This window comes from Dysgonomonas sp. UBA7710 (genome assembly GCF_002482385.1).
In the GTDB taxonomy this organism is placed as follows: Bacteria; Bacteroidota; Bacteroidia; order Bacteroidales; family Dysgonomonadaceae; genus Dysgonomonas.
The window spans coordinates 57,672-115,342 of the sequence record NZ_DLFW01000029.1; the positions used below are offsets into that span (position 1 = coordinate 57,672).

At 40.3% G+C, this 57,671-nt stretch carries 32 protein-coding genes and 1 tRNA gene (2 of these 33 cut by a window edge); 15 read left to right on the forward strand and 18 right to left on the reverse strand.

Annotation, left to right across the window (positions count from 1 at the left end; all coding sequences use genetic code 11):
• The 3 genes from B3317_RS09525 to dxs all read right to left on the reverse strand — a co-directional run.
• Nucleotides 1-1,011: the 5' portion of a TrkH family potassium uptake protein gene (locus B3317_RS09525; protein WP_291110942.1), read on the reverse strand. Its footprint begins 447 nt before the window's first position; the window shows 1,011 of its 1,458 coding nt (coding positions 1-1,011); it begins with the start codon at nucleotides 1,009-1,011; its stop codon lies off the left edge, out of view.
• A 10-nt stretch (nucleotides 1,012-1,021) separates the two neighbouring features.
• Nucleotides 1,022-2,359 (reverse strand): Trk system potassium transporter TrkA, encoded by a 1,338-nt coding sequence (gene trkA, locus B3317_RS09530; protein ID WP_291110943.1) that lies wholly within the window; start codon nucleotides 2,357-2,359, stop codon nucleotides 1,022-1,024.
• A gap of 96 nt (nucleotides 2,360-2,455) precedes the next feature.
• A complete protein-coding gene (gene dxs, locus B3317_RS09535; protein ID WP_291110944.1) occupies nucleotides 2,456-4,402 on the reverse strand; it encodes a 1-deoxy-D-xylulose-5-phosphate synthase in 1,947 nt (648 codons plus the stop codon).
• Nucleotides 4,403-4,799: 397 nt separating this feature from the next.
• Between dxs and B3317_RS09540 the strand changes: the two genes are divergently transcribed.
• From B3317_RS09540 to B3317_RS09580, 9 genes are all read left to right on the forward strand, one after another.
• Nucleotides 4,800-7,193: a TonB-dependent receptor gene (locus tag B3317_RS09540; protein ID WP_291110945.1), complete on the forward strand. Its 2,394-nt coding sequence runs from the start codon at nucleotides 4,800-4,802 to the stop codon at nucleotides 7,191-7,193.
• Nucleotides 7,194-7,421: 228 nt separating this feature from the next.
• Complete coding sequence (locus tag B3317_RS09545) at nucleotides 7,422-8,546, forward strand: PepSY-associated TM helix domain-containing protein (protein WP_291110946.1); 1,125 nt, start codon at nucleotides 7,422-7,424, stop codon at nucleotides 8,544-8,546.
• 81 nt (nucleotides 8,547-8,627) lie between these two features.
• Complete coding sequence (locus tag B3317_RS09550; protein ID WP_291110947.1) at nucleotides 8,628-11,486, forward strand: glycoside hydrolase family 2 protein; 2,859 nt, start codon at nucleotides 8,628-8,630, stop codon at nucleotides 11,484-11,486.
• 298 nt (nucleotides 11,487-11,784) lie between these two features.
• Complete coding sequence (locus B3317_RS09555) at nucleotides 11,785-13,479, forward strand: alpha-amylase family glycosyl hydrolase (protein ID WP_291110948.1); 1,695 nt, start codon at nucleotides 11,785-11,787, stop codon at nucleotides 13,477-13,479.
• A gap of 126 nt (nucleotides 13,480-13,605) precedes the next feature.
• Nucleotides 13,606-14,544, forward strand: coding sequence for a ribose-phosphate pyrophosphokinase (locus tag B3317_RS09560; protein ID WP_291110949.1), 939 nt, complete (start codon nucleotides 13,606-13,608; stop codon nucleotides 14,542-14,544).
• A 153-nt stretch (nucleotides 14,545-14,697) separates the two neighbouring features.
• Nucleotides 14,698-15,360 carry a phosphatidylserine decarboxylase family protein gene (locus B3317_RS09565; RefSeq protein ID WP_291110950.1) on the forward strand — a complete coding sequence of 221 codons (663 nt, stop codon included), beginning with the start codon at nucleotides 14,698-14,700 and terminating at the stop codon, nucleotides 15,358-15,360.
• A 4-nt stretch (nucleotides 15,361-15,364) separates the two neighbouring features.
• Nucleotides 15,365-16,072, forward strand: coding sequence for a CDP-alcohol phosphatidyltransferase family protein (locus B3317_RS09570; protein WP_291110951.1), 708 nt, complete (start codon nucleotides 15,365-15,367; stop codon nucleotides 16,070-16,072).
• Nucleotides 16,073-16,187: 115 nt separating this feature from the next.
• Nucleotides 16,188-16,261: transfer RNA gene (locus tag B3317_RS09575), tRNA-Ile, on the forward strand.
• 331 nt (nucleotides 16,262-16,592) lie between these two features.
• Complete coding sequence (locus B3317_RS09580) at nucleotides 16,593-16,898, forward strand: hypothetical protein (RefSeq protein WP_291110952.1); 306 nt, start codon at nucleotides 16,593-16,595, stop codon at nucleotides 16,896-16,898.
• Between the two features lie 109 nt (nucleotides 16,899-17,007).
• Here the strand turns inward: B3317_RS09580 and B3317_RS09585 are convergent, their stop codons facing one another.
• The 5 genes from B3317_RS09585 to B3317_RS09605 form a co-directional block, all read right to left on the reverse strand.
• Entirely contained in the window at nucleotides 17,008-18,621 is a 1,614-nt protein-coding gene (locus tag B3317_RS09585) for a glycoside hydrolase (RefSeq protein ID WP_291110953.1), read from the reverse strand.
• Between the two features lie 95 nt (nucleotides 18,622-18,716).
• Complete coding sequence (locus B3317_RS09590; protein WP_291110954.1) at nucleotides 18,717-20,294, reverse strand: RagB/SusD family nutrient uptake outer membrane protein; 1,578 nt, start codon at nucleotides 20,292-20,294, stop codon at nucleotides 18,717-18,719.
• Between the two features lie 13 nt (nucleotides 20,295-20,307).
• Nucleotides 20,308-23,346, reverse strand: coding sequence for a SusC/RagA family TonB-linked outer membrane protein (locus B3317_RS09595; RefSeq protein WP_291110955.1), 3,039 nt, complete (start codon nucleotides 23,344-23,346; stop codon nucleotides 20,308-20,310).
• Nucleotides 23,347-23,381: 35 nt separating this feature from the next.
• Nucleotides 23,382-23,555 (reverse strand): hypothetical protein, encoded by a 174-nt coding sequence (locus B3317_RS09600; RefSeq protein ID WP_291110956.1) that lies wholly within the window; start codon nucleotides 23,553-23,555, stop codon nucleotides 23,382-23,384.
• Between the two features lie 3 nt (nucleotides 23,556-23,558).
• Nucleotides 23,559-24,848 (reverse strand): hypothetical protein, encoded by a 1,290-nt coding sequence (locus B3317_RS09605; RefSeq protein ID WP_291110957.1) that lies wholly within the window; start codon nucleotides 24,846-24,848, stop codon nucleotides 23,559-23,561.
• Nucleotides 24,849-25,187: 339 nt separating this feature from the next.
• Here B3317_RS09605 and B3317_RS09610 point away from each other — a divergent pair, with 339 nt between their 5' ends.
• Nucleotides 25,188-29,246: a hybrid sensor histidine kinase/response regulator transcription factor gene (locus B3317_RS09610; RefSeq protein WP_291110958.1), complete on the forward strand. Its 4,059-nt coding sequence runs from the start codon at nucleotides 25,188-25,190 to the stop codon at nucleotides 29,244-29,246.
• A gap of 1,021 nt (nucleotides 29,247-30,267) precedes the next feature.
• A complete protein-coding gene (locus B3317_RS09615; RefSeq protein ID WP_291110959.1) occupies nucleotides 30,268-32,763 on the forward strand; it encodes a sugar-binding domain-containing protein in 2,496 nt (831 codons plus the stop codon).
• Nucleotides 32,764-32,860: 97 nt separating this feature from the next.
• On the opposite strand, the gene B3317_RS09620 is transcribed toward B3317_RS09615, so the two are convergent.
• On the reverse strand, nucleotides 32,861-33,883 hold the full coding sequence (locus B3317_RS09620) for an FKBP-type peptidyl-prolyl cis-trans isomerase (protein ID WP_291110960.1): 1,023 nt from the start codon (nucleotides 33,881-33,883) through the stop codon (nucleotides 32,861-32,863).
• Between the two features lie 259 nt (nucleotides 33,884-34,142).
• Here B3317_RS09620 and B3317_RS09625 point away from each other — a divergent pair, with 259 nt between their 5' ends.
• The gene (locus B3317_RS09625) at nucleotides 34,143-35,978 is read left to right on the forward strand and encodes a DEAD/DEAH box helicase (RefSeq protein WP_291110961.1); all 1,836 of its coding nucleotides are present in this window, start codon (nucleotides 34,143-34,145) and stop codon (nucleotides 35,976-35,978) included.
• Between the two features lie 100 nt (nucleotides 35,979-36,078).
• Here B3317_RS09625 and B3317_RS09630 read toward each other — a convergent pair whose 3' ends face one another.
• The 7 genes from B3317_RS09630 to B3317_RS09660 form a co-directional block, all read right to left on the reverse strand.
• On the reverse strand, nucleotides 36,079-37,305 hold the full coding sequence (locus tag B3317_RS09630; RefSeq protein WP_414647486.1) for a glycoside hydrolase family 88 protein: 1,227 nt from the start codon (nucleotides 37,303-37,305) through the stop codon (nucleotides 36,079-36,081).
• A 21-nt stretch (nucleotides 37,306-37,326) separates the two neighbouring features.
• Nucleotides 37,327-38,994, reverse strand: coding sequence for a glycoside hydrolase 43 family protein (locus B3317_RS09635; protein ID WP_291110963.1), 1,668 nt, complete (start codon nucleotides 38,992-38,994; stop codon nucleotides 37,327-37,329).
• Nucleotides 38,991-41,720, reverse strand: a complete 2,730-nt coding sequence (locus B3317_RS09640; RefSeq protein ID WP_291110964.1) for an alginate lyase family protein — start codon at nucleotides 41,718-41,720, stop codon at nucleotides 38,991-38,993. Before B3317_RS09640 ends, B3317_RS09635 begins: the two co-directional genes overlap by 4 nt.
• A gap of 12 nt (nucleotides 41,721-41,732) precedes the next feature.
• On the reverse strand, nucleotides 41,733-43,685 hold the full coding sequence (locus B3317_RS09645; protein WP_291110965.1) for a glycoside hydrolase family 97 protein: 1,953 nt from the start codon (nucleotides 43,683-43,685) through the stop codon (nucleotides 41,733-41,735).
• Nucleotides 43,686-43,771: 86 nt separating this feature from the next.
• On the reverse strand, nucleotides 43,772-45,172 hold the full coding sequence (locus B3317_RS09650; RefSeq protein WP_291110966.1) for a glycosyl hydrolase family 28 protein: 1,401 nt from the start codon (nucleotides 45,170-45,172) through the stop codon (nucleotides 43,772-43,774).
• Nucleotides 45,173-45,304: 132 nt separating this feature from the next.
• Nucleotides 45,305-47,323, reverse strand: a complete 2,019-nt coding sequence (locus B3317_RS09655) for a RagB/SusD family nutrient uptake outer membrane protein (RefSeq protein WP_291110967.1) — start codon at nucleotides 47,321-47,323, stop codon at nucleotides 45,305-45,307.
• A 21-nt stretch (nucleotides 47,324-47,344) separates the two neighbouring features.
• Nucleotides 47,345-50,569 carry a SusC/RagA family TonB-linked outer membrane protein gene (locus tag B3317_RS09660; RefSeq protein WP_291111017.1) on the reverse strand — a complete coding sequence of 1,075 codons (3,225 nt, stop codon included), beginning with the start codon at nucleotides 50,567-50,569 and terminating at the stop codon, nucleotides 47,345-47,347.
• 508 nt (nucleotides 50,570-51,077) lie between these two features.
• On the opposite strand from B3317_RS09660, the gene B3317_RS09665 reads away from it, so the two are divergent.
• Complete coding sequence (locus B3317_RS09665) at nucleotides 51,078-53,792, forward strand: ligand-binding sensor domain-containing protein (protein WP_291110968.1); 2,715 nt, start codon at nucleotides 51,078-51,080, stop codon at nucleotides 53,790-53,792.
• A gap of 2 nt (nucleotides 53,793-53,794) precedes the next feature.
• Here the strand turns inward: B3317_RS09665 and B3317_RS09670 are convergent, their stop codons facing one another.
• Both B3317_RS09670 and B3317_RS09675 read right to left on the reverse strand, forming a co-directional pair.
• The gene (locus tag B3317_RS09670; RefSeq protein ID WP_291110969.1) at nucleotides 53,795-55,138 is read right to left on the reverse strand and encodes a sensor histidine kinase; all 1,344 of its coding nucleotides are present in this window, start codon (nucleotides 55,136-55,138) and stop codon (nucleotides 53,795-53,797) included.
• Nucleotides 55,139-55,147: 9 nt separating this feature from the next.
• Nucleotides 55,148-55,831, reverse strand: a complete 684-nt coding sequence (locus B3317_RS09675; protein WP_291110970.1) for a response regulator transcription factor — start codon at nucleotides 55,829-55,831, stop codon at nucleotides 55,148-55,150.
• Between the two features lie 499 nt (nucleotides 55,832-56,330).
• Here B3317_RS09675 and B3317_RS09680 point away from each other — a divergent pair, with 499 nt between their 5' ends.
• A complete protein-coding gene (locus B3317_RS09680; protein ID WP_324353819.1) occupies nucleotides 56,331-57,215 on the forward strand; it encodes an alpha/beta hydrolase in 885 nt (294 codons plus the stop codon).
• A gap of 27 nt (nucleotides 57,216-57,242) precedes the next feature.
• Nucleotides 57,243-57,671 carry the start of an isocitrate dehydrogenase (NADP(+)) gene (locus B3317_RS09685; protein ID WP_291110972.1) on the forward strand. The gene runs 795 nt beyond the window's last position, so only the first 429 of its 1,224 coding nucleotides appear in the window; the start codon lies at nucleotides 57,243-57,245; the stop codon falls past the right edge of the window.

Here is a 57,671-nt window from a genome sequence, read left to right on the forward strand (position 1 = left end):
TACTACAAACTGATAGAATGCTCCCCAATTCATAAAATTCTCTGTTGAAAAACAAGTCGTTGTCAGTATTGATACAACTTGAAACAGAGATGTCCGGAATGTTCTTTCCACACCTTCTATCTTTCCCGAAGAATATAGCCCGACAGCAATTATGGATACGAAGATCAGGATGATAAGGACATACCATTTAAACTCCTCATTCCTAAGGAGTTTTTTAGGGTCGCCTTTCATAAAGAAATAGATAAGAGGGAAATTGATACCACCTATAAACATGAATATGGTAATAACATACTCTATATAAGCAGAATTCCAGTAAGCGATACTATCTTGTTTGGTAGAAAATCCGGCAGTAGAAATAGTGGTGAAAGCATGGCAGACAGAGTCAAATATATTCATCGGGCCCAGCCATAATAATAGGATAAGTATGCCGGTGAGAAATATATAAACTACCCAGAGCCGCTTGGCTATCTGTGAAATGCGCGGGCGAAAACGGTCATATCCGATCCCTGTAACCTCAGCATCGTACAGTACGGAGGCATTCCCTCCCATGGGCAAAATAGTGGCGACGAACACAACGATACCGAGTCCCCCCATCCATTGGGTTATACTTCTCCAAAAAAGCAGGCCTTTGGGCATACTCTCTATATCGGTCAGTATGGTCGCACCTGTAGCGGTAAAGCCGGAAATTGTTTCAAAATAGGCATTACTGATGCTCGGTATTGCCCCACTGAAGTAGAATGGCAGCATACCAAAAGCAGAAAGAACGATCCACGACATGGCTACCATCAGAAAACTTTCCCGTTTTCCTATCGGTTTAACATAGTCTTCGGTGCCTGATAAGCGAAGGAATACACCGGCAAAGAAAGTTATAGTTGAGCTTATCAAAATTGCGTCTCCGGCTATTTCATGCGAATAGTATGAAACAACAGTTGCCGCCATCATAAACAGAGACTCTATGATGAGCAGGAAACCTATAGTCTTTAATACAAAACGATAATTAAAATTGCTCATTACATATTGATTAATGGAATAGCTTTTCTGCTTCGCGTAACGAATCTTCGAGACAGAAAACCACCACATGGTCATAAGGCTCTATCATGGTCTCCCCGTCAATCATCATTGGTTCCCCATTGCGAATCAGTCCTCCCAAAGTCACATTCTTGGGCAATATAATTTTTTTCACTTCTTTTTTAGTTATCCGGGAATTGGGGCGGGCTATTATTTCCGCTACATCGGCGTTGGCTACAGTAAGAGATTTCACATTGGATACGTCTGCGCTGAGCAGGAAACGGTAAATATTGCTTACAGTAATAAGCTTTTTATTGATGATACTGCCGATATCCAGATTTTCGGCCATCGAAATATAATCCATATTTTCTATCTCTGCCACTGTTTTCCTCACGCCGAAGCGCTTGGCTGCCATACAGGCCAGAATGTTGGCTTCGGAGTTTCCGGTAACAGCAATAAAGGCATCTATATCTTTTATACCTTCTTGTAGCAGGAATTCGGCATTACGTCCGTCGTTATGGTAGACGGTTACATTCTTCGGCAGTTTTTCCAGTAACTGATAGGATTTTTCCTTATCTGATTCCAGTAGTTTTATATTAGTAGAGTCGGGTAAATATTGGCAGGTACGGATAGCGATACGGCTACCGCCCATTATCATCACGTTTTTTACGTCAAAAGTAGCTTTACCTGCTATTCTTGGCAATTCGGCAACATCATCTTTGGTAATAGTAAAGAAAACGATGTCTCCGGCTAGCACCTGATCGCTTCCTTTGGGGATGATTGTGATATTTTTTCGTTTGATGGCAACAATATGGAATATCTTATTTTCCTGCCCCAGTTCATACAGATGCTTATTTACAAGTTCGGAATTTTCCCGGACTTTAATTCCGGCCAGGATGATATTACCATCGCAGAGTTCTATCCATTGGCGCACCCACGGACGCTTCAGGGCTGAAACAATTTCTTTGGCCGCCAGCATTTCGGGATAAACCATCGAGTTTATCCCCAGCTTACCAAAGAACTCTTTATTTTTAGGTAAAAGGTACTCGTAATTATCTATCCGGGCGAATGTTTTCTTTGCCCCCATATTCGAGGCCAGCATGCACGCTGTGATATTGACAGACTCATCAGGCGTAACCGCTATGAACAGATCAGCTTCTTCAACATCCACTTCTGTGAGGTCTTTCAGTGATGTGCATGATCCGGCCATAGTCATCATTTCCAAATTTGTATTTGAGAAATTGAGTTTGTCTTTATCGGTATCCATCAGCACAATATCCTGATTCTCCACTGATAATAGTTTTGCCAGATGTGTGCCTACTGCGCCTGCTCCTGCGATTACAATTCTCATAGATATATTATCTATTTAAGTTCTCAGACCTATTTATTATTTTTTTATCTATAACACCAAGAATCAGTTATAAAAAAATGCATTAAATACTTTCTCTTACTTATATATATTCTCATGTTGCTGAGGTACGACATTATACCGGATTAATGTTTCCCGCATCCGTTTTGCCAGTCCCGGAGCATCTATTTCGCAAAGTTTATTCAACTCTTTTATTGAACCATGAGTCACAAACTCGTCAGGCAAACCTACACGGGTAACATTTATATTATGATAATTATTTTCTGAAAAATATTCAAGGACGGCACTGCCCAATCCTCCGTTTTCAACACCATTCTCAATGGTCATAACATTTTCGAAATTCTCGGCTACTTCTTTCAGTAATGCCTTGTCTATTGGTTTCAGGAATATCATGTCGTAATGGGCAATGGAATATCCCTCACTTTCTTCTATTACGGCTATCGCCTCCCGGGCGGCATTTCCGATAGGACCTATTGTGAGTACGGCCAGATCTTTACCGTTTTTCAGCTTTCGTCCTTTACCGATTTCCAGTTTCTCCATTTCACATTCCCAATCGCATAATACACCCTGGCCTCTCGGGTAGCGGATAACAAACGGCCCGTCATGGCCATAAGCTGCCGTAAACATCAGATGGCGGAGATAATGCTCATTGTATGGTGAGGCGATTACCAGATTCGGAATACAACGCATATATGCGAGGTCAAATGCCCCGTGATGAGTAGGCCCGTCTTCGCCTACCAGTCCGGCTCTGTCGAGACACATCACCATATGCAGGTTCTGTAAGGCTACATCATGTATCACCTGGTCGTAGGCCCGCTGCATAAAAGATGAATATATATTGCAGAAAGGCAGAAGCCCTTCTTTTGCCAGTCCGGCCGAATAAGTTACGGCATGTGCTTCGGCAATACCGACATCGAAAGCCCTGTCGGGAAATTCCTTCATCATATATGTCATGGATGAACCTGTTGGCATGGCAGGAGTAATACCTACTATTTTTTCATCCTGCTGTGCCAGTTCGACAAGAGTATGACCGAATACATCCTGAAATAGTTGAGGCTGGTCTTTCGATTTTACAACAATCCGTTCTCCGGTTTCTTTATCGAACTTACCCGGCGCATGCCATACTGTAGCGGATACTTCCGCAGGCTTGAAGCCCTTACCCTTCACGGTATGTATATGCAACATTTTAGGGCCTTTCAGATCTTTGATGTTCTGTAAGATACGTACCAAACCACGTAGGTCGTGTCCGTCCACGGGGCCAAAATAACGGATGTTAAATCCTTCGAACAGATTATGCTGTTTAGTCAGCAAGGATTTTAGACTATTATTGAACCGGAGAATGAAATTTTTACCTTTCTCTGTGATCAGGTTTCCTTTCTTAAACTTCTGATAAACATCATTCCTCACGCGGTTATAAGCCGGGGAAGTTGTCATTTTTACCAGATAATCCCGTATTCCACCCACATTATCGTCGATAGCCATATCATTATCGTTAAGGATAATAAGTATATCGTTAGGCTGGGAATTTGCATTGTTCAGTGCCTCAAAAGCCAGTCCTCCGGTCATGGACCCATCTCCGATGACTGCTACAACATGTCTGTCTTCTTTTTTCAGGGTGGAAGCCACAGCCATGCCTAATGCCGCCGAAATGGAATTGGACGCGTGTCCGGCAATAAAAGCGTCGTATTCGCTTTCTTTCGGATTGGGAAAACCGGCCAGGCCACCAAACTGGCGGTTGGTATGGAATTTGTCTTTTCTTCCTGTGAGTATTTTGTGGCTATACGCCTGATGTCCTACATCCCAGACAATTCGGTCGTATGGAGTGTTGTATACATAGTGAAGGGCAACGGTTAACTCTACTGTACCCAGACTGGAACCGAAGTGCCCCGGATTATTGCTTAACTGGTCGATAATAAAAGTCCTTAAATCTGAACAAAGAGTTTCCAGCTCTCCTATGCTCAGGTTTTTCATGTCGGAAGGATAATTTATCTTCTCTAGTATTGATATATCGTTTTGTTCACTCATAATCGTTTTCTTCAAATATAGAACCGCCCTTTTTATGGGTATAATAAACAGGCAAATATATAAAACAAATAGCATTTATATATTAAGTTGCATGTAATTTAACCTGTTGAAGCAGATACTTTTTGTATACTGAAAGAAAATGACAGCTTCAGTCAGAGTATTTTAAAGATAAATATCCCGTAAGCAGTTTATTAGTTAATTTAATTAACAGGATTCGATATTTAATCTTTATAAATAGATGGCCTTTCTAAAAATACCATACCCATCAATCCCTATTTATGGTTATAATTAAATAAAATTATCATTATTTTTTGGGATTGCCAGCCTAAGCAATAATCAGGACCTTTGCCCTCGATTATTTTTATCTATTCACACATATACAAAATATATAATAATTATGAGGAAAATTATTTTTCTAAATCTATTACTTATTCTCAATATATCATTTGTTGTTGCACAGACGATAAAGGGAAAAGTACTCGATGATAATGGGCAACCTTTAGCTTCGGCTACTGTTGTTATTAAAGAACTGCAAAAAGGAGTATCTACTGATAATGAAGGAAAATTCAGATTTGTGCGTCTGCCTAAAAGAGAACTTACTGTAGAAGTAAGCTTTGTAGGTTATAACAATAATGAAAAAAAGGTAAATCTTTCTGATGATAAGGAAATACATCTTCAATTTAATATGGTGCCAAATACCAACCTGAATGAAGTCGAAGTATTCGGTGAGCGTTACAAACAACCTGAAAAACTGGATGCGATTACCCGTATGCCACTTCGTCCGAGCGAACAGATACAAAGTATCTCGGTTATTTCCGATAAAGTGATAGCGGAACAGGGTGCTTTGACCATTACAGATGCAGTACGTAATGTGCCCGGAGTAACGCTTTTTGGTTCTTACGGAGGAGTACGTGAAAGTATGTCTACCCGTGGTTATCGTGGGGTTCCCGTTTTGAAAAACGGTGTGCGTGTAGATTCGGATTTCCGTACAGCATCACTTGCTTCTGATATGCAGGGTGTAGAAAGTATTCAGGTAATAAAAGGTTCGGCTGCTGTAACTCAAGGTATCGGTGATGATCTGGGATCTCCCGGTGGAGTTATTAATGTCGTAACTAAAACCCCGAAGTTTGTAAACGGAGGAGAAGCTGCATTGCGTGTTGGTAGTTGGGGGCAAGTACGTCCTACTTTTGATGTCCAATCAGTATTGGATAATAAAAAAACTGTGGCCTTCCGCCTGAATGGGGCTTATGAAAGAGCAGACAGCTATCGTACCAAGATATCTAAAAACAGAGTATATATCAACCCATCGTTAGAATGGCGTCCGGATGACAAAACTACTGTCACATTGGAAATGGATTATCTGAATGATAACACTACTCCTGACAGGGGGACTGTAAATCTCGCAGCCGATAATGAAGAGGCTCTTTATGATATGCCGCATGATAAGTTTTTGGGATTCGAGACTGATAATGTGGAAACAAAGACATTGACATATGCTGCCCGCATCACAAGGCAGCTTGCAGATAAAGTAAGCGTGAGAGCTGCATATTTTGCATCAACGAATAATACTGATAACATAGGCGTAGGTGCTTTAAGAACAGTAACCGGTAAAGATTATAATATCCGTAGCCGTACCCTCACCCGCTCGTTAAGGGATGATAAGAACAGGACTTTCCAGCTTGACCTGATTGGCCGGGATGTATATACCGGACCAATTAAGCATACTTTCCAGGTTGGATTCGATTACAAATCGAACAATCTTGAAACAACAGGGTATGATGCTATTAAAGTTGATGAAATTGACATTTTTCAAGAAATACCAAATACTCTGCCTTCATCAGTTACAGATCAGGCTATGGTAGCACAAGATCCGGCAAAATCAAATTCTTCTGCTTACGGAATCATGGCTCAGGAAGTAATGACAATCAACGAGTATCTAAGAGCTATACTGGGCTTACGTTACAGTTACGGAACAAGTAGCAGCGCTACCGGCACAGGACTAGTTACAGGTGATTCATGGAATCCTATATTCGGATTAATGGTGTCGCCTATTAAGAATATCAATCTGTTTGGTTCTTATACCACAACTACAAGTTTGCGTTCAGCATCTAATCTACAAGAAGACGGTAGCCCGATAGGGCCATCAACAACAAAGCAATGGGAATTCGGTGTTAAATCTGATTGGCTTGACAACAGACTCCGATTTAACTTTACATTCTTTGATATTAACAATGAGAATCTTTCTTACTCCATTCTGGACGAGAATGGTGTAACTACTAACCGTTATGGTTTGGCCGGTGATCTGAAAAGAACAGGTATTGAAACTGAGCTATCAGGAAGAATATTGCCAAATCTGCAGGTAATGTTAGGCTATGCGTATCTGAATGCCAGATATACAAACAGCCCTGTCTATGTAGAAGGTTCGGCTCCAATGAACGCACCGGAACATACTGCAAACGGATGGTTATATTATACAATAGATAAAGGAACTCTTAAAGGTTTATCTATAGGGGCCGGAGTTTACTATGTAGGAGAACGTCCTGTTAATGAATATCTGACAGAAAGAACTAATGCTAATATTCATGACACTAAACCTGGAGTGGAACCATTCGATATGCCTGCCTATACAACAGTAAATGCACAGTTGGCATATTCAGTTGGGCGTGTTACTACACGTGTATATTTCAATAATATATTTAATGAAATAGGTTATAACTCGTATTACCGTGGTGGTTATATAAATCAAACCGACCCACGCAATTTTGCGGCAGTAGTATCGTACCGTTTCTAAAGCGAATCACTATTTATGATTACGGGGCAATGAGAAAATCATTATTTATTGGGATTGCAGATTGTTACAATTAGTCCGAAATTTGCAAAGATGATAGTTGATTTAATCTGCCTCAATTCTCAAAAAGATATAGATTAAAGAATTACTTAACTTTGATGATAGTTGTTCCGATGAATTGTTTGATAGTCAATCCATCGGAACTTTCTTTTAGAATACAGAAATACATTTATGCGTAAATTTCTCAAACAGCTACACAAATGGCTCTCTATTCCTGTCGGGATTATCATTACAATCGTTTGTTTTACCGGAGCAATACTTGTCTTTCAGGATGAAATACTCCAACTTTCAAATCCTTCCCACTATCTTGTAAAAGAGGTTAAAGATACCCCGATACCATTGGATGAACTGATACCGATGGTAAATGCTCAACTGGATAGCAATACTGTAGTCAGTGTGCAGATACAGGACGATCCGGAACGTACCTATACGATGACTCTCAAAGAAGGCTTCCGCATATCGGCATTTGTAAACCAGTATACAGGAGAAGTGACCGGGATGTATAAATTCAGGGAAAGCCCGTTCTTTACTATTATGTCGATTCACCGTTGGTTATTGGATGGCGGACGCACATGGGGAAAATATACTGTCGGTATTTCTACGTTGATATTCGTATTTATCCTTATCAGCGGTTTTATAGTATGGATGCCCCGGCGACTGAATAAGAGCCGTTTCAAAATTCAGTTTCGTAAAGGAGGGAAACGTCTATGGTACGACCTGCATAACGTGCTGGGAGCATATGCCTGTCTTGTATTGCTAATCTGCGCACTTACAGGGATGATGTGGTCTTTCGAATGGTACAGAAACGGAGTATTTAAGTTATTCGGAGTAGAAGTGCCTAAGGAATCCGGACATGGGGGAGGAAACCGTGGAGGCGGAGGAGGAAGTAAGGACGGGAAAAAAGAAGAACTGAATATTGCAAACTGGCAAACAGTATTCAATACCCTGAAAACAACAAATCCGGATTATGAATATATCCGCGTGCAGGACAAATCTGCAACAGTACATCTGAAGTCGTCTGTTACATCGCGGGCCACAGATAAGTATGACTTTGATAAAAACACGGGAGAGATAACAAAAATCACCCTTTTTAAAGATCAGCAAGGAACAACTAAAGTATGGGCATGGATATATAGCCTGCATGTAGGGAATTACTGGGGTATCTGGTCGAAAATATTCACTTGTTTCTTTTCTCTTGTGGGCGCAAGTCTACCCATTACAGGCTATTACATCTTCTTTGTAAAGAGAAGGGAAAGAGCAAAAGTAAGGGCAAGAAAAGAAATACGCAAAAGTTAATTAACGTTTGAGTGTTATCTCACGGGTAAAAAACAGTATCTTTGTCTGACCTATTAATCAAAAACAATAAAGTCAGGACCCATGATTAACAAACAACAAAAATTGTATCTGAAAAGTACGGTGATACTACTTCTATTTATGGTATTATCTGCAAATTTCAAAGCACAACAGTTAACTAACTTATGGACGGGACTCCGCCAACCTCAGTTTCAATCGGAATTACCGAAAGGCAATGCTTCATTTCAGGAAGCAAAAAGAGTCGAAAAACAGAACTTACCTACTAAGCTGATCCCAACCCAAGAGGGGGAATGGATTATTACTCAGGGCTGGGAAATGACCGACGGAGCAACGGTAATTGAATCCGGAAAGTCAATATTCGATCCACAATTGAATACGGCAACATGGTATAATGCCACTGTACCCGGCACAGTACTTACTACATTGGTAAATCAGGGAGTTTATCCCGATCCGTTTTTTGGACTGAATAATATGAATATCCCCGATTCGTTGAGCCGCACCGATTGGTGGTACAGATGTAAATTTACTATTCCGCAAGATATTGCCGGCAAGCAGCTGCAACTCCTCTTCAATGGTATAAATTACCGGGCAGAAGTATATCTGAACGGAAAAAGGCTGGGTAGCATAAAAGGGGCTTTTATCCGTGGTGAATTTGATATTACGGCCATCGTAAACCGGGACTCGGAAAATATACTTGCTATATATATCCTACCTCCCAATAATCCGGGAATACCTCACGAGCAATCGATGATTGCCGGGCAAGGTTTGAATGGAGGAGTGCTTAGTACCGACGGACCAACATTTATATCTTCTATAGGCTGGGACTGGATTCCGGGCATTCGCGACCGTAATACAGGTATCTGGCAGGATGTAAGGCTTAGATCGAGTGGTGATGTATTGATCGGCGATCCGTTGGTGACAACAGATATTCTTCTACCTGATACTACTCAGGCCAAAATAACTATCCGTACCAATATCCGTAATATAAGTTCAAATGCTATAAGCGGAACACTCTCTGTAAAAATAGAGAATATCAGTGTCAATATGCCTTATTCATTGAAAGCTAATGAGGAAAAAATATTGGTTTTCAGACCCGAGGAGTACAAGGAATTAAATATAAAAAATCCCCGCCTATGGTGGCCGAATGGCTACGGCAAACCGGAATTATATGACATGGAACTAACCGCCCGGACAAATAGCAGTATCTCGGACACGAAGAAAGTACGCTTCGGTATCCGTGAGATGTCATATGAACTGATGGTGAGTGATAATAACCAAAATAAAAGAGTGCTTTATACGCCTAACTCAACAACAAATAAAGGAAACCCCATATTCGATTATGAAAAAAGGGCTTTCTTTACCAAAGATAATCAACTGCCTGCAATTGCCAAAGGCGCAGACGTATCAGGATTGGAAACATTATCTGCCGACGATCCTGTCGGACCTTTCCTTGCAATCAGGGTAAACGGAGTAAGGATATTCTGCCGTGGCGGCAACTGGGGTATGGACGATGGTATGAAAAGGGTGTCGAGAGACCGAATTGAACCGTATGTACGTTTGCATCGCGATGCTAATTTCAATATCATCCGTAACTGGACGGGTGAATCGACCGAAGAAGTATTTTATAGTCTTTGCGACGAATACGGCATGCTGGTTTGGAACGATTTCTGGATTACCACTGACGATACTGTGGAGCCAAGCGACTTCGACCTGTTTGTTAAGAATGCTACTGATGTAGTACGCCGTTACCGCAATCATCCGTCTATAGCTATCTGGTGTCCCCGGAACGAAGGCTTTGCCCCCGAGGGAATGAGCGAAATGCTTACTAAAATGGTAGCGAAAGAAGACCCTACCCGCCATTATCACGGTCAATCCCGTTTTCTGAATATGGGAACAAGTGGTCCGTGGGGATACTTTAAAGATCCGTCGCTATATTATACCCAAAATGCAAAAGGCTTCAATACCGAAATGGGAAGTTATGCTATCCCAACGGCGAATACCATCCGCAAATTCATTGCACCGGAAGACCAATGGCCGATAAATGATGTTTGGGCATACCACGACCTGCATCACACATCCCAGAATTTCGGGGATTTTATGAATGCAGTAGACCGCTATGGCAAACCGGATAGTATGGAGGATTTTGTCCGCAAATCACAATTCATTACATACGATGCATGGCGCAATATGCTCGAAGCATGGAATAGCAAGATGTGGAACAATACTACAGGCCTTATACTGTGGATGAGTCATCCGGCATGGCCGAGTATGATTTGGCAGACATACACTTACGATTATGAAACACCAGGTTCATATTTCGGAGCGAAGAAAGCCTGTGAACCGGTACATATACAAATGAATTTGCCGGATAACGATATAATGATTATTAATACGACATTGCACGATTACAGATCGGTGACGGCCAGTATCAGGTATATAAACCTGCGAGGGAAAGAGTTGTACAAGAAAGACATAAAACTGGATGCTAAAGCTAACTCAGCCACTAAGTGTTTTGTTCCTGAAAATGTGAATAGTTTGCCTAAGCTATATCTGGCGCGCCTGGAGTTGAAAGATATAAAAGGCAAAACGGTATCGACAAATGACTATTGGATAACTGACGGCGGCAGTGATTCATACAAGGATATGAATACACTATCTTCTGTAGATGTAGTTGTAAAAGCTATAAACACTAAAGGTAAGACATTGGTAGAGGTGTCAAATCCTTCAAAAACGTTAGTCGCTGCACTGAAACTAAATGCAGTGGATAAAAATACAAACGAAATACTTCTTCCTGCCTATTTTTCTGATGGTTATATCAATTTATTACCCGGAGAGAAGAGATTCGTAGAATTGGCATTACCTCAGCATTTGCCGGATAACTATAAAATTATAGCTGAAGGATATAATGCCAGAAGCAAGTAAAGTATAAAGGCTTTTATATAGAAAGATTTGCAACCGCATTTGTCTCGTACAGATGCGGTTGTTTATGACTTACCTTTATCAGCACAAGCAGCATTACCTTAATATCACAGACTCAGTGGTCGTAAAGTTCATTTAAATTTTAACGGCAGATTCGTATTAATCACCATAAGCTAAGATCTACAGCTGCCCGCCGCTATATATAGATAAAGATTTCATTTTATACTCACGGCCAATTTGTTATAGATATGATATTATTCGATAAAAATTTCGGATATTTGTATTTCAAAATACACATATAATGAAGGAAAAATTATTTATTTATCAGGTACTTCCAAGGCTATTCGGAAATAATAAAAACATAAACAAAGAAAATGGTACGCTGGAAGAAAACGGAGTCGGCAAATTTTCCGCCTTCGACAATAAAGCGCTGAAAGAAATAAAAAAAATGGGATTTACCCATATATGGTATACAGGTGTATTAGAGCATGCTTCCAAAACAGATTATTCTGCATATGATATTCTTAAAGACAATTCCGATGTAGTAAAAGGTAATGCCGGGTCTCCTTATGCAATACGCGACTATTATGATGTGTCACCTGATCTTGCAGATGTGGTTGCAAACAGGATAGCTGAATTTGAAGAACTGGTAGACAGGACACACAAGAACGGGATGAAAGTAATAATAGATTTTGTACCTAACCATGTCGCACGCCAATATCACTCGGATGCCAAACCACGGAAGGTAAAAGACTTCGGGGAGGACGACGATTTCTCAATTGCATTCGACCCTGACAATAATTTTTATTATATACCAAATCAAAAACTGGAATTGCAGTTTCCTGTTCAGCAGGGCGATGACGCTTATGTGGAATATCCGGCAAAAGCGACAGGAAATGATTGTTTTACAAATAAACCCGGAGTAAACGACTGGTACGAAACCGTTAAACTCAATTATGGTGTGGATTATAACCATGGAAAAACCAATTGTTTTATGCCTGTTCCTGATACATGGCTAAAGATGCAGGATATACTACTGTATTGGACGTCGAAAGGTGTTGACGGATTTCGCTGCGATATGGCCGAAATGGTACCCGTTGAATTCTGGAATTGGGTAATCCCTAAAGTCAAGGCTAAGAATAAAGCGCTTATTTTTATTGCCGAGGTATACAATCCTGCACAGTATCACAATTATGTGCACTGGGGATTATTCGACTACCTGTACGATAAAGTTGACTTGTATGATACGCTTCGCGATATCACATGCGGGTATAAACCGGCGTCCGAAATAACTTTCTGCTGGCAGCGGATCGGGGATTTACAGCCAAAGATGCTAAATTTCCTCGAAAACCATGATGAGCAGCGGATAGCTTCCGATTTTTTTGCCGGAGACGCATTTAAAGCTATTCCGGGGATGATTACGGCAGCTACAATGCATACCAATCCGGTAATGATATATTTCGGGCAGGAGCTAGGTGAGCGTGGAATGGATAAAGAGGGTTTCAGCGGAATGGACGGGCGAACTACCATTTTCGATTACTGGTCGGTAGATTCTGTGCGGAACTGGAGAAATAACGGCTCTTTTGGTAATGATAACCTTACACAGGAACAGATAAAATTACGCAAATTCTATCTTCAGCTAATACAAATAGCGAAAGAAGAAGAGAGTATTAATTCCGGTAAATTCTTCGACCTGATGTATCATAACTATGAAAATCCGGGATTTGATTCCACCAGGCAATATGCGTTCCTTCGCTCCGGTAAAAAAGAATTTATACTCGTAGTCGCTAATTTTGCGCCGTATGCATCGGAAGTATCGGTGCATATTCCATCAGAAGCATTCGACTATATAGGAATTGAACCGCAGAGAATAAAAAATGCAAAAGAACTATTTTCAAGGAAGAATATTCCGCTAAGTTCCCGCTGGGATAAAGCCTTATATATTAATATAGAAGCCTACTCCGGGAAAATAATCAAATTTTCTGTCGGACAATAAGTAACTGCAAAATATATTTTCGGTAAAATTTAAATAATTACTAATCGCTAGAGTAATTTGTTTTTGCTAATTTTACAGCCTATAACAGAACAATAACCTATAATTATCAAAAAGATTAACGAAACAATGGAAAGTAGTGTGCCTTTCAAGATTTTCTCGGGAACAAAATCCCGTTATTTAGCTGAAAAAATATGTACAAGTTTAGGTTGCCCTCTTGGTAAAATGAATATCGAGCGCTTCGCTGACGGCGAATTTTCTGTCTCTTATGAGGAGTCGATCAGGGGTTGTCAGGTATTTCTTGTACAATCTACATTTCCATCTTCGGATAATCTTATGGAGTTGTTATTGATGATAGATGCGGCCAAAAGAGCTTCTGCGCATTCTATCATCGCAGTTATTCCTTATTTCGGGTGGGCAAGGCAAGATCGTAAAGACAAACCCCGTGTATCTATAGGAGCTAAGCTTATTGCCGATATGCTTGCCGCATCAGGTATAAACAGACTGATAACTATGGATTTGCATGCAGACCAGATTCAGGGATTTTTTAATGTGCCTGTCGACCATTTATATGCTTCGGCCATATTTGTTGACTATATCAAATCTCTGGATTGCGAAAACCTTGTTATTGCGACTCCCGATGTAGGTGGTACTAAGCGCGCGAGTTCATATGCTAAATATTTCGGCATGCCTATGGTTATTTGCTATAAACTTCGTAAAAAGGCAAATGAAATATCAGAAATGCAGATTATCGGAGATGTTGCGGGTATGGATGTCTTGCTTGTGGACGATATTGTGGACACAGCAGGAACGATAACCAAAGCTGCAGATATTATGATGGCCAGTGGAGCACGTTCGGTACGTGCTATTGCCAGTCATGCCGTAATGTCTGACCCTGCTTCGGAGCGTGTCGATCAGTCCGGGCTTACCGAAATGGTATTTACCGACAGTATCCCTTATTCTAAGAAATGCGAAAAAGTTGTTATCTTATCGGTAGCCGATGTCTTTGCTAACGCTATACGACGTGTGCTTTCGAACGAGTCTATCAGTTCTTTATATGTGTTATAATCACTTTAAGGCTGATTAATAAATCTTAAAAGAAAGAGAGATTAGCTAATCTCTCTTTTTGTTTGCCCTAAAATTCGGATAGCAAATTTGTATATATCATCAAATAAAGATACTTTTGCAACTTACAATAAAATTGTTTTACAAAATACAGTAATGAAAGTTCATCACGAAGGACGCGGCGTTTTAACAACATACCTTATCATACTGGTTCTGCTAAATGGAGCTTTGTGGTATTTTTTTCATCATTCCGTTTTATCTTATCTTGTGGGAGGGGCATCTCTCGTTCTCTTCCTTATTGTATTAAACTTTTACAGGAGTCCATACCGTCGCTTTTCCGGCAATACGGATGATATTATTGTCGCCTCGGCTGACGGGAAAATCGTTGCTATAGAAGAGGTGTATGAAGGTGAATATTTTAAAGATAAGCGAATAATTGTTTCCATTTTCATGTCTCCGTTTAATGTTCATGCAAATTGGTATCCGATAAATGGAAAAGTACTCATGTCTAAGCATCATGACGGACGTTTTATGGCTGCTTATCTGCCAAAATCGAGTACTGAAAATGAACGTTCGACCGTTGTCATGGAAACCGAGGACGGCCGCCACCAGATACTTTTGCGCCAAGTTGCCGGAGCCATGGCCCGGCGTATTGTTACATATGCGCAAGTAGGAGAAATCGCCCATATTGATGAGCATCTGGGTTTCATTAAATTAGGTTCCCGGGTGGATGTATATCTTCCTTTAGGAACCGAAATATTAGTAGAAATGGACCAGAAGGTTACAGGTAACCAAACTGTTATCGCTAAATTCAAATAACAAAATGAAAAGACATATCCCTAATGTATTTACTTCCTTTAATTTATTTTCCGGTTGTATCGCCACAGTGATGGCCTTTCAGGGAGAATACACATGGGTTGTTGTATGGGTTATCGTAGCCGCTTTTTTCGATTTCTGCGACGGTTTTTCAGCCCGCTTATTGAAAGCTTATTCTCCTATGGGCAAGGAGTTGGATTCACTTGCCGATATGGTAAGTTTCGGTGTAGCACCAAGTATGGCCGTATTTCATTTTTTATCACAGAATACGATCCGCATTTCTCAAAATCCGGCCATTATAGAATATTTACCATATATGGCGTTTTTACTGGCCGTCTTCTCCGGTTTGAGATTAGCTAAGTTTAATATCGACAAACGCCAGTCAGACTCTTTTATAGGACTGAATACGCCGGCAAACGCCATGTTCTGGGTCAGCTTCTGTTATGGACTGACACACGATGCCCCAATGATAACAGCTTTGTTGATGTACACTGTTCTGGCGGCGATATTGGTTTTCTCATCATTGATGGTGTCTGAAATTCCGATGTTTTCATTGAAAGTAAAGAGTATAAAGTTTAAAGGAAATGAGTACCGCTACTTTCTTATAATATTTATGATAGGTATGGTTGCATATATAGGGATATTGGGAATTGCCGGAGGGATATTGCTATATATAGCTATGTCAATCATTAACAGCCGGAAACAAGCGGAATAAGGCTGTGGTATTTATTTTAGATGTATTTTTCATCGCATTTTTTGCTCAAAAGTTTGCGGGTTTCAGCAAAAAGCAGTAATATTGCAACCGATTTCGGGATAACCGCCGAAAATCAGGTCCTATAGCTCAGTTGGTTAGAGCATCTGACTCATAATCAGGGGGTCCCTGGTTCAAGCCCAGGTGGGACCACGCAGAAAATGAAAGACTTACAGTAAAATGTAGGTCTTTTTTATTGCCTGAACTTTAACAAGTTTGCAAGGTTTTGAAGGGGTAATGTAAACCACACAGTAAACCTTTTCCTGACTATATATACACAATTCATTATCTTCCGCCTAACCGTCTTTCTAAATTCCTCCATTGCACTTGAAAATCCCAATAATAATTGTTATGCTTTTATTAGATTCATTTAGAAATAGAATCTGCTATTAGAAAAGATTATTAAAAAAACAGCAGTATTAAAATATTATTTGCCTTTAAAACGTCTGTAATAACAAGCACGATTTAATAATTTACACAGAATATGATTAAGACCATTGCAATAATAACAGATAAGGGCACACCCGGAAAGGAAATAAAAGAAAATATGCAAGTAAATGTATTCAGGCTGGAAAACGATAAAGTATCCGGTTATGAAAGTATAAAGCTAAGTAGTAGCGACACAGGTAGTTTTTCGAAGCTGTTAAAAATAAAGAAGATCAGTCTGATTTATATAGATTCTATGAGCAATGAACTAAAACGCCTGCTGAAAATATTAGGTATACATGTAAAATGTAAGGAAGAATGGGAAGGGGATGAGTTTATCCGAAAATTCGTTTTTGGTATATAATTCTATCGAAGGGAAAAGTCTGTATCAAAATAATCTGACTTCATTGGGAATGATTCTATATCAGAATATTATTTCCCCAATGAAGTCAGATTTATTATATTGGTTATTATTACTTTAAGGTATAAACTACTGTTAGAACAGAATTAGGTGTTACAAAAATAGAATTACCTGTATCTTTAATACTATCTTCTTCCAAATCCTGTGTCTGACTGGTAGTATATGTTTTTATCGATTCTATTTCCGTATTAGCCAGATTGGCCCTCACGTCATACCGGGTTGCTGACAAATTGGTATAAACTGCCACCACTTTCTTACTATCCGGCGAAACATATGCACTTCCGAATAATTCTTTTGATGTATTCTTCATCTCAAGTTCTACACGTTTATAGTCAGGACGTATAAACAAGCTATAGTTACCAAGCACCCATAATGTTTTGGTCGCTACATGAGTACCGCTTTGGGTAATATCACCATAATTCCCCCCGGCAGGAGTCACTTTTATCAGTAAGAATCTATTCTTATGGCTCCAGCGTTCCAGGTCGATGCTAGTCCAGTAAGACCATGAGGAAACATTGGCATATACAAGGTCGCAGTGTATAACCTTCGACATATACAAGGCTATATCCATATATGAAGCATTGTCAAATCCTACAAACTCACTGCTGCTGTAGCCGTCGCCGAGCATACTCCATTCGGTCTGGTAAACTTTCAGACCAGCCGCACCGGCTTTTGTTCCAACGGTAGTTCTTACGTCTACCAGGTTTTCCCAATTTCCATCAGTCCAATAACTATGACCGGCAACAATCGGTGCTACATGTTTCAGGTCTCCTACATAACTCGAAGATGCATTGTCGAACAAATTATATATCACATTCTTTCTTCCGTTATCACCATCGGTTTCATATAAATAATTCCAGGCGGCGGCTTCTGCCAATAATATCTTTGTATTAAGCCCTTTATCCTCTATGGCCTTATCGAGTTCTACAGAAAGTTTCTTAATCTCACTGTTTTGCCAGCCTGAACCTTCTTGTCCGCTTTCCCAGTTGTATTGGGGTTCGTTTACCGGGCTTATATAATCAAAGTCGATTCCCTTATTTGCCTTGAAATAATCTATTGCAGAAACAATATAATTGGCAAAGTCGTCATAAGCATCGTCTTTCAGATTAGAATATGCTCCGGATGCAGAAAAGCCTTTTCCATTGCGGGTAAGATATACCGGAGGAGTATTGCTGAACATCACAAACTGTTCGCAACCATAGCTCTTAGCTTTTTCAAGGAAGTATTGTTGCCCGGCTTGCTTTGTCCAGTCTAATGTTCCATCTGCCGGATTCATGAAAGATTCTGCCCGTCTGGTAACTTCTTCTATACCACTGGCAGCTCCTTGCTGTGCAGTACCTCCTCCCAGATTGAAACGCCACCCGGACAGTCCGATACCATCCGGCTTACCTCCTGTAATATTATTCGAGAATAATAATTTAGCAATGCCCTCTTTCTCTGTCTCCGTCCAATAGGTACCTATATAGTTAGGTGCCCAGCAATCGGAAGCCGCAAAACTTTCGATGGTCTGATATGTTGTACTGAGCGATATAGTAACATTTTCATTGCCTTCTTCTGTTTCTTCACCAGCTCCGGTATCGGGTGCAATGGTTGGTGTGGGATCATCATTACATGAAATGCATGATAGAAACAGACACATAAATAATACCAGCTTTATAATTTTCATAGTGCCATTAATTAATAAATTAAAGATATGATAGTGCGCCCTCGAATCATCACAGTTTCAGATAAAGAGCGCACTATTCTTATCAGATATACAAATCAGAAATTAGGGTTTTGTGCAATACTTCCTTCTGACAGAAGAACTTCTGTATTAGGAATAGGGAATAATAAGTCCCTGTTTTCCTGGAATGTTATTCCTTTATTACTATTCTCCGTCTGATTTGTCAATTCGTATTCATCCGTAGATTCATATAGATTATATCTTACAAAAGTCCCGTTCTGACCAAAGACATTGCAGATGGCCTTTTTACCGTTGTCGTCCGTCCAGCGGCGAAGATCATACAAACGATGATTTTCAAGAGCTAATTCCAGGCGTCTTTCCAGTCTTATCGCATCTCTAAGGGCAGTACCCGATGATGTTACTTCCGGTAATTCTACACGGTCGCGTACTCTTTTCAGTGCTTTACGGGCGTTTTCATCATGTCCTTCTTCATTTGCTGCTTCAGCATACATCAATAATACATCTGCAAAACGAAGCAATCTGTGATTCAGATTGTTATGATTAGCATCGTATGGGGTAGGGCGCTGAGCGTGAGGTATATAATATTTTCTGTTTATACGTGCCGATTTATGTTTAGACGGAGTTATCAGATAATCTTTAGCTTCATCGGAATCGTCTCCCGGTACATCATCTCCATTTTTTACAATAGTCCAGCGAAGGCGCTCTGTATCTCCTGCGTCCAAAAATGCTTTTTCCAGATTACTGGTCGGTAATCCCCAAGACCATCCCGAATCATCCCGAGAACCGGTAAACACAGGCAGCCTGCCCCCTAAGTTGTAGCTGATATCAGAATTGAATTGTACTTCGAAAAGTGATTCCACGCTATTGTTATGATCTATAGACCATACATCCTTAAAGTTGGTACACAAATCATATTCCTGTGTATCTATCAATTCTCCCAACAGGCTTTCTGCTTCGCTGTATTTGCCTTGATATAAATAAGCTTTACCCAGATATCCCATAGCCGCACCTTTTGTAGCCCTGCCAAGGTCTGAGGAATTATACTCGCTTCTCTTAGGCAATCCGGCGATAGCATCTTTCAGGTCCTGTTCTATCTGAGCATAAGTTTCATCAATACTTTTACGCTGGATTCCGTGTATCTCTTCAGGCATCAGCATATCCAGCACGACAGGTACTCCTCCATAATTCTTTACTAAATCGAAATAGAAGAATGCACGTAGAAATTTAGCCTCAGCTATCATTCTTGTACGGAGAGTTTCGTTCTTAATAGGAGCATCTGCAACTCTGTTTATAACGATATTACATCTTAATATACCTTTATAGCGATATTGCCAGAAATTTGATATAGGCCCGTCAAATTTAGGGTTTCCATAATGGCCCATTCTAAGCCAGTCACTCTGCGACTGGGTTGTATTACCCAACCAAAGGTCGTCTGTACACATATCGAATCCTACATAAGGAGCCTGAACCTGCCACCAGTCGTCGAAGAATATGGCTTGGTAGCATCCTGCCACCTGCTTCAGGCACTCTTCTTCCGTTTGGAAGTAAGTATCGAGATTTTCCTGTCCTAATACGGGTCTGTCGAGAAAGTCGGAACAACTTCCCAATGAAAGTATTAAAGCCCCGCCAATAAATATTTTTAATATATTTTTCATTGTCTGCTACTGATTAAAAGTTAATATTAAGACCGAATAGGAATGTACGTGGGTTAGGATAACCCAGATTGTCAATACCGGCTTCCAATACACTACCCATAGCTGCGCGCTCCGGGTCCATTCCTGAGTAGCTGGTAATAGTAAACAGGTTTTGAGCCGATGCCGAAAGGCGTATTCCTAAACCTTTTGTCATTTTAGTTGGCAGGGTATAACCTATCTGCAATAGTTTGCAACGGAAATATGATCCGTCCTCAACAAAGAATGAAGAAACCCTGCGGTAATTCAGGTTGGCGTCAGTATAGGAAAGACGTGGGTAATAGTTGCTTGTGCCTTCACCTCTCCATGCCTTATCGTATGCGTCTGCAAATACATTCTGTCCTTCGGTTCCGGCATAAAAACCACCCTTAGCACTGTTGTATATATCGTTCCCGATAGTACCATAGAAATTAGATACCAGATCAAAGTTTTTGTATCCCATGCGGAGATTCAGACCAATCATCAGATCAGGGAAAGCACTACCTATATATGTTTTATCTTTTTCGTCTAATACACCATCGTTATTCAAGTCTTTGAATCGGATATCCCCCGGTACTGCATCAGACTGGAGCAATTCACCTGTATTGCTGGTATGACTATTGATTTCTGTCTGATTCTGGAATATACCATCTGCTACATAGCCGTAGAAGCGGCTGATCTCACCACCTACTTCATTTTTTATAATATACTCATTAAAGAATCCTCCTCTTAGATACTCAGTAGTTAAGCCGAAGCCCTTAGCAATATTTTTCACACTGGATAAATTTACCCCAACTTCGTAGTTGAAGTCCCTCATCTGGTCTTTCCAGTTTACAGATAACTCCCATCCTTTAGCTTCCATGCTACCAATATTAGACCACATTTCTGCATTCCACATCGGGTATCCACTTACCATCAGATTTTGTTTTTTTATCAACATGTCTTTGGACTTTTTGAGAAAGATATCTGCAGTTATATCCAGGCGGTTATCTAAGAAACCAGCGTCTATCCCTACATTATAGTCTTCTACGGCTTCCCATTTCAATGTAGTATTACCTACCGAGCTAATGCTGGTTCCGACATAACGGTCGGAGTTGAAGACATAGTCAGATCCACCTATAAGATTCAGGAAAGAGTTTATATCTATCTTGTCATTTCCTACACGTCCCCATCCTGCACGTAATTTCAGATTTGACAATACATTCTGATTTTTCATAAATCCTTCTTCAGAAATTCTCCATGCAACAGAAGCCGCAGGGAATGTAGCATATTTGTTTCCTTTCGGAAATTTGGAGGAGCCATCGGAACGAACCGAAGCTGTAAGATAATAGCGGTTATCATAATTATACATTACACGTCCCAAATAAGATAGATATGAAGTATATACATCTGTGCCCGATGCTTGTGGATTTAATGTTCCAGCACTTACATATTGAAGATTTTCATGATTGCTAGGTAAAGCTTCTCTTGATCCGGTCAACCAGTATTGCGCAAACTTCTCCATTGTGAAACCTCCCATCAGGTTCAGATTATGCTTTTCATTGAATGTACGCATATAGTTCAATGTATTTGTCCATGTCCAGTCCACCCAGTGATTTGAATTCCGCTCAATTTTGCTCTGTTCACTCTGCTCAAGATTATCAATGTAGAATTTAGGAGTATAATTGTCGGTCATTCTGAAGCGTGCATTTACACTGAATTGTGTGCGGGCTACCAGCCCTTTTATAGGCTCGATGCTCAGATATGGGTTCATCATCAGCCCATATTCATTACTGTGTTTATTTTGACGGGCAACGCTTCCTGCCGGATTCCAAACCTGATTGTGATAAGAACGGGCATAGTTATCATATTCGTTTGCAGTCCAGTCTTCTCTGGCTCTATATACAGGCGTTGTTGGGTCCATACGCATAATGGCATCGAACAGGTTAGGTGTATCGTCCCAGTTTTCGTAACGGGGAGCAAAGTCTATTCCGGCTTTTACAATACTGTTGAATTTATACTCAGTATTGAATCTACCTGTAATACGTTCCCAGTAACCAACATCGAATTGAGAGTTCTGGCGGAAATATCCAAAACTTCCGCTATAAACAAATTTATCTGTTCCTCCCTGAAAACTAAAGTTATATGATTGAGTATATGCTACATCGTTAACTGTCTGATCCCACCAATCTGTATCAGAGAATGAACCGATACCGGCAACATCCCAAGGGGCATTCCCTCCGCCTTTAGCCTTGTCGTTTTCGTAACGTTCTTTAAATACCTTCTCATAAGTTGCGGCATTTGCCATATCGGGTTTGCTCAGGGTTTGCATCCCTAAAGATGCGCTGACCTGGAATTTTACTTTTCCTTCCGATCCTTTCTTAGTAGTCACCAAAATTACCCCATTGGAACCTCTTGTACCATAGATTGCCGCAGCTGAGGCATCTTTCAATACTTCTATACTTTCTATATCATTCTGATTCAGGAAATTTATGTTCGTTCCGTCTGCCATAGGTACTCCGTCCACTACATACAGCGGATCGGAACCGTTTATTGTAGTCACACCACGGATTATCACGCGCGGGTTGTCTCCCGGGCCACCCGAACCGGTGATCTGCACACCGTTGGCTTTACCCTGCATGGAATATAGGGCATTTCCTGATGTCATGTTCTTTAATGCTTCTCCTTTTACGGTAGTTATTGAGCTGGTTAGGTCACTCTTTTTCACCACGCCATAACCGATAACCACTACATCGTCGAGCATCTTTGTATTATCTTCCATCACAACATTTATAACCCCGCCTTTGTCCATCTTCACTTCCTTGGTTATAAGGCCGATCATGGAGTATAGAATCGTAGCATTTTCCGGAACATTCAACAAAGTATAATTTCCATCTATGTCTGTCATTGTTCCATTGGTTGTGCCTTTTTCCATTACAGTGACGCCAATAAGAGGCTCATTGCCGGCAGCCGTAACTTTTCCCGTAAGTGTAACTTTGGTCTGTGCCATAAGACACAGAGGCAAGGTTAGTAATAGAATTATCAGATATTTTTTCATAAGTATTTATTTATGTTTTTTACTTCTGTTTATGTTTACTCGCGGACAAGTTTAGCTCTTCCCAAATGAGCATCAAAGTATAATTTATAAGAACCTGTTTGTTTTACTGTCGGTTTGGCCCAGTTATCAGCACCGTTAGGCTTGGTCCATGCAGGGTTCTTATAATCGCCATAATAATTGAAAATTTCCGGTTCGTCCGAATTGTCCACTCGCTATGAGCAATAGTTCCACCATCCATCGGAGTGCCAGTTGTGGAAAATAAAATTCATTTTTTGTCCAGCTTCCAAAGACAAAGGGTTAGCCAAATAATAGAGGTGCGGATTGGTCGCATCCTGTGTAAACCGGCTTACTTCTTTCGGATTGGAAGTCATATAACCAAAATAGAACTCCTGAAGCCAGCTTCCACCATCACCCCAAGTATCCAGGCTGATAGAACCGAACTTATGAGGTACGGGATCAATCGCATCAGCAATTGCATATGTCTTGACTTTATAAATAGCGGTTTTTACATTAAATGTAATTTCATAATATACATTCGCCTGAGTTAACACGATAGGTTCTGCAATATCAGGGTCATCAGTCAATTTTGTGTTATCAGCAGGATCGATGCCGAAACAAATCGGGGTAAAATCGCTTTTTTGAGGTAAGAAGAAAATTTCAGTACCTGCTTTCTGGCAATAGTAATTGGCTTTATATTCATAAGCGGCAGTACGCTCTATACGCATAGGCACGCCAAAAACGTCACTGTTCAACTCGGCTACAGTCGCTACATCCGAAAGGTACATTTTAGGGAAGTCCGGCATTTCCGATACAGTAATCACACTGGTCTTGCTTGTTTCGAGTCCTGCTTTGTCAACAGCCTTTAATGTCAGATTATATATGGCTACAGCCGAAGGTAATGTTATAGGATCGTTGAATTCGAGGGTCTTGCCTGAATTTGTGAAGGTTGTGATTTCCCTCGAATAATTGATTTCAGGTATATCTATTGTTACCTGCTCCAATGCTTTGTCATCTTCCACTGTAAACTTAACATTCAATCGGGTTTCTGTTTTCAGCAGAACTGTTATAGCTGCATCCGGAGATACAGTAAATACAGGATTTGTGAAATCCCCGTCCATGGTAACTAGTACAGTTTCTGTAGTGGTACGTCCGCCCCGGTCGGTAGCGGTAACATCCAATTGGAAATTGTCTCCTTCCAGACCCTTCGCTATCTTGTATTTATAGTTCAGGTCGAAAGAATATACAATACTGTCTAATGTAAGATCTATAGTCTTATCCAGATTGAATGCCGCATTTTTCAGATTGATGGAACGAAGCCCGTCTTTATCGTCTATCTTTGCTTTAATAATGATTTCCCTCCCCGGCTCTGTCTTTATATTCGAAGAGCCCATAACAATTGTAGGAGGTAACCCGTCCACATCAGAATAGCCATCGTCATCACTGCATCCATTCAATAGAAATAGAAGGATCAACAGCAAGCTAATACACTTTTTTGTTTTCATGAAATCAGATTTTAGTTTATGAAATTTTTTTAATTTAAGGTCTCAGACCTATTTATTACTTTGTATCTGCAATAGCAATAGTCAGTTATAAATAAAATATGTTGTATTAAATACTTTCTATAGCTTATTTCTTGGAGAATACAGTTAAAACCGCAGTTGTGGACGTTCTAATTGTACCAGCACTACATTTTGCAGCAAATGTATATATTGATCGACTACGGACGGGAACGCAAACTAATCATTAATGAATGCTAAATCGGTCAATGCTCAATTAGGGTATCTATATTATCAGATTATTATTACATTTGAATATAAATAGTCAATAGTCTGATAAACCTTATGAGATCGTTTTTATTCCTGATTCTTATTCTTTCGTCATTACTATCATCTTATGCTCAGTCTTATACGATAAAAAGGCTGGGTATAGAACATGGCGTTTCAAACAATTATATTGTGAGCATTACGCAGGATAAAAGAGGATTCTTATGGTTTGCCACCGAATCCGGATTAAACAGGTTTGACGGAAATAAATGCAGAATCTATAAAAAGAATAACATCGAGGGCAGTAACAGTGTAAGCGGCAACGAACTGAACAAGGTATATGCCGATCAACAGGATAATGTGGTATGGATCGCGACACAACGGGAAGGGCTAAACATGTTTGATTGCTATTCTGAAACATTTACCCATTATAAACATGACGCCGCCAATCCATCGGGAATTATAACAAACGACATTACCGATATAACCAACTCTAAAGACGGGAACCTATGGCTGTCTACATATTACAGGGGTGTGGAGTATTTCAACAAAAGGAATAAGACGTTCGAACACTATAATCAGTCTACGATTCCGGGGATGGTCAGTGATAATGTCTGGTCTGTAAATGAAGACAATAAAGGACTGTTATATATCGGACATGTGTCGTCAGGACTGAGCATATTGTCATTGAAAGACAAAAAGATAAGAAATTTCAGAAACAATCCGGATGATAAGGAAAGCTTGCCGGGAGATGAAGTAAGGACTATCTATGTCGATAAAAATGATAATGTATGGATAGGGACGAACAATGGGCTGGCTCTTTTTAATGCTGAGAAAGAATCATTTATAGTATTCAGCCACGATCCCCAAAACAAGGCTTCCCTGATTTCTAACTACATATACACCATTAATCAGCTCAGCGACGGGAAATTGTGGGTCGGAACAGAAAAAGGCGGTGTAAGTATCCTTGATATAAAGCAGAGCATGTTCCTGACCCCTCAGCATGTTTCGTTCAATAATATTTCTTACCGGGACGATAGCAAAGGATTTTCGAATCCAACGATCCGGTGCATTTATCAGGACTCTTTCAACAACTCCTGGTTTGCCACATATGGAGGAGGAATAAACTTCATCAGCCATTACTCACCTTTTTTCGATACATGGTCGTACTCACCTATACAAACGCTGAATAATTCTTTAAATAACCCGATAGCATGGGGAATATGCACTGATGAGAAAGACCGTGTATGGATAGGGACCGATGGCGGGGGAATCAATATTTTCGAAAACGGAGAAAGGACACGGATTTTAGATAAAAAGAGCAATAAGATAACCGATGACGCTATCTTAGCCGCGATCAGAGACTCAAAGAACAACCTATGGTTCGGCACGTTCCGGGGTGGTGTGAATATATTTGATTCGCAGAGTAAAGCCATTTCGGAATTTATGATAGAAGGGAAAAACACGGATGTCAGGTGTTTTTATGAAGACAACGAAAAGAATATGTGGATAGGTTGTACCTATGGATTATATCAATATAATATAGAGACAAAGAAAGGGCAGTTGTTCTCTACCGGGAATTCCGAATTGCCGAATAATCTTGTACGGGCTATTTCGAAAGATAATAAAGGACAAATATGGATCGGTTTCTTCGGGGAAGGGCTGGCTGTTCTCGACAAGAATTTAAAAGTTATCAGGATTCTAAAGACAGACAGGGGCTTTCCATCCAATACGGTAGATCATATATACAAAGACACGAAAGGGCAAATGTGGGTGGCCACGGGGGAGGGGCTTGTCTATTTCAAATCTCCCGATAAAATGGATGAATATATCGTTTTCGACGAGAAAGACGGATTAATCAACAGCCATATCAGGGCTATTACCGAAGATAAGGATGGTAACATATGGATTAGCACCAACGGAGGGATCAGCCGTTTTATGCACAACAATAACAAGTTCGATAATTACGACCATTACAATGGGGTTCCCCTGGGTGATTTTATGAGCGGTTCGGTTACCAAAGACTCCAAAGGAACAATATTCTTCGGCTCGCAAAACGGTGTCTGTTATTTTGATCCCGAAGCTGTACCTACTCAAATAGATTTACCGCCTACGGCTATCACCAGTTTTAAAATATATAGCGATCAGCTGAAAATATCGGATAACGATACGGATATACCGGTTACGTCCGACATTGAGCTAAGCTATAATCAAAATACATTCAATATATCATTCAATGTATTGGATTATTCTCTCAATCATCTGGTAGAATATACTTATATGCTCAAGGGACTGGAGGATTTATGGTATAATACACAGGGAGAAAACTCCGTTACCTTCCGCAATATTCCTCCGGGTACATACGAACTGTTAATCAAATCCCGGGTTAAAAATCAGGACTGGTCGGAGAATATTACCTCTCTGACAATTAATATCAATCCGCCATTGTGGCTCACATGGTGGGCTAAAGCGCTGTATATTATAGCGGTTTTCTGCATAGTAATTCTTATACTCCGTTTCTATAAGCGTAAACTCGACTTAGAGAATTCTCTTACTTTAGAAAAGAAAAACCATCTGCAAGAACAAGAATTAAATAACGAAAGACTCCGTTTTTTTACGAATATAACCCATGAACTGCGTACTCCTCTGACTCTCATACTGGGGCCTCTGGAGGATCTGCATAGCGACCCAAGCCTTATAGAAAAGCATTCTTCCAAAATATCAGCTATTTACAGAAGTGCAACACGGCTGTTAAGCCTTATTAATCAAATACTGGAATTCCGGAAAACAGAAACCCAAAATAAAAGACTTAGTGTATATAAAAGTGATATTTCACAACTGATACATGAAGTCGGTTTAAAATATAAAGAGCTTAACACCAACAAGCGCATATCATTCAATATCAGCATAGAAACTCAGGACGTGAATATTTTCTTCGATCCGGATGTAATAACGACCATACTGGAAAACTTATTATCCAATGCATTCAAATATACGCAAAAAGGAAGTATTTTGCTCATATTGAGATCTGTAGGGGATAAGGGTGTAAACTATACCGAAATAGAGGTCAGAGACACGGGAAGAGGCATTCCCCCTGAATCAATTTCCAAAATATTCGACAGGTATTATCAGGCCGAAAGGGAGCAGCAAGTATCCGGTACGGGTATCGGACTGGCCCTTGTGCATAATCTCGCTTCCATACATCAGGGAGAAATAGTTGTTGAAAGTAAACCGGGTGAAGGAACTTCTTTCCGTTTCAGAATCGTTACGGACAATACTTATCCTGATGCTTTACATATGGATAAGACAGCCAAAGATGCCATAGAAGAAAACAGGGAAAAAGAAAGAACGGAAACAAATGACACAAAACAAGTCATTCTGGTTATCGAAGATAATGATGATATCAGAGATTATATCCACAACTCACTATCCGAACAATACAAGGTATATACTGCTTCTAACGGGATAAAAGGGTTAGATGAAGCTTATGCGCACATACCTGATATTATTATCAGTGATATTATGATGCCCGGGATGGATGGTTTCGAATTGAGCAGAACGTTGAAAGCAGATGTCAGAACAAGCCATATACCAATTATCCTGCTTACGGCAAGGGATACTATTCAGGACCGGACAGAAGGGTACACTATCGGAGTAGAGTCATATATAACAAAACCTTTCAGCGCCAGCCTGTTGCATAGCCGTGTTGCCAATCTGCTGGAAGCCCGGCGGAAGGTCGCAGAATTGATAAATAATAATACTGCAAATAAGAATGCCATCATAATAGATTCTATAAGCAAAATAGATAATGAGTTTATAGAAAAAGTAACGTCCATTATTGAGCAGAATCTGGATTCGGACAATGTAGATGTTGCATTTATAGCGGACAAAATGAATATGAGCCATTCCACACTATACAGAAAGGTCAAAGCTCTTACGGGTATGTCTGCAAATGAATTTATAAGAAAGGTAAGAATACGCAATGCAGAGCAACTTCTTCTGACGGGGAAATATACTATTTCCGAAATATCCTATATGGTAGGGATGAATAGTGTTACTTATTTCCGCCAATGCTTCAAAGAAGAATTTGGATTGGTACCATCCGAGTACATAAAACAGATAATGAACAGAAAGTAATCGGGGTAAAGAACGTTTTATCTTTTCGGGGAAAGTTTATCTATGTAGTAAGCAATTAGTATTAACTTTTAGCTTATGGTTCTTTGAAGTGTTGATTGGCCCCCTTAATCCCCCTCCGGGCAGGGCTGTTAAGTTCTAATTTTTTATACCCTCTGTGTCATGTTGAACGGAGTGAAACATCTCGTTCCTCAGGGTCGGGATCCTTCGTTCCACTCAGGATGACAGCAGAAAATAACAGAATAAAGTAGAGAACTTAACAGCCCTGCCCGGAGGGGGACTTACAATGAGGGTAAAAAGTAATAGGTAGAAAAAGTGTTACTTTTACATACGCTTCGCTCCTGTGACCGTTGGTTGTTACTTTTTTGAAAATAGTTACAAGTAAACGAGATACGAGATACAAGTTGTTGACTGATGACTGTTAACTGTTAACTGATATATCTGTCACCTTTGTTACCTTTTTTAATAGTTACGGGTTGGCTGGCGCCCTGTTTTGTTTCACGCAAAGACGCAGAGACGCAAAGTTTTTACATCTTACGAGTTGTTAATTGATGACTGTTAACTGTTCACTGAAAAAAACTGTTACTTCTGTTACTTTTTAACTATATATAGTTAATGAATGTGAAATGCGTAAGATGTAAACAATGAAAAAACTGTCAGATGTGTCAGGTTTTAACCATACATAGTTAATAAACGTAAATATAGTGATGAATTATGGGCTTTAAGTAATAAGTAGTAAGTTGAGAAAGCTGTATTACTGCTAACTGTTGACTGTTAACTGTTAACTGTAAATAGTGTTACCTTTGTTACCTTTTTTACTATTGCGATCAAAAGACAGATTCCTGACCAAAATAAATGACTAATTGATGATTCTGTGTTTGGTTTTCGTCTTATTTCTTTTACAAACAACAGGATTTATAATATATGACTCATTTACTATCCTAATTTGCCCTATCTATACCCCTTCGCATTCTGTCATATATTGTATTTTTGTTAACGCAGAAATTAACAAATTTAATATATCATGAAATTATCAAGATTACTTTCGAGTGCCGTTCTATGCCTGCTGACGTTATCATTAGCGGGTCAGGTGGGTTTCGGTGACCCGGAGAAGATTAACTCCGGCTGGAAATTTACTTTAAATGATGTCAAAGACGGCCAGACTCCGTCATTGGATGACAAAAGATGGAAAACTGTCGATCTGCCCCATGACTGGAGTGTGAAAGGTCAACTCAGCCCGACACTTGCCAGTGCAACAGGTTACCTGCCCGGAGGTATAGGCTGGTATCGCAAGGTACTCAACATACCCCAATCGAAACAAGGGGAAAAAGTATACTTATACTTCGAAGGAGTGTACAATCGTAGTGAAGTATTTATCAACGGTCAGTCATTAGGTAAACGTCCGAATGGTTATGTTTCTTTTATGTACGATGCCACTCCCTACATTAAATACGGGGAAGATAATATAATAGCCGTTCGCGCAGACCATAGCCAGTCGGCAGACTCCCGCTGGTACACCGGCTCTGGTATCTACCGTAATGTATGGATGGTATATGCCAATCCTCTGCATATTGCCCAATGGGGTGTATTCTCCTATCCTAAATCGGTGACTAAGAAACAAGCCATTGTGTCTGTAGAGGTGGAAATAGATAATTCCACGGTGAAAGATGCAAATCTGACCATCACGAATGAGTTGTTATCGGCAGATGGGAAAGTAGTTGCAAAAGATTCGAGGAAGTTGCAAATGACAGCCGGAAACAATAAGATATCGACAGAGCTGAAAGTAAACAATCCTCAGTTATGGGATTTGAATAACCCGAATCTGTACCAGTTAAAGACGGCAGTGCTCAAAGATGGCAAAGTTATAGACCAAACCACCACCACTACAGGTATCCGCAACTATACATTCGATCCGAATAAAGGATTTGCCCTGAATGGTGAATGGATGAAAGTAAAAGGCGTATGTATCCACCACGATGCAGGCGTATTAGGTTCGGCAGTACCAAAAGATGTATGGAAGCGCAGATTACTTACACTGAAAGAGATAGGAGTCAATGCTATCCGTACCAGCCACAATCCTCAGGCACCGGATTTATATAGCCTGTGTGATGAACTAGGATTATTGGTACTCAACGAAGCCTATGACGAATGGGAATTTCCTAAGCGCAAATGGCTTGAAGGCTGGAATGTAGGAACACCCGGATTTCAAGGTAATTTCGATTATTTTGGAGAATGGGGAGAAAAAGACTTGGCAGATATCGTTCGCCGCGACCGTAACCATGTATCCGTATTTGCATGGAGCATTGGTAATGAAGTGGATTATCCGAACGATCCTTATTCGCATCCGGTATTAGATGGAGGAGCAGCAACAGGCTTTACGCAAGCGATGTTTGGAGGATATAAGAAAGATGCGCCTGATGCCATGCGTTTGGGTGATATAGCTAAACGGCTGGTAGCAGTAGTTAAGAAATACGATAGATCGCGCCCTACAACAGCCGGACTGGCCGGAGTAGCTATGTCTAATCAGACGGCATATCCCGGGGCGCTGGATATCGCAGGCTACAACTATACTGAAGGGATGTATGCCAAAGATCATCAGACATATCCTGAACGGGTAATTTATGGTAGTGAAAACCGTCATGAACTAAGTGCATGGAAGGCGGCAAGGGATAATGAATATATATTCGGACAATTCCTGTGGACAGGTATAGACTATCTGGGAGAATCGGGGCGTTGGCCGTCAAGAGGCTTTTATTCGGGACTGCTAGACTTCGGAGGCTTTATTAAACCCAGAGGTTATTTCCGTCAGTCGCTTTGGTCGGATAAACCGATGGCTTACCTGGGCACCTATCCTACACCGGGAAAAGGTAGCAAAAGCCAGATGAAAGATGTATGGTCTCAACTGGATGCTGAAAATGAAGGCAATTACGAGGAGAAAACCCCGTCGATGGACGCATGGCCTATATGGAACTATCAGGATGGACAGTCTATCCGTGTAGTAAGCTATACCAATGCGGCAAAAGCCAGACTGGAACTGAACGGAAAAGAAGTAGGACAGACAAAAGAATATGATGACAATACCGGTATTATCTACTGGGATATCCCTTATCAGGCAGGTAAACTGGAGGTTATAGGAATGGATAAGGATGGTAATGAAACAGCCCGTTATGCCATACAGTCTTCGAGACAGCCATATGCACTGACTATCGTACAATCAGAGAAAGAGATATGTAAAGACAAAGGTCTTGCTCAAATAGTTGTGCAGGTAGTGGACGAGAATGGTATACCTGTGATGTTGTCCGATAATGAAGTTACCTGCCGTATAATCGGCCCGGCAAAACTACTGGGACTGGAAGCCAGCAATAATGAGGATATGAGTGATTATACGGATAACAAACACCGTGTCTTTCATGGTCATATACTTGCTTATATACAGTCTACAGGTGAGCAGGGAGAAATTAAAGTACAGTTCACTTCGCCTTGGCTGAAGTCAGTGGAAGAGACAATTCAGGTTAAGTAATAAAATGGCTCATAGCCAATCTGTTTATAGTAAAGTCGGCGTCAGTAATCCAATTACTGACGCCGACCTCTATTCTATTATACTTTTAATGACAGGCTTATTTAGGAATATCAATCAATTCCACTTCGAAGATGAGATTGGAGAAAGGCTTTATCGAGCCTTGCTCCCTCGCTCCATAAGCCAAATCGTAAGGGATATACAGCATCCATTTTGAGCCGACAGGCATTAACTGCAATGCTTCTGTCCATCCTTTGATTACCTGGCCTACACCAAATGTAGCCGGTTCTCCTCTATCCAGACTGCTGTCGAATACAGTACCGTCAAGTAATGTACCCTTATAATGAACTGTTACGCGGTCTGCTGCCGTTGGTATAGCTCCTGTTCCTTCAGTTATTATCTTATACTGCAAGCCACTGGGTAGTGTCACCACTCCGTCTACGGTCTTATTCTCTGCCATAAATTTATCACCTTCGGCAATCTGGCTGGCATATTCGGCTTTCATGTCCTCCGCTTTCTTCGCTTCGTTTACCTCCTGAGCTTTTTGAGCGGCTTCCTGTATAATACCTTCTGCTCCCTCTATGAGCAGTTTTTCATCTTTCAGGCTATTGGAGAAAGCAGAAACAAAGGCATCGATATTCAGTTTACCGGGTCCACCTAGTATTTCTTTCGAGAAATTATCAGTCATAGTCGAAAGCTGGCTCCCAATTGCCACACCCGAATTGAATGCAGATTTACTTTTATCTTGCTTTATAGTTTGGGCAAAACCAACCAAAAACTCTTCTAAATTGGCTGTATTGGCTTTTGTCAGGGAATCTAACTTAGAGGTCATCTCTGCCTTCAGCTTACTTTGTTTTGCGCTATCGTCTTCTTTTTCTATTCTGGATGTATAGTCGGCTCTCACCGCAGCAGTATCTGCTATAACTCCCATCTGTGACAAATAAGGTTTCAGCCCACTTTGCACCATGTTTATACCAAGAGCATAAGATATGGTATCAGCCTGTGTACTGAGGACTGGCTCTGCCGCCACAATTTTCTTAGGGGTTGTTTTTTTCTGTGCAAGCAAACCTTCCGGACTTAATATTGCGCATGCAACCAAAGAGAACAGTAATAATTTCTTCATATGACTAATTTTATTTGTTGATATTCTATGTTTATAGTTTCTGAGAATGTGTATATTATATCGAGATGCAAAAGTAGTATTTTTTATCCGTCTATATCATAACTTCAATAAACTTATTGTAAAATCTTGTAAAAACTTGAAAACTAATCACTACCTTTGCGCGTCCTTAACGGCTGACTCTCTTATGTCGAATATTCTTTGGGGTGGGAGTAGGCCTGTTGAAGGGTTAATTACCACATAAGAATATTTAAAATTTTTAATGAAAACATTTGAAGAATTAGGGGTCGCAGCGAATATCCGCAAAGCGATCGAAGAAATGGGTTACGAGAATCCCATGCCCGTGCAAGAAGAAGTGATTCCATACCTGCTGGGCGAAACAAGCGACATAATTGCATTGGCGCAAACAGGAACCGGCAAAACAGCGGCTTTTGGATTACCTGTACTACAAAAAATCGAAGTAAAAGAAAATGTACCTCAGGCATTAATACTGTGTCCTACCCGTGAGTTATGCTTACAGATAGCTGGCGATCTGGCAGATTATTCAAAATATATTGACAATCTGAGAGTTCTCCCTGTATATGGAGGTTCAAGTATCGAAAGCCAGATTAAATCATTGAAAAGGGGAGTACAGATTATCGTTGCTACTCCGGGGCGTCTGATAGACCTTATCAACCGTAAAACGGTCGATTTGAAGAACATAAAATATGTTGTACTCGATGAGGCGGATGAAATGCTGAATATGGGCTTTACAGAAAGTATCGATGAGATATTATCTAAAGTACCTGACGAAAGAGTAATGCTCCTTTTCTCGGCTACAATGCCTAAAGAGATTGCCAAGATTACCAAAAAATACATGCAGAGCCCTAAAGAAATTACGATTGGCCGTAAGAATGAAGGGTCGAACAATGTAAAGCATGTATATTATATGGTACATGCAAAGGATAAATATCTGGCGCTAAAACGTATTGCCGACTATTACCCGAATATATACGGGATCATTTTCTGCCGCACCCGCCGCGAAACACAGGAGATTGCCGACAAACTGATACAGGACGGATACAATGCCGATTCCCTGCATGGTGATCTGTCTCAGGCCCAAAGGGACTATGTAATGCAAAAATTCCGCATTCATAATATTCAGTTATTGGTTGCGACCGATGTAGCTGCCCGCGGACTGGACGTCGACAGTCTTACGCATGTTATCAATTACGGATTGCCTGACGATATAGAATCATATACCCACCGTAGCGGACGTACAGGCCGTGCAGGTAAAACAGGGACATCTATCTCTATTGTCCATGTAAAAGAGAAGGGTAAGATCAGGGAAATTGAGAAAATCATCAATAAGAAATTCGAACAGGGAGTAATTCCTTCGGGAGAGGCAATTTGCGAGAAGCAATTGTTCAACCTTGTTGACAGAATAGAGAAAGTGAAGGTGAACGAAGATGAAATATCGAACCTTCTCCCGTCTGTATACAGGAAACTCGACTGGCTGGAAAAAGAAGATATTATAAAGCGTGTTGTGGCCCTTGAATTTAACCGATTGATCGATTATTATCGTGATGCGGATGAAATAGAGACTCCTTCCGACCGCTTCTCTAAAGGAGATGATAAATCATACCCTCGTCGTAAAGATCGTGAACGTTCCGATCGTTCTTCGGGAGGTACACGTTCGGCGGAAAGAGGTTATTCACGGCTCTTTATCAATATCGGACGTACAGACAGTGTAAATCCGGCAACGCTCATGGGATTGGTAAACGATTTTGTACCCGAGAAGGTAAATATCGGACGTATCGACATCATGCAAAATTTCTCCTTCTTTGAAGTACCCGAAAAGGATGCCCAGAAAGTGATAAGCGCAATGAGCCGTCAGGAACAGAACGGACGTCGCATATCTGTAGAAGTAGCCCAAGGGGGCGGAGGTGGAGACCGGGGAAATTCCGGGGCTTCCCGTTTCGAAAGAGGTGGCGGTTATCGTGGAAACAGTGGTTCTTCACGTTCTGATAAGGGATCGAAAAGAAACTCAGATTTCAAATCGTCAAAACCGTCTGACAAAGGACATCGTAAGGGAGGGCGCAAACCTAAGTTTTCCTGATAGAAACCTAAGTTGACATATATATAAACGTCAGTTACTTATTCTATTTTGATAAAGTAACTGACGTTTACTTATATTTGCTATTACTTATTCGGTAACCTCATTTCTTAAAGTTGTCTGTAACAGATAAACCCTCTTTCATTTTCTTGTACCTAATCAATGCTTCGATGTAATAATAATCGGCATAATTAATAGAAGCATCTACTTCCGATTTATTAGGCCAGTGACCTACACTGTGCAATAAGAACGAAGGTTTACTTCCCCTGCTTTGATACTTATCTGAAGATAATTCGATTAACATTTTTGTAGCTGCAGTTTTATACTCTTCAGCTTTCATTCCTTTATCCTCCAATTGAGAGAGTTCAAGTAATGCAGAGGCGACAATGGCTGCTGCTGATGCATCTTTCGGTTCATGCGGTATATCAGGTGCGTCAAAATCCCAATAGGGAACAGATTCATTCTCAGGCAATCTGTTTAGATAAAGATCCGTTACTTTTTCAGCAAAGCGCAGGAACTGTTTGTCTCCCGTTTCCCTGTAAACCATTGTATAGCCATAAATAGCCCATGCCTGTCCTCTGGCCCATAGTGTACTATCGGCATAACCCTGATGAGTTACTCCTTTAATAAAATGGCCGTCAATGGTATCATATACTGCTACATGGTAATTACCTCCATCTTCGCGGAATTGATGTTTCATAGTTGTTTCCGCGTGCCTTGTTGCTATATCATACAATCTCTTACCGCCTCCATTTCTTGCTGCCCAATACAACATTTCCAGATTTATCATATTATCCATAATGGTATTATGAGGCCAGTTATTAGGTTCCACCTCACGCGGCCATGACAGTATTGTTCCAATTTTGGGGTTAAATAATGTAGCCAGTGTATCCGCGGCATTAAGCACAATTTGCTTGTATTTTTCACTTCCTGTAAGGCGATAGCCATTTCCATAACTGCAAAATATCTGAAAGCCTAAATCATGATCATAGGCCGGAAGCATTGCCAATGGATCTAATAAATCAGTATAAAATAAAGCTGCATCGGAGTCGCTGATATTTCTGGTATTTTCATAGTTGTACCAAAGAATTCCCGGCCAGAAACCGACTGTCCACTCGCTTATATCTATAGGAGCAAGTTTCCAGTGGGAGAGACTATCCATGATATTACGGGGCATCATCTTCCGATCTCCGATTTCGGACAGAGTCTTTTGTATCTGCACATTACAATACAAAAGTTCTTTATCTACAGCTAAAGTACCTGCGACTTCTTTTTCTGAACAGGACATAAGTAACGCGGCACAGCCAAGTCCCCAAATGATTCTTTTTATTTTCATGTTTTACTAAATTTCTTATTTTTCTATCCTAAACCAGTCAACATCCATCCATGAACGTGCTGTATCCGAGGCTTGATTCATTATAAACATTCCAACTTTTGCTCCTATCCATTTTCCTTGTCTGGCTTGGAATGGTTCACCTATTTCTTTATATTTCCTTCCGTCTGTACTATATGAGAAGGAGCATTTCCCTCCTTCTTTGACAATTATGCGAAAATAGAATTCCGTATTCTCCAGTTTGGTTTGGTAATTATACTTTATATCTGTCATTAAATTGTCCAATGATATTTTCGCCAGAATTTTTTCTCCTGTTTTTTGCTCTGCATCCGTACATCCGACTTGTTGCAGTTCATAATCATTACCTCTCTTCACCAATGCGATATATGAGTAATCCCATCCCATCATTATCAGGCCGGCTTTATCTCCTTCATTCTGAAGGACAGCTGTTACCTTCATCGTTGCTGTAAATTCAGGAGCCGGGAGTTTTTGCATCAGGAGATTGGGGATATCCCATACATTAGTAAAATTGTCAGGATAATATTGTCCGTACATACGGATATATCCATCGGCAGAAGGGAAAGCCCATCCTTGCCGGGGATTGGCATGCCACGACCATTGTAGTCCCAGTTTTGCTGTATTGAATTCATCACTCTCTACCGGAGTTTCCACCGGATGTACTTTACCTGTATTTGGCTTTCTATAAGAGAAAACAGGTTCACCGCAATAATTTTTATCGTTTATGCCCATCACAGGCCAACCATCTTTCCATGTCACAGGCTGTAGGTGTATGATGCGTCCGTATGGTCCTTTGTCCTGAAAGTGGATAAACCACGATTCTCCTGTTTGTGTTTCTACCAGTCCACCCTGATGCGGACCATTTATACTGGTGTTGCCCCGGTTAAGAACTCTCTTTACCTCGTACGGGCCATATATATTTTTTGAACGGAGTGCTATCTGCCAGCCCATTGCAACACCTCCGGCAGGGGCCAGCAAATAATAATAACCATCTTTCTTATAGAATTTCCCGCCTTCCACTGTATGATTTACTCCGTCATTTCCATCAAAAATCAGGGATTCCTCTCCTATAACCTTTGTTCCGTCTTCATTCATTTCACATACGGTCATCACACTATTGAAACCGGCCCGGCTACCGGCCCATGCATGGGTAAGGTAGACCTTTCCATCGTCATCGAACAGAGGGCTGGGGTCTATCCTTCCTTTTCCGGGAAGTACAAGTACCGGTTTATCCCATCTGCCTAAGATATCTTTTGTCTTAACTACATATATGCCGAAATCGGGATCACCCCAATAAATCATATACTCACCTTTATGATAGCGGATACATGGAGCCCAGACACCTTTTCCGTGCTGTACCTTATCAAAGAAACCCGCAGGTTCCACTCCTTCCATATAGAGATCAGAAAGAGCATAGTTTATTATCTTCCAGTTCACTAAATCCTTTGAATGGAGAACAGGCAATCCCGGAACACAATTGAAACTCGATGCGGTCATGTAAAAGTCATCGCCTGTACGAATGACATCGGGGTCGGAGTAATCTGCATAAAGAACAGGGTTCTTATATACTCCGTTGCCTTGGTCAGATATCCATACCTGCGATTTGTAAGTTTGAGAATTGGCTATTATACAAGTGAATAAACTTATCGTCAATATTATTCCCTTCATAAAGTAATCTTTTGATAAACAGTTTTTTCCATCACTTTTCCTTTTCCTCTCGCATTGGTTATTGTGACCGGCTTATCACAAGTAAAATAATATTCTCCGTTTTTATATTCCAATATGGCATTTGTTTTTTCATTAGCTTCGAGAATAAAGCCCCTTGCCTGTACCAGTGTTCCATTACCTAAGAATATGATAAAGTCCTTTCCACCCTCACTTACCATTACATAAGTTGCGTTTGCAGACATATTATTATATGATACTTTTTCATCTTTTACCGACGAGAAAATATAGTCCGTCCTGCCCGGTTTACTTTTTACAATCAATCCTACAAAATCATTTGATGCAGTATCCGCTTCAAATGATTGGATAGACTCAATTGATTTTCCACCATTTTCAGTTGTTGGTTCAAATATGGAAACAAACGGATGTGTCCAGGCCTCCCCATACTGGCGGGCAGCAATAGTAAGAAAGGGCTCTTTTCCCACTTCATAGGGAACACCATGATTCCCCCTGAAATTATCGGTTGGAGGAGCTTTGATCGAGAATACTTCTCTGTCAGGGTAGCCTTTCATCCAAAGATTCATATAGATATGATTATTATCCGGGGTCGACATCTTCCATACGGCCTGATAATCTTTATCCGTTTTTACCGATTTCTTGTCCCACATATAATCGAGGGCAAAGAGATGCCCTCCGGCAAATGCCATATCATCGCTCGGTAGCGAGTTTAATGGTTGTCCTTTGGAATCTTGAATAAATAATTCTTGTCCGAGATTATGATAGAAATAATCGTGATATTTATCTCCTTCGCGCTGTTTTCTGGAACGGAATATATCTATATAATATCCTGTTGTTTCACTGGTTCTTACAATGCTAAGGAAACGGTTTTGATCGCTGCGGCTCTCAGGTTCAAGGAAATAAGCGTCGGAATAGGTGATATCCGGATAATACCCGGTCAATTGCCCTGATTGCGGATAGCAACCAAGCAGATCGAAAGGATGATTGCTTAACATCTCAGGGTATTTGGATATGCCGTCTACCATTACCGTATTATGGGCCGGGAACTGCGAATAATATTCCAGATAGGGCGCCTGAAAATAAGACGATCCCCTTCCGGATTCAGCCCCCAGTATATAGCCCTTTCCATACAATTCTATCGAAATACCGTTTGAATGCATATGATTTCCTAAAGAGGCATACTGGGATATCATCAGCCCGTTCTCTTTATTATTATATCCGCTACGTTGAACAAACCAGCTTACATTAGGAGCATAGAATGTCTGAGTCACATAATCATCAAGTTTCCCTCTTTCGATGTTCGTATCCAGTATAAGAGGTTTACCGGTAAAGAACGAGTAAATCTGAGGCGGAAGTTTTTCCGGTTTCTCACTTTTCCGTTCTGCATCAGGATCAAAGAGCCTGTACATTTTAGTATATAAATTTTCATTTTCTTTGTCTCCATATTTCTGCGACATGCGTATCATATCGCTGAAAGCCTCTGTATTGATAGTATTGTAATGCGTATCGCCAAATGCGGTTATCATTCCATTCGGAAACAGATATTGAGGCAGCATTCTTACAGCTTTTCCCATCACAGGAGTGTAGGGGAGAAGATTCTGATTAAATGTATTGTCATAATCCCGGATAAAATTAGTCAGGTCCTTTGTTACTCCCTGCGCGTATCCGGGACATTCGCTCCATACCCCGTTATCAGGATCATAGCCATATTCCATGAATTTGGTTAAAGACCACTGGCGGGCCGAGGATTTGTTGAGTATATAGTCGATATAATATTCCCGGCCTTTGCTGTCGGCATAAGCCTTATTATCTTCCAAGACCATTGCCACTTTCAGTATAAATTTGGCCTGATGCAGGTTCCAGTTGTTTTGAGGCACACCGTTCTTTATGGTTATATCTATCCATTTCTTGAATGTAGCCGTATACAGATCCATTTTATCCTGATGATTTGCCTTTATATAAGGATATAGGAAATCATACAGACAGGCCAGTTCATTCAATATACGTTCCTGTATCACCTCAAAAGTAGATAGTCCCACAAGTGTCTGCACATGCCCATTATTCAGATCGACAGGTTCATTACGGTAATACATGCCTGTCATGTAAGTATCGAGAAGGTCGAAAGCGAACTTTGCATATTTCTCATCATCAGTCAGCCAATAGATAAAAGCTGCATCTTTGCCTATGCCCATTATTTGTTCATTGATACTCTCTATTCCCGAAGCGTTTGATTGTTCTCCCCATTCGAGAGGCCGCCCTTCTTTCTTTGTATTATGAAAATAAACCCCTTTGGTATCGTCCATGTAAGGAATGATATCTTCTATTTCAGGCCGGCTGTAAACCGATGCTCCTCCGCGCGAACTACCGAAACGTACTGTTGGCACAGGAGCTTTTCCATCAGCATGTGAATATACTCCACCCCGTATATATACATTGGTAGCCTTACTCTTCCAATACATCATCAGACGGGAATAAAGCCAGTCAGGTTGTATCTGTGTTTTAGCTACATATGGATCGATACGGTTCAGGATGCCCAGCTTTACCTCTTTAGCCCAGGACTCTGTTTCAATTTGTTTTTGCACGACAGGTTTATAACCGGGTATTGCCAGCAAACGGGGATGTGTCTGCGGCAGATTTTGAGGCAAGGGTATTTGACTATAAGACAAATGGCAAATAAAACCGGTAATAAGCAATATATATAATTTTTTCATTGTCCTCTTTATTTACAGTATCGCATTCTTTTTATGTACTTTATATCTCTTTATATCTTCTTTTACTGCAGGGATTAAATGAATTGTACAGCCCCCTCTTTCTTTTAACTGAAATTGAAGGATAGTCGTACTATCTACTATCAAACGGGTTACTTTGACTTTCGTAACAGTTTCGGCATTATCATCATCTGTATAGATACTTGCAACATATCTCTGCCCTGTTTGAAGAAAATCAAGGGGAGTATTAATCATACGTGCATCATTATTACCTATCGTACCTAAAAACCATTTTTTTCCGTTGCGACGCGCAATTGTCACATACTCCCCTATATAATCATGGATAACCTTTGTATCATCAAACGTCACCGGTATGTTGTCGAAAAATTCCAGCTCCGGGACTTCTTCTATCCGTGCAGGTGTATCGTACCAATATAGAGTTTGTAGCGGGCTGTAATATATTACGGGAAATGCGAGCTGGTGCGCATGTGTGTTCTTAATACGCGGATCGAAATAACAAACCGTATAATCGGCTGCTCCTGCAATCATTCGGGTGAAGGGCAATATTGTATTGTGTGTTGCATCCGGAAACTCTTCATTCCCGCGGATGCCTTCCTGTGTCAGCAGATTGGGATATGTACGGCTATGCCCTGTGGGACGGTATTCGTCATGGATATTTACCATCAGATTATTGTCCGCAGCTTTCTTCACCAATTCATGCAACCATGCAGACCATCCTTGTGTCTGATACTGGACAAAGCCAAATTTAACCCCAGCCAGTCCCCATTCTTTATAAACCGGAAATATCTTATCTGCCTGGTGCTGTAATGCATGTTGATTGACATATACCCATACACCTATTCCTTTCGATTTACCATATCTGAGAACTTCTTTCATATCCAGATCCGTTACTGTCACTTCACTTGCATCTGATCTGAAATCCATAGCCGGCCCGTACCATTTCCAATCGAAAAGGATATATTGCATCTTATGCCTTTCGCAGAAATCGATACAGGCTTTTGCATTGGCTGTAGTCAGGGTTGTTTCCCGCATTATTTTACCCGGTTTTACCCAGTCGGTATTTGTTATTTTATTGGATTCGTTCAGATTCAGTATGATATCGTTGTTTTCCAATAATTTTCCGATTCTCTCTGCTGCCATTACGACTCTCCAAGGTGTCCCGAATGGGGTTACCATATCGGAGATACTATAGAGCGACACCTGAACCGTATTCTTTTTATATTTCGATAGTTTGAACATGGCGCGGGCAAAGTCTACTTGCTGTGCCTCGGTAATACATGCATACAGAGAATCGGAAATTCTCATCGTCAAAGGGCGTTCACTTTCATCGTCCCAATCTGATAATGGCTTCTCATAATACGGAGCTTGTGCCCATTGCGTCCACCATGCAGTAGTCCTCTCCGGCATGGTAAATTCGGTATTTTCTGCAGTAATTTTATGATAAATAGCTTCGGGATGCATTGGAAAATAATAACGGAAAGCGATTCCTTCGTTATATGCACGCACCTCTATACTCATCTTATATTGCGATTTGTCTCTGCGTGAGAAATGGATCTTAGCACCATTATAATTATCCTTTATTTCCGAACGTTCTCCATATAGGGGCTTCCATGTTTCGTTATGTGAAGAGGTTTCTACATTATCAAAGACCATCACATCGTTCCATGATTCCGGTTGTTTCCAGAACTTGGCTAGTGCACGTTCCCAGATATGATTATCGAGCCGGATATCCAGCTTTGACTCCAATATTACAGGTTGGTTATTGTAGCTGACGGTATAGAATATAGCCAGAGTTCCATCTGTATTTTTCTTCTGGTAAAGCCCGAATATATGTTTGCCGTCAGGTGAAGCAACCTTTGTGCGGGTAGTTTCAATTATAGATTGAGCCGAAATTGTAGCTGCTGATAACGATATAAAAATAAGGAGTGTCAATAACGCTTTTTTCATGGATATTAATATATAGTTTATTGTACGTATAGATAATCCGGTTTACGATCTTTCACAAATTCTTTATAATGTTGTTTTTACCTTTGTTATTCTAATGTTATTTCATCCGTAAATTTTCCAATTCTGAAATTTCCGTCCTTAAAGCTTTTAATCCTTTTTCCATTGATTACAATATTCTCAAAACTTATATTTCCAACTCGCCGGCTATCATCATACCCTTCTATAACGGAAGGATTTTCTCTGTATCCATTGTAGTATATATTCTTAAAGGTGATATTTTCAATCCCTTTTCCCGGTCCGGTATTATATTTTTTGTTATACATTACACGTACATGAAAGAGTTGTCCCTCCTGAATATTTTCTACACGGATATCTTCGAAATGTATATTTCTTGCCAGATTATGATCCCCGACATTAATAGCCATACATCCCTGGTAATCCCTGTCATCTTCATCATGTTCTAAAATGTCAATATTGCGAAATATTATATTTTCCATTACTTCATCTCCCGTCTCGGTATTTCCATGTGTCCCCAAATTGATAGGGTGGGCTATATCTGCCCAGAATGTGGAATTTTGAACAACAATATTGCGTGAATCTCCGTAAAAATCCCATCTATGATTGTAGACGGCAATACAATCATCTGAGTTGCGCATGAATACTCCATCGACAAGGACATCTTCACAGCAGAAGAAATCGAGCCCATCACCCCATCCCTGATAGCTGAATGATTTTATATTTTGTATGGTTATATTTTTTGTCATTCCTGCTGCAAGAGAATTGTACCGGGGATTGAGAATTATTATACCGTCGACAGTTATATTTTTACAATAATCGGCACTGATACCATTGGCCGATGGTGAAAATATAATTCCCCGGCCATATATCTTGACATTTTCGGAATTACTACAGTCGATTTTACCATTCAACACTGCACCGCCTTCCAGGAATACAGTTGTATTTGAAGCAACTTTAAATACTCCTGTAGAATCGGGTTTATGAAGACCGGCTTCGAAATACATAATATCGGGGGCGTTCTTATCCGGTATCTCCTTGATGATATCGCCTGCAAACAGATGTAGATTGTGTAGCCTGTCTCCGTTAAACTCTATTGATAAATTCTGAGGCTTATCGAGCGTGAAAGTTATAGAATTGCCTTTTATCTCAGGTACGATGCCTTTTGCCAAAGGGCGGATAACTGCAGATAATAAATTGCCGTTATTTAACTGAACACTGACTTCTACTGTTCCGGAGAAATCAAAATAGACCATTGATGCACGGCTACGCGTATCCGCATCCACCATAGCATAATTTTCGAAAAGGTCGACCCATTCTTCACCCTGATGTCTCACCTTTACTGTAAAATCGTCATTATGCCATGCATAATAGAATTCCTTTGGTACAGAGTAGGTTATTATCTCTGCTATGGCAACGGAAGTACAAACAAAACAAAGTAAAATAATAATCCAAATGCTTTTTAAATTCATATTTGTTCTTTTTAGGTTACAGACCTGTTTATTAGGTGTATATGTATGCAACAATAGTTCTTTATAATTAAATATTGTCACACTAGATTTAACTCTTAATTTATTATCATGCGAAAGATATATCTTTATTTGTTACCATCCCGGGTTTTGCTTTAACGCCGGATTCAACCTCATCTGATTGAGAGGAACCGGACTAAGATAGTCCCGTTGCGAATAAAGCAGATTACCTGATAAAGTTGCTATTGAACGCCCGTAATCAGGGTCGTTCACACCACTACCTTCATATACACCATGCGCCAGCGGATATTCTTCGGGATAATAAGCCGGCTGCCCATGATATACGGCGTCATTCGCTTTTGCGGTCATATATTCAGTTCCGTACACATGCCGTCCCAACTTTTGTCCTTTAAGGTTGATATGTGCTATTCCCCAACGTTTCAGGTCATCTTCACGAAACCCTTCTCCATATAATTCACAAGCCCGTTCGCGGCGAATCTCATCCAGCATGTTCATTTTTTTGCATACTGTTTTACCTTGTGCATGATCCCACCATCCGGCATCCCAGACATTGGCTATCAAGGCATTTGTCAGAGGGGCTACTCCTGCTCTGGCTCTGTTCTTATTAATGGAGAAATTAAGGTCATTATCTGAAATTGTTCCTTCGCCCAGTTCTACTGCTGCTTCGGCATATATCAGGTGTACCTCGGCCAGACGAATGAGAGGGTAATCGGCAGACTCTGTATTGGTAGCTCTATTCGCACCTTCAATGGCAAACTTACGGCTGCCATATCCATTATGCGTGCTATTTCCCCGGAGGGTAGGAATATAAATAGTATGTTTATTGCCAAATGCAGGATCGTTCGGATTGTATGGGACTTCGGGATATGCAGGGTCGGGATAAGGTTTTCCCTGCTCTTTCAGGGCTCCGCCGTCTTCAGTCCGGCTACTCCAGTATGGACGGTCAGGCATAAATGTACTACCGATAAATCTGTAATCGCGGTTACGGAATTCATCATAAAAGTGTTCAAATCCTAAAAACTGGGGATTATTCTGTGCGTCAGTGATATTACCTGTATAGCTGACGCGTACCGGCAATCCGTTTCTACACAGGAAAGATTCACCAAACACAGCGCTGATACCCGCTGCCTGCCATGTAAATACAGTGTGTGAAAGATTGATACCACCTTTAAGAAGGTCATAGTCATACTTCTTGCTAAAGATAAACTCTTTGTTTGTTGCTTTTCCTGCCCCTTTAAAATTTGGCATATTACCACCCTTATCATCTATATTGAAAAGATAGTAATAGCTTAAAGAGTCACACTTATTCCAAAGTTCGAAGGTTCCTGTCTCGGCTTCTGTAATGATTTCCCCGGCCAGAGTTTTAGCTTCGGTCAGCATTTGCTGAATAGATGGGTAACTTGCCGGCCTGGCATTACCGGCCCCTGTGGAACTACCGTCTCCATCAAGGTCGTAACCAATACCCGGAACGTATTTTTCCCAAGTTGCTTCGTAAAGCAGTACCCGTGCCAAAAATGATTTTGCGGCTTCATTACTGACTTTACCCTTATCTGCCGCGGCAATATCTTTTTCTTTAGGGAGTAAAGGAATCGCCGACTTCAGATCGGAAATGATAAAATTCGCAACTTCGTAGCGGCTGTTTCTTGCACCATAAAGAACCGGATCATCCACATCCATTACATGATCTGCAACAGGTATCCCACCAAACTTTTGCAAGAGATAAAAATGCTGCCATGCACGGAAGAAATAGGCGGTACCAATTGCTGCGCTGATTTCCGATTTATTTCCTGCATATTCGCTGCCTTTGGTCAACAAGATATTGCAATTGCGAATATAACTATAGGGTTTATCCCATTGAAAATTGCTTTCTACGGCAGAACCACCCCCATTATTTCCAAGACCTGAAATATCGAGGTTCTGATCCATTTTATAATATGTAGGTTTATCGTTATAATCTTTCCATCCTTCCAGATTATACAGACCGTTTGCTGCCTGCTTAAAATGATCCGGAGTAGTAAAGAAGATAGCCTCAGTTTCTTGTGACAGCGGCTCTTTATCAAGGAAATCGCTACATCCCGTCAGTAATGCCAATAACATTACCGGTGAAAATATTTTACTTATAATAGATTTCATTTGTTCAAATTTAATGATTAATTAAAATGTGATGTCCATCCCCCAGGTAAGCATGCGGTTGAAAGGAAAAGTATTATTAGATCCCTCTCCATATTCAGGGTCATAACCGTCTTTGATCTTACTCCACTCCCAAAGGTCGTCTCCTGAAAAGTAGACCCGAAGCTTATTCAGTCCCATTTTTTTTGTTACATTTTGAGGAAGGGTATACCCTACTACTAAGGACTTTAGTCTGATATATTTGGAACTCTGAACGGTTGCATCTTTGTTTGCATAATTCCAGTTGTTAAATGCATTATCCCGTGATGCAATTGTATAGCTCGTATTCGGATTCTCTTCGGTCCACATTTTTCCCATAAATGTATTATTCTGGTATGTGAAATTTGCTACCCAGGGATATGCAAAATATCCGCTTCTCAATACTGTCTGTTTTCCAACCCCCTGGAAGAATGCCTGCAAATCAATTCCTTTCCATTCTGCTCCGAGCTTGAATCCGAAATTAAGACGTGGTGCCGCGTCTCCCGCATAGTAGATATCTTTTGTTGTAATAGCTCCGTCACCATCGAGATCGACCAGTTTACGAGCTCCCGGACGAAGACGGTTTGTACCGCTTTCCAGCGGAGCCGGAATTATATTGCCAGCCTTGGGGCCTGTATGATCTGCATTCCAGTAATACTGATTATAGAATGCGTCGACTTCTGCCTGTGTCTGGAAAATACCATCGGTCTTATAAACATAAATCGCATCTCTCGGCATACCTACCAGACGGTTGGAGTTCTTTCCGGGATTAGGTACGTTCTCGCTATTTTCTAATGTAAGGATCTTTGACCATGCATCAGCTATGAAGCCCCCTATATTATAAGAGACATCTCCTATCTTATCCCTCCAGTTGAGGGAAAACTCCCATCCTTTAGCCCTGAATTTACCATTGTTTGTTTTTGGTGCGGATGCTCCCAATATCGAAGGGTATGTTACAGGAATGAACATGCCGTTATTGGTCTTTACGAAATAATCGAATGAACCCGACAGACGGGATTTTAAGAATGAAAAGTCCAGTCCGGCATCGTGACTGTTAATCGTCTCCCATGTTCTCAGGTTTGAGGTCATACCACCAAGAGTCAATGACGGTTGGGATGCCACATCTGTACCAAAAAATGCATTTCCTGTATTTATTACTGCATATCGTTCGTAATTGTCGATTCCTTCAACACTTCCTGTTTTTCCGTAATTGTACCTGATTTTCAGATTAGTCAGCCATTTAAAGTCTTTCATGAAATCTTCGTTAGAAATAACCCACCCGCCGGAGACTGAATAAAAGTTCTTCCAACGCTGGTCGACAGATAATTTGGATGAGCCATCACGACGACCCAGCAGGTCTAAAAGATATTTTCCATCATAATTGTAACTGACACGTCCCAGATATGAAACGAATCCCCACGAACTTTGCCCGCCTCCGGCTCCATTATTTGTTCCGTTTACCATCACTTCGAGGTCAACAAGATCAGAACCTGCGTATAAAGGTCCGCTATTACGCGAAGCAAGTATTTTCTTATAGTTTTCCTCTTCGGCTGTCATACCCAGCATCGCTGATACATTGTGTACCTGATTGAAACTACGCGTATAGTTGATAAACCCGCCGAAAGTCACATTTTTCCATTCATACTTTTCTTCTTTGAGCGAACCGGGAGATTGTCTTTTCCCTGTTTTGTTCCCTTCCCAGTCGTAATATTGGACTTCTTTTTTTAGTTCCTGAACATCTTTTTCCACTCTCTTGAATGAACCTGTTCCGGATAAAGAGAGTCCTCTTACCAATTGTGAAAGATCTAAAGTCACTTTTATATTGGAACGGAATGTATTGAAGTCTGTTTTCGTTTGGCCGCCGCCTACAAGCCCTCCCACAGGATTGCGCGCACCATTAAAGGTATCATAGAATTGTCCGTATTGGTTGTAGACCGGCCAGAACCAAGGATCGTACCATCCTGCCCCCACATCGGTATTGGGCGTGGTTATATTGCGTACTTCATACGACATTCCGGTTTCTACCTTCAGCATTCTGGTTGCCTGGTAATCCATATTCAGACGTCCGCTATATTTTTTTTCCCCGTCCTCTGCAATTTTTAATTGTGAATTATTATCAGCATAACCCAGGGATGCCATATAGCTAAATTTTTCATCAGCTCCTGATATGTTTATTGAATGCTTATGCGAGAGAGACTGTCCGTACATATAATCCAGCATATTGACAGCATCGTAGCGTCCAATCTGACCATTACCTTGCTTCAAAGTAAAAACTTCTCCTTTTCTCAATGCATTGAAAAACGTTTCTCCTGTTATCGTCTCCCCAATTCCAAAGCCATCAATCGGAGTTTGAAGCGTGCCTCCGAAAGAATTGAAGATCCACCAGTCCACTCTTTTGTGAATTTCTGCAGGGTCCGTAATAGTCGGATTCTTAGCCCGTGCATCCTGATATTGCGCTTCATAGAACATATCCAAAAATTCGAAACGGTTGGTTACTGGAGATTGAATTCCATCTATAGTTGTGCTTAGGGAGCCATTATAGGTTATCTTAGCGGCCCCCTTCTTACCCCTCTTAGTAGTTACTAATATGACACCGGATGCAGAACGCGCACCATAAATAGCAGCAGAAGCGTCTTTTAACACTGAGATATTTTCAATGTCATTTGGCTCCATCTGATTCAATTCGTCTAATGATCCGCTTACTCCATCAATGAGGACTAAAGGGCTGGACTTACCGTTGACTGAAATATCTCCACGAATTTTCATTTCCGCTCCTTCGCTGCCCGGACGGGTAGAAGTACGCGTTACGATAAGTCCGGGTATTTCTCCCTGAAGTGCTACCGATACATTGTTTATACCACGGTCTTTAAAAACTTCATCACCGGAAATCTGGCTGATGGCACTGGTTAGAGAAGCTTTCTTCTGCGTACCGTAACCGACTACAACAACTTCGTCAAGGGTATTGGTTTCTTCAATTAATGTTATATTTATAGTACTTCTATCGCTCAGATTTACCGTTTGAGGTTCAAAACCTATATACGAAAATTTTAATTGAGTTCTTCCTTCCGGTATTATAATGGTATAATTTCCGTCGGTGTCCGTCATAGTTCCGACTGTGGTTCCAACGACACTAACGCTTACTCCGGCCAGAGGTTCGCCGCTGGAATCGTTGACAGTTCCTTTTACCGTTTTAGTAGCTTGAGTTTGTTGAGAACTCTCTTTTACGCCCATATTTGCATACAAGCCGGAATAGGTTACCCCTCCCAGAAATAATGCAAGGGCCAATAATAATCCTTTTTGACATGGGAATTTCGATTTTCGCTTTCTTTTCATGTGATTAGATTTAAAATGAAATTATAAACAGATTCGTTAACAAAAGTAAATGAGTGAATCTTTCTTCCCATAGGAAAAAGAGCCTAAAAAGTCCGAAATAACTATTCTGGATTAGAATAATAATTGTCCGGCCAGTGTCAAAATAATTTGAGACTCCTGCATTATAGACTATTTAGAATAATTGTCTTATATTCCCGGAATAATCCGGTATGGTAAGGGATACCAGATTTATTTTATGGATATTATTTTATCTATAGATTATATCACTAGTGATGCTGAACATAAGTAATGCCAGTCTATATTTGTTGTACTAAAAAATATGCTGAACTTAATATATAATTATCAATAAATATTAAATTTGTCGTACCTTAGTCTATACTATAATTGCGATTCTGACAATTTTCTGATGAAAAGTAAACTGTACATATTCTTTTTTATCCTGGGCTATTTTTGCAATATAGCATATGCCATTAAACCATTCCGGAATATTAGCGTCGACAATGGTCTTAGTAGCAATACTATAAATTGCATATTCAAAGATAGCGGCAAATATATCTGGCTGGGGTTACCAAATGGGCTGAACCGTTTTGATGGTGTAGATATTATATCTGTAAAATATTTCGAAAACCAATTTATAGTCTCTATATCTGAAATAGATTCTTTGAATCTGTTTGTTGCATCTGAGAGAAACCTCTATAAATATAACAGAAGAGAGAATACAGCCTCTAAATATGAACTGGAAAGGAATCAAGACATAAAAATAAAGAAAATATTACCCGACAAAAAAGAGAATTTACTTATAGCTACCAATAGAGGCTTATTCACCTTTGTCAGCGACAAGGTTGAGAAAATACAGAGCGTCTCATCTGATATAACAGATATAACAGTTGACAACAATAATATATACTGGATAACCACTACTTCGGGATTAATCAGCTATAATGTACTATCGGGTAGCCTTGATACATATTATTTATTTAATAATAAATCCAGCAATAACTTCTCCTCACTCAGCCTTGACAATAATAATATTTATCTTGGATTTCAGAACAGTATTTACTGTTTTGATATTATTGCCAAAGCATTTGATAAGATAATAGATTTGGACAATAATTATATACTTAATATATATTACAATGACAATAGGCTATATGTGGGAACAAATGGTGGTGGACTCAAAATTATTTCTTTAACGGATCGAAGTATAGTATCTCTTACACACAACCCATCCAATCCGGAAAGTATTAGTTCAAACGCCATATACTCGTTCTTACTTGACGGAGAATCATTCTGGATTGGAACCTTCGTGGGAGGGCTAAACTATACGCCCTATATAAGGAATATATTTAGCACTTATAGTAAAAGTGGAACATTTGATAGCCGGGGTGTTAATATAAGGTCGATGAATTTAATCGGTGATAATAAAATATTAGGAACCCGAAGCGGATTTATCTATTTCGGAAAGGAGAAAGTGCATATTTTCAGTACAGAAAACACCCCTGCTCTCAGATCAAACATTATACTTTGCATATATCAGTTTAAAGATAAATACCTCATTGGTACATATGGGGGAGGCGTATATCTGTTCAATCCGGATAAACTGACTGTAGATAGATTCAAAAAAGACAATGTTTTCATTGATAACTCTTTCTATTCCATAACAGATGACAATGACGGGTACCTCTGGCTCGGCACCTTAAACGGTCTGATCAGATATGATGTGAAAGCCGATAAATATGAAGTATTCACAACTATTAACTCGGGACTGATCAATAAAGACATCTATTATATAACAGCTGATACAAAGAACAGGATATGGATAGGTACAAATGAAGGTGTCTGCTACTATGAAAATGGAAAAATATATGTTCCTAAAGATATAGACCTATCTTTTATCAAAACTGTCCGATATCTATTCTCAGACAAAGCAGGTAATATATGGATAGGTAGTGAAAAAGACGGACTAATCAAAGTCTCTCCCGATATAGATTCATTCGAACATATTACTACCAGTGATTTTTTACCGGACAACTATGTATTAAGTATTATTGAAGATCAGGAGCAATATATATGGATATGTACGCCTAAAGGGATGGTAAGATATAATCCTGAATCTGCTGATTACCGGATATTCTCTCTTTATGATGGTATTCCATGGTATACATTCAACTCTGCAGTCCAAATGGCTGATGACGGTACCTTGTGGTGGGGTAATGAGAAAGGGCTGGTATATCTGAATCCTAAAGATAAATTATTGAAGAGTACTTCGAATAACCAGATTGCAATAACCTCTATTTATATTGACGGCAAGCTGGAAGAAGTCGGTTCTAAAATGTTGCCTGTATCTTCCGAGTATATGAAAGTTATCAAACTAAGCCCTTCTCAGAACAGTATCGGAATACACTTCTCTGATCGTTTATATACTATTCCCCAGTCGGAAATCTATGAATATAAGCTAGAGGGGCTGGACGACAAATGGCAACGCATCATTGGGCGTAATGACCTTTATATATCCAATCTCCCCAGCGGTTCTTATAAGCTGCTATTGAGAAAAGCCGGGAGCGAAGAACCAATACAATCTATATCCATAATCAAGACTAAATCATATACGATTTATGTATGGTTGTTCATTATAGCCATCCTGATAGTTGCCTCGGTACTCACTTTTAGTATGAATATACTGAAAACTAAAAGGTTGAAGGAGAAATTCATCCAGTCATCATCGAAAGTCAAGTATCAGAGTATTAAGATGGAAGAAAATGAAATATCCCAGATAAAAGAAGCTCTACTCAAGTACTTCGAAGAAGAACAGCCATATTTGAATTCCGAACTCAAACTGGAAGATGTATCCAATGCAATACACCATTCTAAAACAAGGGTTTCCCAGGTACTAAACCAGTATCTGCAATCTAATTTTGCCGACTTCACAAATACATACCGTATACAGGTATTTAAAGAAAAGGCAGAAGAAGGCTTGATCCAGCAATACACTCTTAGCGCTTTATCTAAAGAATGCGGGTTCAGTTCGCGTAGTTCTTTTTTCCATAGCTTTAAGAAAATTACAGGCCAAACACCTTTGGAATATCTGAAAGAAGCCGGTATAAAAATAGATAAGCCCTGAAACTAGAATAACAGCGAGACTTTAGTCCCTGTATCGATCTCTGATTCTATCTTATATTCAATTCCGTTCTTGTCCAGTATGCGTAGGGCTATCGACAGGCCGATACCGCTACCTTGCACCTCGTTCGTGTTATCTGCCCGATAAAAAGGTTTACTGATGTCTGCCAGTTGGTCCGATGGAATACCAATACCTTTGTCGGCAATGGACAAACAAAGTCTGTCACACTTCTTGTAAAGATGTATTGTGACATTCTCTTTAGAAGAATACTTCACTGCGTTTTCTACCAGATTGAATAAAGCAATCAACAACTGGGTTCTGTCTTTATCCATAGACATCAGTTGCTCATCTTCCGGTTTTATATCCATATTGACCAGAATCTTAGAATTCGGATACAGACTTTTCATTTTACTTATAATTTCCCAGATCAACTCGTCTATTCGCATAGAGGATGCTTCCTTTTCATCTTTCTTCAGGTCGGAAATAATAATGAGAGTGTCTAATATCTCTTCCATCTGCACTATCTGTTCAATGAGCTTTCCCGACAGTTGCCTGTATTCTTCGGGGCTACGGTCTTTTATCGTAAATAGATCGACGTTACCCATCATGGAAGCCAACGGAGTCTTAAATTCATGGGAAACATATCTTACAAAATTCTTTTGGATGATAACTGTCTCTGATATCTTTGCCAGTAAATCATTGAATGTTTCTATGAGGTTCTGCAATTCATCTTTCGTTTCAGGTGATTGTATCCGGACATTCAGATTTTTTGTCGATATATTTTTCACCTGGCTTATCACATCACTAAACGGACGATACGCGATACGGGATACCCAGCGGCTGAGGAGGACAATAGCTAAAAGTCCGACAACAAACGACGGGATCAATATCCACAACAATAGGTTAACCTGTTCTGCAAGTCCGCTTTCGGGAACTTTAGCGATAACGACAAAATCCCCCTGATTATCCTCATAGAATATGCCGTAGCAAAGGTATTCGTCTATGGTAAAAGACATATGCCGGTTGAGCCGTATCCTGTCGAGAATAGAAACAGGTATATCGGATACACCGACGCCATATGCTATATTATTGTGCATGTCGTATACCTGATAATATGAGTCGGTTACAATCTCTTCAAACTGAGCTTTAATCTTTGCAAACTCCCTGTCATTCAGTTCATCTTCTTCAAGGTAGAACAAAGCTGATATATGAGCCGTTTTTTCAAGATTACTATAAATGGACTTTTTTGTGTTGTTATAGAACAAACCGTATATAAGCAGGGATATAATAGCGAAGATTATACCGAAGATAAGCGAACAATACAGGCTCAGGCGATTTTTTACTTTCATGTAATATCTCTAATCATAAGTTTCTATCATATAACCACGCCCCTTTACTGTTTTGATAAGCTTCGCATGTCCATCCGTGTCTATCTTATTCCGCAGGTATGAAATGTATACATCCACTACATTCGTATTCGTGTCGTAGTTTACTCCCCATACGGTATCCAGTAATTGTGTGCGGGACAATACTTTATCCTTGTTTTCCATCAGTAATTTCAATAATTTGAATTCCTGCATTGTAAGCTTAATCTCGGTGCCTCCTCTTTCTACCCTGTGTCGGTCTTTAAAGAGTTTAAGATCATCACATTCTAATACATCGGATGCAACATCATATTTTAACCCTGCCCTTCGGGTCAATGCATTGATATGGGCTATCAGCTCCCTGAGAAGAAACGGCTTGTTCAGATAATCATCTGCTCCACAGTCCAGCGCCCTAATTTTGTCTTCTGCATCTCCCAGCGCGCTGATAACAAGTATGGGAGTGTTGATTTTTTTATAACGCGTATATTGTAGTAATTCGATACCATCTATATCTGGTAACATAATGTCCAGCAAAATCAGGCTCCATTCTTTTTCGCTGATCAGGCGGCGGGCATCTACTCCATTTTCGGCTAGTACAACAGAATATCCGGTTTCTTCCAGACCTTTCACCACAAATTCACTGATGCGGTGATTGTCTTCTATTAATAAAATCTCCATAACACATAGTTTTTGAATTATAAAAGTAACGATTTTCAATTAATGCAAATCTTATATTGAATTAAAACATTCAATTGTTCTTCTGTGCAGTCATAAATTAGTTATGCTTATTGTTCAATAGTAAAAAAGGTAACAAAAGTAACAGTTTTTTCAGTGAACAGTTAACGGTCATCAGTCAACAACTTGTATCTCGTATCCCGTTTACTTGTAACTATTTTCAAAAAAGTAACAACCAACGGTCACAGGAGCGAAGCGTATGTAAAAGTAACACTTTTTCTACCTATTACTTTTTACTCTCTTTGTAGCCTCCTCTTGGGGAGGTTGGAGGGGCCAATCAAGGCTTCAAAGAATTCTATCAGCTAACAGCTAAATGCTATTGGCTCCAATTACATAGATAAATTTTTCAAGAGATATTGCTATTCGTTGTGCTTATTACATTTTTGATTTAAACCTTAAAATATCTATCTTTGAGAAATCTGATTTTTAAAATTTGACCAAAATGATAAACACCCGTCAATTATTAGTGGCAAGTACTTTGCTACTATTTACATGTGTAAATATGAATGCTCAGAAGGTTGTGAAGTTATGGGGAACAAAACCTCCGACAAGTAATGAAATAACAGAAGCCGAAAAGTATGAGAGAGATGGCGGCTGGGTTATAAATGTATCTTCTCCTGAACTTTCGGTCTACCAACCTGATAAAGCGAAAAGTACGGGAATGGCTGTTGTGATATGTCCCGGAGGGGGATATGCGGGACTGGCTATCGAGCATGAGGGCGTGCAGTTTGCACAATGGCTCAATGGGCAGGGAATAACTGCCGCTATACTTAAATACCGAATGCCAAATAAACATAAGGAAATCCCATTGGACGATGCGCAACAGGCCATACGTTATATGCGCGAGCATGCAGGTGAACTAGGTGTCGATGCAAATGAAATCGGTATCGCAGGTTTTTCTGCAGGCGGGCATCTGGCTGCGACAGCCTCCACCCATTATGCGATAAAGGGAACAAGTACAAGACCGGACTTTTCAATCCTTTTCTATCCTGTTATCACGATGGAAGTGGCTACGCATGGAGGTTCCAAGTTGAATTTATTGGGAGATAAGCCTTCTGTTACCGATGTGCATGCTTTTTCTAACGAAAAGCAGGTAAATGTGAACACTCCGCCTGCAATATTGTTATTGAGTGATGACGATAAGGCGGTTCCGCCGGCTAATAGTATATTATATTATAATGCTCTGAAGCAGAATGATGTGCCGGCAACAATGTACATATTCCCTGAAGGTGGACATGGCTGGGGTATGAGAGAGAATTTCAAATATCATACCCAAATGCTGGACCTGTTGGCTATGTGGCTGAAAGATATACAAAACAAACAATAATATTTAATCAAAACCAATATAAGTAAGATGCAAAAAATAAAAGTAGCGAATCCCATTGTAGAGATGGACGGAGATGAAATGACCCGCATCATCTGGCAATATATTAAGGATAAACTAATTCTCCCTTATGTAGAAATCGACCTGAAATATTACGACCTGAGCATTCAGAACCGTGATGCAACAGACGATCAGGTAACAATAGACAGTGCAGAGGCTACAAAAAAATACAAAGTAGCCGTAAAATGTGCCACTATTACTCCGGATGAGGCACGTGTAGAGGAATTCGGTCTGAAAAAGATGTGGAAATCTCCCAATGGTACTATCCGTAATATAATAGGGGGTACAGTTTTCCGCGAACCGATTATTATCAGCAATATCCCGCGTTTAGTGAATACATGGACGCAGCCGATTATTATCGGGCGTCATGCACATGCCGATCAATATAAAGCCACCGAT

What these genes read in the sequence shown, in the direction of transcription:
- B3317_RS09680 (WP_324353819.1), top strand. Translation starts at nt 56,331, where the DNA reads ATGATAAACACCCGTCAATTATTAGTGGCAAGTACTTTGCTACTATTT.
- trkA (WP_291110943.1), bottom strand. Translation starts at nt 2,359, where the DNA reads ATGAGAATTGTAATCGCAGGAGCAGGCGCAGTAGGCACACATCTGGCA.
- B3317_RS09625 (WP_291110961.1), top strand. Translation starts at nt 34,143, where the DNA reads ATGAAAACATTTGAAGAATTAGGGGTCGCAGCGAATATCCGCAAAGCG.
- B3317_RS09675 (WP_291110970.1), bottom strand. Translation starts at nt 55,831, where the DNA reads ATGGAGATTTTATTAATAGAAGACAATCACCGCATCAGTGAATTTGTG.
- B3317_RS09655 (WP_291110967.1), bottom strand. Translation starts at nt 47,323, where the DNA reads ATGAAATCTATTATAAGTAAAATATTTTCACCGGTAATGTTATTGGCA.
- B3317_RS09635 (WP_291110963.1), bottom strand. Translation starts at nt 38,994, where the DNA reads ATGAAGGGAATAATATTGACGATAAGTTTATTCACTTGTATAATAGCC.
- B3317_RS09570 (WP_291110951.1), top strand. Translation starts at nt 15,365, where the DNA reads ATGAAAAGACATATCCCTAATGTATTTACTTCCTTTAATTTATTTTCC.
- B3317_RS09590 (WP_291110954.1), bottom strand. Translation starts at nt 20,294, where the DNA reads ATGAAAAATATATTAAAAATATTTATTGGCGGGGCTTTAATACTTTCA.
- B3317_RS09610 (WP_291110958.1), top strand. Translation starts at nt 25,188, where the DNA reads ATGAGATCGTTTTTATTCCTGATTCTTATTCTTTCGTCATTACTATCA.
- B3317_RS09550 (WP_291110947.1), top strand. Translation starts at nt 8,628, where the DNA reads ATGATTAACAAACAACAAAAATTGTATCTGAAAAGTACGGTGATACTA.
- B3317_RS09595 (WP_291110955.1), bottom strand. Translation starts at nt 23,346, where the DNA reads ATGAAAAAATATCTGATAATTCTATTACTAACCTTGCCTCTGTGTCTT.
- B3317_RS09560 (WP_291110949.1), top strand. Translation starts at nt 13,606, where the DNA reads ATGGAAAGTAGTGTGCCTTTCAAGATTTTCTCGGGAACAAAATCCCGT.
- dxs (WP_291110944.1), bottom strand. Translation starts at nt 4,402, where the DNA reads ATGAGTGAACAAAACGATATATCAATACTAGAGAAGATAAATTATCCT.
- B3317_RS09605 (WP_291110957.1), bottom strand. Translation starts at nt 24,848, where the DNA reads ATGAAAACAAAAAAGTGTATTAGCTTGCTGTTGATCCTTCTATTTCTA.
- B3317_RS09620 (WP_291110960.1), bottom strand. Translation starts at nt 33,883, where the DNA reads ATGAAGAAATTATTACTGTTCTCTTTGGTTGCATGCGCAATATTAAGT.
- B3317_RS09585 (WP_291110953.1), bottom strand. Translation starts at nt 18,621, where the DNA reads ATGAAAATTATAAAGCTGGTATTATTTATGTGTCTGTTTCTATCATGC.
- B3317_RS09540 (WP_291110945.1), top strand. Translation starts at nt 4,800, where the DNA reads ATGAGGAAAATTATTTTTCTAAATCTATTACTTATTCTCAATATATCA.
- B3317_RS09565 (WP_291110950.1), top strand. Translation starts at nt 14,698, where the DNA reads ATGAAAGTTCATCACGAAGGACGCGGCGTTTTAACAACATACCTTATC.
- B3317_RS09640 (WP_291110964.1), bottom strand. Translation starts at nt 41,720, where the DNA reads ATGAAAAAATTATATATATTGCTTATTACCGGTTTTATTTGCCATTTG.
- B3317_RS09645 (WP_291110965.1), bottom strand. Translation starts at nt 43,685, where the DNA reads ATGAAAAAAGCGTTATTGACACTCCTTATTTTTATATCGTTATCAGCA.
- B3317_RS09580 (WP_291110952.1), top strand. Translation starts at nt 16,593, where the DNA reads ATGATTAAGACCATTGCAATAATAACAGATAAGGGCACACCCGGAAAG.
- B3317_RS09545 (WP_291110946.1), top strand. Translation starts at nt 7,422, where the DNA reads ATGCGTAAATTTCTCAAACAGCTACACAAATGGCTCTCTATTCCTGTC.
- B3317_RS09660 (WP_291111017.1), bottom strand. Translation starts at nt 50,569, where the DNA reads ATGGGCGTAAAAGAGAGTTCTCAACAAACTCAAGCTACTAAAACGGTA.
- B3317_RS09555 (WP_291110948.1), top strand. Translation starts at nt 11,785, where the DNA reads ATGAAGGAAAAATTATTTATTTATCAGGTACTTCCAAGGCTATTCGGA.
- B3317_RS09670 (WP_291110969.1), bottom strand. Translation starts at nt 55,138, where the DNA reads ATGAAAGTAAAAAATCGCCTGAGCCTGTATTGTTCGCTTATCTTCGGT.
- B3317_RS09650 (WP_291110966.1), bottom strand. Translation starts at nt 45,172, where the DNA reads ATGAATTTAAAAAGCATTTGGATTATTATTTTACTTTGTTTTGTTTGT.
- B3317_RS09615 (WP_291110959.1), top strand. Translation starts at nt 30,268, where the DNA reads ATGAAATTATCAAGATTACTTTCGAGTGCCGTTCTATGCCTGCTGACG.
- B3317_RS09665 (WP_291110968.1), top strand. Translation starts at nt 51,078, where the DNA reads ATGAAAAGTAAACTGTACATATTCTTTTTTATCCTGGGCTATTTTTGC.